A 56,227-nucleotide genomic window follows, 5' to 3' on the forward strand; every position below is an offset into this window, starting at 1 on the left:
TCAAAAGGTAATGCTAGCAAAACTCTCAACTGATAGCTGAACGGTCTGTCACCTGAACCCTTGATTTCGGCAGTTTAAAACTGGCTGCTAAATTACCAGTTACTAGGCGAAAGTCCTCATAGGAATTTACATGAAACGAAATATGCCCATCGCTCTAACGGTGCTGGCTCTTGCGGTAGGGATCGCCGTTGGATATGCAATTTGGCATACCGATCCAGTTGAAACCCAGGTCATACCACCGGCTTCTTTGAAAGATTTTTCACGGCGAGCGCTGGAAGATTTCTGCGGACATAGTGCTGTATTCTCCGGCTTGGTAAGGCCCGGTACTGTTAAAGATGGTGTGCGCGAACAGAAGGTGGTGCGCGGCTTCCAGATGATCGCAAAACCGCTGTCAGACAGGGCAGCAGTTTGTTCCGTCAAGGCTTCGATCATAACCAGAACAACCCAGCAAAACGGTAACTCCATGGAGATATCGGGGGATACTCATCTGACTTACCTCGTTGCGCTTAATGGCGATTCAGAAATCATTTCGGAGGAGTTTGCAAAGGAATTGCTCAACTCTCACGTGATCCAAGTTGTGGCTTCAAACCTTGGCAACGACGGCACCATCGTTCCGAAAGTTAAACTGAAATTTTAGTTGGGCGTCGGCTCGATGCCATACGCTTTAAGCATGCTCTGAAGGATCGCAGCTGTAGGTTTCTGAAATAGATGCGCCATCTGATTGGTGAAAGCCTCAATCGGCGGTGCCAGGTTTTCGGAATACCTGCGACTGCTGATGGCAATTGATGCGACTGCCCTAGGATCTGTCCATAATAGCTGCGACGGCCTGTGGAATCTTCAAGGGGAAGTCGCTCAGCTGCATTCCAAGCTCAGCCGTTGCTGGGCCGAGTCATTAGGAGAGGGGCTCTTTTCGCTCCCTTTGATCATCAGGAAGACACTTTATGAAAGCCCTTGTAATCACTGGAGGCCCTGCGTCTGGAAAGTCGTTCCTGCTTTGGCATATGCGGCCGCACCTTAAGATGCTCATGCTTGAGCCAAGCCTAATGCAAGAGCCTATCTGGGAGCCGCCGCAGGATGAGGTAGATGCCGTAGTGATCGACCACTTCACCCGCGTGCCCAATATCACAGAGATAGTCACCCGCGCTGTCAAATGGTGCGCCGGAAACGACTGTCCTCTTATTTTGGTTGGTCAATCAGGCACCGCTTTGGATCAGGTAATGCACCTGCTGCAAGGTGAGCGGATCGTCATGCACCTGGAGCGTAATTTTGACTCGGGCCATGTCCGAGTGGCGATTGGAGGGCACGTCGATGACCTATCAGTCGAATCGCTGACTGGGAAAGCATTGGGCTTGCTCGGAATGGAGATGAGTGACTTGCGGCCCAGCCAGAACTGTTAAGGGAAATGGCTATGAAGATTCTGTGCCTGCTAAGGCGACACGATTTCCATATCGCCCATGGCCACCCTGCCGGCAAGCTGGGTTACTGCATTCACGAATGAACCAGGTGCAGCAAAGCAGTCGTGAGCGATCCCGGTTTGGGCGGCCCGTACCCGATCCTCAATACTCAGGCCGCTATCGAACGGGATGCCTCGAAAGCAGCAGCGTGCAGCTCGCATCGTCAAGCTGAAGCGTAATTACGGGCTCAAGTGAGCCCTCACAGCCACATCGGAAATCGAAAAATGGACATTCAGAACGCACTTTGGAAACTGCACGCGCTGGGCGATAGCTCGGTGCTGGGCGATCATTACCGCGCCGCTGGCAAGCTGGCCGCAGAAGTGTTGAACAACGTTCGCAACTTGGCCGATATGGGCGCAGGCGAGGGCTTGGCAGAAGTCTCGACAGTGGTGCGCACCCTGGCAGAGCAAGCTTCGAAAGTTGACGAGCAGTCGATGCAAATTCACACCCTGGAGCAAGACAATGCGCGCCGTACGCAGTTGCTCACAGAGCTGCTGGAGTATGCAGAGCGACAGGATGTTGAGCTGAACCCGGCAGGTGTCGATTTCGACGAACCACCGCTTTACGGGCTGGTTCGCGAGTGGGCAAATCCAGTCGACCACGCAACCGCCACAGCGGCCTAGGAAAACAACGATGAAATTGATTTGCGCTGCCTTGCTCGGCCTGATTGCAAACTACGCTCTAGCTGGGGACGACGCCAAGACCGTGGCCTATAACAAAGAACTTGGGGCTGCGATGATTGCAGCTGCATGTGCTGCCAAGGCGCAGCCAAGTTCGACGGTCGGTGCAGATGGCTCTATCACCCAAGCCTATGACGCCAGCTCCGAAGACCTGCACCACTGCCAGTACGTCAGCGAGATGAGCGCTTCTGGCTGTGTACAGACTGCAGACTGCCAGGGTTATGAGGATTGGACGCGGGTCAATCCGGCTATCTCGCCAGACCTTACACGCGAAGCGTTCCTGTCCGCCCTAGAGGCACGGAAGGCTTCGTCTCACCGCCAAGACAACTGATCACGGAGAGCCGTATGAAAGCGAAGGATTTGGTCATTCGTAAATATCCCGAAGCAACTGCTGTAAAAGAAACTGGGACTTTTGCTGGTGGCAAGGTGCGATACAAAATTTTGATTACCCCAAAATCGCGCAATGTTGCTGGTTGGGGACAGCGCGAATCTTGGGCCTGGGCCGAAGCCGCTCGTGAACTCAAATTGATGTAGAAATTCGCGGCGGATCTGCCAGCGAGGTTGTCGTGCAAGCTCTTGAGCGGTCGCGCTTAGAAGCCTAGGTAAAAAACGCTCCACACCACCGGCCCGCTCATGCGGACTCTATTTTGTCTTGGTAATAGCAGTTATTTCCAGCATTTCGCATTTATTTCAAGAACCGACAGCAGCGCTTTAGAAGAGTACCCTCTACAGGGAGCTCCAACAGGATTGATCCATGACGAAAAGGGAGCCGAGGCTCCCTTTTCTTGTCAGAATGAAATTAGTTTTTCAGACGGTTAAATGCGTCAGTAATCGCTTCATCAGTGAACTTGTAACGTTGACCACCTACAATTTGGACAGTCCAAGGGTACTTCGGCCGGCGAGGGTGATATCCCACGAGGTTGAACTCGCCGTAAGACGATGATTTCAGGGTCGTATCAGGATCGACGCCTCGGTGCTTGCATTCCAGCTCAAGTATCGTACGCTCTTGACTCACGCCTCCCGGAATGCGGATTTTAAGCTGAACAGTCAGTTCGCTTCCTGAAAAAGAACCGTTCCCAATTTCAAGCTCATAACCGGTGCTCAATCCATTCATGGCCTTCTGGATGCACTCAACAGCCGACTTTGCTTTCGTGCGGTCAAAGTTAGCTGCTGCTGCTGGGTTGGCTGCTTGTGTCATGGTGATGCTCCTCTATGAATGTGGAGCCATTTCAACCCACTCTAGCGCGTGCCAGAACCCGCAGAAGAGAATTACAGAAATATGGTCTGCGACACTTTCACGCCCAGCGTGCTTACTTGCAGAACGCGTGCTGAAAGGGCCAGTTACTGCATGGGGCTGTGTGCAACAACTGGCAGTGCGTTCACTCCCGTGATCCCTGGGGGCTTAGTCTTTCGCTTCTACAAATTGCCATCATCGTCGCGAAGTTCATAAATCACAGACAGAGCAGCGTTAACTATCGGGTTTAGGCGAATCGCATCTGCAACCACTTGCTCTCGCTCTCCATCAGTCAGGTTCTGCCAGATCCCGATGTTAGGGCCGCTGAATGCAACATCGGGCTCCTCAACGTCGAAATAGGCCTCGATATAGGTCAAGATGAACTGGCCGCAATCATCACCGCGACCCTCTATGTGTAGCCGGCCGTTCGCTAAGCCTTCCCAGAACATGGATAGGTCCGCCTCCAAGTTACTGGAGTCGACTGCACTTTCTTTCATGAGGAGTTGGACGTCCTCGAGGGAGAAGTCGCTTTCTAAAAGTCTGCAAAACCCGGTGCCAAGCGGTTCGTCGATCTTGTAGGGTGCCGTCGAGGTAAATCCGACAACATCCATAATCGCGATGGGCTGGTCGATCATCTCAGCATGAGGGAACTCCAGCTCTCCGAGTGGCCGCATGTTATCCATCATCGAAAGCTCAAGGGCTTCAGCGTCGTTAAGCTGTCGAACCTCAGCAGGAATTGTCTCCAGTCCACCAACTATTGCGCCTTTCCAGCGGACCAAGCCGCATACGACTTCGAAGAGATCGCCAACGGGCCTGACAATCAGCGGTTCGCGAATGCCATGTACTTTGATGTCAGCGGCCATGGCCTCTACCTGGGCATTGGGTTCAGCAGGGCTGCCTAGGGCTTTGAAGTATTTCAATCGTGAAAGGGGGATCTGAATGATCATAGACACTGGAACCTTTGCCTTGGTTAAACAATTTCATAAGGATGAAATCAGTATAACCCCGTTCATTTGTGGGATCCCTTGCAGGTGCGTCAGGGTTCGGCTGAGCGAAAATCCTCGTGCACGATTTACCGCTACGATCATGATTCAGCACTGCTAGGCGGTGTCCGCGATAGATGCGTCGTGGTTTTCGTTTTGTAGGCTGTAGAAATCAGGGTCCGCCCATGCAGCACATAACTTTGCTGATAGGCCGGTAACTGCAACCATGAATCGGCAACAGTCAGGTTCGGAGAACGCCAGCGAATGTCCGACGCTGACAGAGTAGCGGGGGAAAGCTTCGCGATCACCTGACGCAATTTCAGGATCCACTACACCTCGCACATGGCCAATGAGCGTCATGTACCGCCAGTGGGCCGACTCAAGGGACAGCTGTTGAGCAGGGGTTGCGGTGTTAAGGATCGCATTGAATTCTGCGGGATTCATCATTGCCTCGTCTTCTCTGTAGCCCCCACCGGCTGTTCGCTTCCACCGGTAGGACATCATCTTTTTCACGACTTGAGGCTAATGCTATACCGCCGAAAAGCAACCCATTACCTGGCTTCGGAAAACTAATATGAGCGTCACACACCATCTGGCCAAGATCAAAGCGACCGTGTCTTTGCGGCTAACGCTTCAGGAATTTTGCTACTAGGTACAAGCCCCAACTCATCACAAATCTCTTTGCCGCCTTCTAGGATGAAGCCTTGCCGCTGTGATCTATTGACGACAGCAATCTCGGTGATGCCGGCCAAATACGCACTGCTTGCCTGTTTGAGCCAAACTCTTGCGCAGACACCGTTACTGATGGCCTGAGTAAAGATTTGCGTTGTAACCGTATTCTCATCAAGCACAACCGTGGTTCGGGCTCCTTGTTCAGTCACACTTTCTGGAGCCCAAGCGCTGAGCGCCACCCCGACTTCGCCTGAAGAGTCAGCTGAGGCGAAGCCAGGCACAAGCAAGCCCGCTATGATTCCCCACTTCAAAGACCTCATCCCTTTAGCCATTGCTTCGTACCCAGAGTAAGTGCCACCCGGAAAGGGCTGCATCACTACAATAGTGCCCCACCAGACATCAACGCGGAAGATGAGAACCCGATTCGGGGCTGGAATCGTCCACCTCCACTTCAGGGACGTCATAGCCCGCTAACAGGGTCGTAGCGGCGCTGTTCAGCATGTTGCCGGATTGGAAATACCCCATCACAGTCGAAATGCTGGTGTGTTCTGTCATAGCCATCACATCACCCAGCGGCACACCCTGTCTCCCAGCCTCAGTCACAAAGCCTGATCGTAAACTGTGTGCACCCCAATCACCCTCTAGGCCGGCAAGCTTTGCACGCCTCTGTAGGATTCGGTTTACCTCATGACCAGTCATGGGTGCTGTTCCCACCCTGCCGCCTCGTAGCATCCCCCGAAAAAGCGGGCCACTCTCAATCGGGGCAACACTAAGCCAAGCAGTCAAAGCATGGGCGGCGGCACCCGTCAGAGGCTTCTCACGCCGGACGCCAGCAGTATCTGTCTTGGTTACCCCAAGTGAATACATCCAAGTGTCAGCATCGAGCCTTCGAACATCCGAGACCTGAAGGGCCACAACCTCAGAGCGGCGCCTGCCGCCGCCACTCCACGCTAGTAGGAGAAGTGCCCGATCGCGTATGCCTCGCACTCCATCTACTGAGCATGTGTCCAGGATTGCCTTCAAAGGCTCAGCCACGAGCGCTGTCTTCTTGCGAACCGAAATGCCGCCCCGGGCCTGGGCCTTTTGCGCATCCCGCATCAGTGCTTTGACCTCTTTGTTATCAGTAGGGCTATCCCAGCCTTTTATCCCGTGCCATTTGCCAAGGACTGCCAGCCGAAGGCTGACCGTGTTGTAAGAGTGAGGCCCCAGGGTAGCTTTGATCTTGGCGTCGACCAATGCCTGATCAGCTGAAGGGGGGAGGTTGTGTGTCCAGGTGCCGTCATCCTGCGGCCTATTTAAATGGTCAACGATGAATTGGATGGTTACCGCCGGTGATATTGGCCCATCCCCTAGTGCCAGCCCATAACGGACCTGCAGCCAAGCCGACCAATAGGTAAGCGCGCTCTGGTAACTACGAACCGTGTTGGGCGCAGTACCAGCCTTCAAAAATTCCGTTACAGCGTCCTGCGCTGCCTGGCTGAGTGTATCAATCTGTAGCAATCCCCCGCGGGGGGTGCTCTTCAGGCGCTCTAGAGATGCGTCGGTGGTTGAACTCACCAATTCAGACTTCATGCCCATTCCCCTCAAACTTCTTATGCAAAGGCCCATTTTTTTGGGTTTTCGATCTTTACTTCCGGGAATCGTATTATATATTACGTCCAACGTATTATTTCTTAATTCATGATCCGTTAACCAATCCTTATCGGATATAGAATAGTGGAGTTTGACCCATGTCGACAGGTGTACCTGAGCAGGAAGTCTTTGATGCGGCTGACGCCGTGCTGGAGGGCGGTAAGCGCCCAACGGTTGAGCGGGTACGAGAAAAGCTGGGGCGCGGTAGCCCGGCGCGTGTCGGCGCCCTGCTTGATGAGTGGTGGGTGCGCCTGTCAGCCAGGCTGCGCGCTGAGACGCGCCTGCCAGGCTTGCCCACTGAAGTGGCGCACGCCTTTGTGGACATCTGGAAGCAGGCCACTCTGATGGCAGAGGCTGTGGTGGAGCAGGGCATGTCTGTCCAGCGAAAGGGGCTAGCAGAGGAGCGCGAGCGAATTGCCGGCCTCGAAGAGCAGGCTCGCAAGGACGTAGCCTTCGCAAGATCTCAAACCAACGAAGCACAGACCGCACGACTCGCCATTGAAACTAGACTGAAGGACTTGCAGGTATTGTTGGATCAGCGAAATGCTGACCTAGAGGATATGCGTGAGCAGCGAACTGACTATCGTGCAAAACTCGCGGCCGCGGAGCAGAAGCTGGTAGAAGCATCGGCTCAGGCCGAAAACACTCGGGCTGAGCAGGAGCGCTACACGCGCGATGTTGAGGATCGATCTCACAGAGAAGTTGACCGTGCAAGAGAGGAACTCAAATCGGTTGCTGCACAACTGCAGGAAGCCAATGGCAAGCTTCAATCAACACTGAAGACCCTGCAGGAAAACCAGAGCGCCCTGGCATCATCACGTGAACAGTCAGCAGCGGCCCAGGCACGAGCTGATACGCTGGAACAGCAATTGATTGAGACCAGGAAGGCTGCGGCGGCACCAAAACCTCGAGCGAAGCGCCCACCGAAAAGCACCTCAGGACAGAAGAAAACGGACTGACAATCAACGTCCAGGTAGACCCATGATCAATGACAGCTACGAAAAAACAGTGATCGATGCCGGCCTGTTTAGATTCCCCGGGCAGGACCTGATGAAGAACATCAATAAGGCCTACACGCTGTATTACGACGAAACGAACAATATCCGAAGCCTATCCTTGACTGGAACCGGGCTCAATCATGAGGTTCTGGATTGCTTTGTGCTCGGGGGTGTAGCGCTGGGGCCAGGGGCCAGCCTGCCTGATATTCATGACCTGAGGGCTCAATTGAGAATTCAGCCATCAGTCAAAGAGTTGAAGCTAAAGCACCTTGCCCAAGGGGGTTACATCACCTGCCTCAGCTCCAACAAGCTGGAGCAGTTCCTCACATGGCTTCTGGCGTCGCCAGCTTACATTCACTTCTCTAACTTCAGCATCTTGAACTGGTCGATAGTCGACCTGATTGACTCGCTGCTAGACCATGATCAGTTCGAGGCCTACAGATCCATTCGGGACGATCTGAAAAACGAACTCCACGCCATAGTGAGGCTAGAACCACTTGGGTATTTCCGGCTACTAAAGACCTTCGACTACCCGAACGTACCTGCCGCGCGAATACCCGAATTCCTAAAAGCTGTACGCCAATTTCTCTTCAGGGGCGGCTTCACGTTCAGAAACATGGCAAGAATGGCGCTCTCAGACCTTCTCCAAGAGGCTGCCAGGGTTACTACGTTGGTGTATCTTTGCGGCAACGAGAAGGATGAGTTGGTGAGTGGTTTTGATACAGCCTTCATCCATAGACTTGCCACATTCGTGAGGTCGGTTCACGTATTTGACGAAGAACCGCGGGTCAGGGAAAGCCTTGACCGCAACGAAATTGTGTGGGGTGGCCAGCCCGTAAGCTACCGGTTCGCAATTTCACACAATGAACCAGCCATACAGATCTCGGACATTCTCTGCGGACTCCTGGGCAAACATTTCAGCTTTATGGAAAAGTGCAGCATTGATCAACTGGAAGAAGCGAGTGCAAAGCTGTCAGAGCAACAGCGCCGCAACGCTGATCTGGTGGCTAAGCTGATCGACAAAGCAGATGAGGAATGCCCTGCCTTCATCTTTAATCAGGCACCTCATGAGAGCAATGCCAAAAGTCTGTGGTTCTTGCATGGGATTGAATACCCGGAGGAGTACCGCGACTGATGAAGCGCGGCACGAGTGCGGCTGATCAATGCCTGGCCCTTAAATGTCTGCAGCAACCAATCAGCCAATCGTGATAAACGCTTTCCAACAGGGTCAAACGCTTGCAAGCGTTCCTAGTCAGCCTCAAATTATCGTTTTCAAGAGGTGATAGGCAGAACCAAACTTTGCGATACCAAAACCTAGCTACACAATAATCATAAGCGTGGGCAGAAAGCCCTAAACGACAGCCCCGACCGAGGCGATTGGAGATACGCAGGCATGAAGGCAAAATGGTCTTCCGAAGATCTAACCACCCTGGAGCAGAGCGTGCCTCAGCAGGGCATACAGGGAGCTGCCGATCAAACCAAACACTCACTGCGGGAAACATATGAGCTGGCAGTAGCTCTAGGCATCTATGTTCCCCCGAACGGTGCTGGGCCTTGGCCACGATCAAGCAGAGGAGCTGCCTGGCCGAGTGGCGATGAACGAATCCTGCGGCAGGAATATGTTGGCCACCAGTCGATCGCTTCGATAGCTGACCTGCTTGGCAGGTCACCTCAGGATGTCGAGGCCATGACCATAACCCTGGCCCTTGCAGGAACATCTGATGCACCCAACAAAAGAGTTATCAGAGAGCGAAGAAGTAGCCCGCCATTGACCCCAATGCCCCTTACCCCGCAGGCGCTGCATGGCAAACCTCAAGACAAATCAGCAACCACAAAACATGTCTTAGCAACAAAGGGCGATGAGGATCCTGATGAGACAATGCTGCTCGAGCCATTTGTACCGCCGGCCGTAACGTCCGCTAAAGAGTTCCGAAAGGCAGCCGAATCATTTCTCGCCGCTGCGAGCAGTTTCCACATAGCTCCGCACGAATCCCTGCTTAAACCCGTTCCTGATTTGCCACCTAGATCACGCTGGACGAAGGAGAAGGACGACTACCTTAAGCAGCACTACCATAGCCAACCGGTCGAACAGATAGCCGACCACGTCGGAATGTCCTACTACCAAACCACTAACAGAGCTCGACGCTTGAAGGTAGCCAACACACTGGTTACCTGGACCCGCGAGGAAACGATTTTCCTGCTCGAGCATCTCCAAACAGAGCCGCTTCCTTGGGTAGCAGAGCAGTTGGGCCGGACAATGGCTGCTGTTAGTCTGCGTCCAAAGCAGCTGGGTATATTCCCGGGCTGGACAGGTCACGACGATCAGCTGCTGTTACAGAATCTTGGGAAGAAGACCAACGCCGAGATTGGCAAGCTGATCAACAGACCTGAATATGCAGTCGATAAACGAGTGCGATTCCTCAAAAACGAGACCTCTGAGTTTTCAAGGGCGGGACTGAGTCGGCTATTTGAATCCAAAGGCAAAGAATGGGTCGACGGGCTCATCTACTTGCCAGTGCGGCCGGCAGAGGTCAACAAGCGGAAATGGACCAGCGCTGAAATCGAAATTCTGAGGGAGTATTACCCTAAGAAAGGATCGATCTGGTGTGCTGCAAAGCTAGGTATGCTCGCAGAGAGAATCAGGCACAAAGCACAAAGTCTCGGGCTGCACTCCAACAAAGTCACCACGCCTTGGAGTGCCGAAGACGATGCCTGGCTTTTAGCCAATGTGCATACTCTAGCCAGAGAAAAATGCGCCAAGCACCTGAACCGAACTGTGGGTGCGGTATCAGTACGAGCATCAGTGCTCGGAGCCTTCAAGCTCGTCTAGGACTTGAGAGCAATGGGGCGTAGCGCTGTGGTTAGGCCACAAGCGCTACACCCCTTAACCGGCCTGTCGAACGGGGCACAGGGGCCGACCAGCAGTTCAAACTGGTAACATGGACGTATTCAACTACCAAATAGCAATCAATTCCCCATGAACGACGTACAGCCATTCATTTCACCAGCGAATTTCTACCTACCCGGCACTCTCTGCCTAGCAATATGCATCTGTATCACAATCCGCTACACCTACAGATACCTGGTATTTAGGGCCATCGATCGCGACGGGTATAGCTCACCTCAATTGCAAGCCTTCCACTTGCGCAAGCTAGCAGGTGAGCGCGGCAAGATCATTACCTCGACACGAAAACAGGCTTTGATTGCACTGGCTAGCTTGGCAGGATCTCTGAGCTTGGTGGTCCTCGTCGTACCAACGTGGAGCTTCTGACAGTGCCAACAACCAAAGGAGTCAACTCACTCATCAAAGCAGCCTGGCTGGCATTCCTCATATGGGGGATGTTAATGACCGCTGAACGACTGTACTGGGTGAACGCTGACTCATACTCCATGATACTTGCGAGCCCTTTGACGATAAGCGAGTCGATGGCTACAGGCCCGACGTCGTATGGCGCGCTCTGCCACGGGGAGGGCGCCACCTTAGCTGATAAGTCGAACGGCCATTTTATTCGGTGTGGCTTTACCTGGAGCCCAGGTTCGACATTCAGAATCGAGAACTACGAACAGTTCGCTGAATGGATGTGGAGAGACGTGAAGTAAGGCAGCTGAGAGGCTGCCTTCTGATAAGACAGGTTATCGACCGCGAATACTGCCTCGGTTACTTGCGGAGCGTTCCTGATTAATTGCGTTGTAGTAAATGTCCTGGGTGGTTGAAAGGCTTTCGTGACCCAGATCCATTTGCAGGTGCTTTGCGTCCCGGAATTTGGCATCGAACGTTGCGCCCGTGTGCCGTAACCAGTGCAAGGTAACCTCCATCAATTCCTGACACTCGTCCTCAGGCTGTCCGTCGGCCTGCATTCTGGACCGAGCGCGGTCGAAAACTGGCTGAACAATATTCCGGATCTGGCGTGCAGTCAGGTTGGGCCGGCCATGGCTTGTATAGAGCAGCGGTGCATCGTCGGCCTTGGTCGGCAGTGGCGACATATTCAAGCTCTCACGGTACCGCTTGAGGTAGGGGATAAAGGCATCCTTAACCGTGATCTCACGCTCCTTGTTGCCTTTCCCAACAACCTCGAACCACCATGAACCATTTCTTTTGAAAAAAGAGTTCATGGTCGGAAGCCAATCATCTCGGCCAGACAAGTCACCAACCCGTAAGTACATCGCAAAGAGGGCCACGACGATGAACAGAGTACGCTCGTGTTTGGGGTCCTCATTGGCCATTGTCTCGGCCTCACCGACAAGGTAGTCCCACTGCAGCGTGGTCAATGCCTTGATCTTAGGTTTTCCCCGCTTGCCCTTCACCCGTTTGATAGATTTGAACGGGCTAGCGATGTCCATGCCGTCCTGCAGCAAGAAGTCATAAAACGAACACGCAACCGAGTAGATCAGATCAGTGCTTCCTGATCCCTGTTTCTTCTGACTGGCGACGGGCTTCACATGCGCCTCAGCAGCCCTCTTGCGGTCAGCTTTCTCGATCTTCACGCCGAAAGGTCGCCACCGAGGGTTGAACATAAGCAGGCCATCCTTGGGAGCAAATCTGCGCATCGCAGAAGCACCAACCCATGACTGTGGTGGCGCGACGTTGAACGCGAGGAAAGCCTCAGCATCAGTGCGGGTCAGATCCAGTACGGACTTGCTCTGGACAATCCAACTCCAGAGAATCAAACGCTCCAGATAACCGCGGTAGTTTTTGAAGGTGGACGGCGATTGGCTGTAGGACTTTAAAAAAGCTCGAGCATGACGAAGATCGGTCTCAACACTGATCTCGGCTGGAAAAGCAGCCAGGTAAGGGGCCATGTCTGGATGCAGGTCTTTAAAGTCGGCGTAGTCACCCAGGATCGATTCAATGGTATCGAAAAGGGGGCGGGGAGGAATTGCCTCTACTCGCTTAGTCAAAAAGTAGTGCTCCAATGTTGACGCCGGCTACATGACCATAAAGCGTGTACAGCTCATGGTCGAAGAACAAGGCTAGTAAACCGCCGGCGATGATAAAGGGGCCAAAGGGGAAAGGCTCGCTTCGAGATTTTACCCCTAAACCCGCAATGAGTCCGACAATTGATGCAGCCACGGCAGATACGAGAATTATCAAAGGGAGTGCTTGCCAGCCGAGCCAGGCCCCGAAGAGGGCGAGCAGTTTAAAATCACCGTTGCCCATTCCCTGGCGGCCGGTGATCGCCTGAAAGATCAACGCCGGCAGTGCAAGGAGCAGGTAGCCTGTGACAGCTCCAATGAAGCCATCCTGGAGCGTCGAGAAAAGCCCAAGAAAGCTGGCAGCTAAGCCAACCCATATGCCCGGAATAACGATCGTATCAGGCAGAAGCATCTCATCGAGGTCGATAAGGAAAAGTGCAGTTCCGCCCCAAACCATCAGAAGCGCGAAGCAAGTCTCTGCACCATAGCCAAAGTGCCAGGCCGTGCCGAATGATAGGCCGGCAGTCACCAGCTCAACTATTGGGTATCTTGCCGAAATCGGCGATCGACAGCCTGAACACTTTCGCCTCAACAAGAGCCAGCTGATCAACGGAATGTTCTCCCAAGGCTTGATCGAATGGCCGCAGGATGGGCATCGGGAATTCGGCATTGCAAGGTTGAACGGCTCGGTCGGAGTGGCTTCCATTTGAAGGGCAGCACGGGCATCCTGCAGCCAGGATCGCTTCATCATCACAGGCAGCCTGTAGACAACAACGTTGAGGAAGCTGCCGACCATCAGGCCTACAATCCCCACTAGGATCGCAAAGACTGCTGGATAGAGCTTCAATAAGTGCAACGTGGTCATGGTGTGTCACCGGTGGTAGGTTGGGAGACGGAATCAAACCCGCAACCTTGATTTTACCGGGCTTGGAAAATTCGACACCTCAAAACCTATGCATGGAATTCACCTGTGCTTCACTTAACTTCCAGTCTTTTGAACGGAAAAACACCATTCAGGCCTACCATGGCGCTAGCCGCGATACTTGGCCAGTTATTACTAGAAATCAAACTGAAAGAGTGAAGCCCAGCATGAACAATGAATGCGGAAAACTTGAATCATTCCAACCTACTGAAGAAAACAATTACTCCCTATTTGCCGGAGCATTAGAGCAGGACACCCTAGTCTTCTTTCATGCAACTCCAAAGAAGAATTTGTTCTCAATACTGAAGCATGGTTTCAAATCATCGCTCGATTTGGGCACTGGCCAATTAGCATCGGTGTCTTACGCAAAGAAAAGCAGTTCATGCTTAGCCCATCTCGGCAGGGATATCGCGCAGGAGTTTCTGGTTTTCGCCGTTAGGTTCGAAACCATTGAAGCACCCGAGATTGTCGAGAACATGTCTGATATCCATGTTTTCGGCACCAACGTACAACCATCCCTACTAGGGTACTGTGAAATCCCGGAAGGGTTTAAATACTGATGATAGTGAGGTATTTAGACAGTTGATTATTTTGTGGGGAATGGCAAGGCGGAGGAGGGTAGCTGCGCCCATTTGTTCAGGCGCAGCATAGTGATGCGTTACTTATCGGAACGAGGAAGGCTGGGGCCAGCAAATCCAGGGATCAGACGTGAACAGACTTCGGCAAGAGCCTCAGCAGTAATTGGCTTGACGATGTAAGCCGAAGCGCCAGCATTAGCAGCAATCTGCTTGTCTGCAGGCATTGATCGACTTGTGCAGACGATGATTGGCACCACACTAGCATCATCGTTTCGGTCGCGGATCTCAGCGATCAGCGATATTCCATTCATCAAGTCGTCCAACGTCCAGTCCATGATGACGCAAGAAGGCCTGAATTCCTCCAGTTCCCGGAACACACCCTCCGCGTTGTGCACCGCACGAATTTCTTCAAAAAGTTCAGCTGCACACTTTCTAGCAAGATAAGTGTCGGTGGGGGAATCATCGACAATGAGTAATGTGCTCATTTTGTTTCACCTGATCACACGAAGGGGAAGGGCATGGACAAGGAGACCATTGGGATCAGTAAGCAGAATACTTCTGCTCAATGGTACGTTGTTCGCGCAAGTGTTGCTCATAGGTCAACTGCTTGTCTTCAAGGCGATGATCAAGCTCTCGCAGATCTTTTGCCTTCTCAAACTCTACTTTGCGCCGAGTGGCATAGAAGTTTTGCACTTCAGCTGCGGCAGCAGTATCAAAAGGCATCCACAGAGGACCGAGAGAGATTACCCAAAGCGGGATGGAGAAGACTGCGACTGCGGGATGATTAGTATAAAAGTAACCAGCGGCTGGCAGAACACCCAGTCCAGCGGCTAATGCGACTGACTTCTCTTCAACAGCAAGCCCCTTGCTTTCATACACCTCCATCTCTTGTTTCTGTCCATCTGCCAGGTGAGTGGTGCAGCCTGATGCTACGATTACCATAGAGATTGCTACAGCGATACCTGTGAAACGTTTCATGCTAAATCCTGGCGTGTGTTTTGAGCAGTCTGTTATAACCGTCGGACTGCGATTTACAAGCCGGCGAGCATAGCCCATGGCCAGATAAAGGCGATAGCCAAAAGAGGCGCTCCTTTTCCACGCGACAACACTTGATGAGACCAGCAGAGGCTCACACCCGATTGCCCGCTCCGATGCACAACGCCTGACGTGAAACTTACGCAAGGAGTTTCCAGAAGAGAGGCTCAGAGTGCCTTGAACTGCTCGAGCAGGGAGGCTTCAATAGCGCGCTGATGCAGAAGCGATGCGTCAAGGTCCGAGTTAATGCCAGCTAGCATCTTGCTTCGATTCACACTTAGCACGTCTGCCTTGTCGACCAGGTACACAGCCATGGTAGAGATGATGCCAGTAGCCGCACCAACGATGACTGCTGTAGCAGTGTCGGCAAAAGGAACAAGGAACGGAACCGCCATCATCGACTTGCTAACAGCATCTTCCAGCAGAACGCCACCTACTATGATGCCCCCACCAACTAGCACCTTCGATGCCTCATGCAAGCCCTCTCGGATCCCCATTCCCTCAGGGCGCACAATCAAAGCTTTGCAAGCTCCAACCAAGGCATTGCCACCTTCGCGGATCATACGAACAGTCCGCTTGGCAGTGGTCAGGAAAGCGTTGGTCAGCACAGTGACTAGGTTAGCTAGGAAACCACTGAGAAAGCTCCCAGCCGCGGCTGAGAGCACAGCCTTCCACTGCTTGGCTACTCTCAGTCCGACTTTCCTGAGACGACGCTTGAGCTCAGCAAATATTGAATTACCGTCGGCTCGGCCGTTTTTGTACCAATCGCTTACCTCATCAAATATCCCTGCGAACAACTCGACCAGGATAGCCCCCATTGCTGACTGAAAAGCGGCGCGGCCGCCGGCTGCGACGCTTGTCTTCAAGCAGTCATTCCGGAATTTTGGGCTGCGATAATAGGCGTCGTTGATCTTTTTCTCGTTGGCCGCCCGAGCCTTTCTATCTGCCTCAAGCAAAGGCTCCGGATTTGCCGCGATTTTCTCTTGCTCTTTGAGCTTGGCGAGTTCGTCTTTTTGCTTTTGGCTCATAGGCTCGCCGGCATCAACCTTCGCCTGTAGCTTTGCTTGTTTCTTCGCTCGGGTGTCTTTCGTCTGCTCAAGCCACAGCACATATTCAGTGGCTGTTTTGGTGCCCATTGCCGAGTTTGTTGAGTACGAGGTGATCTGCAGATTTGTTGAAGCATTCGCAAGCTCAACGCCGTCCAATCCTGCGAGAACTCTGCCGGCATCGTTGTGGATCTCTTCTGCGGCAATAACATGATCAATGCTGTGGCTATCACTCCGCTGGCTGCTCATTTGCTCACCGGTGTAGGCATCAGTCACCTTGCCTTCTACCCGATCCCTTGTGCTGTCCTGGCTCATCTTTTTGTAGGCGGGATCACGGTGGTGATAGTTCTCCTTCACCCTCTTCGTGTACTCACCCCTATCCGCATACTTCTGTTCAGCCTCATCAGTGGCATACACACCGGCCCGGGCGTTGTGGATCGTATCCACTACACCGCCGGTCTTGTCATAGGCACTGAGCATTTTCCCGACCCCAAAAGGCCCGGCGATTGCCTGAAGAGCTGATCGACGTGTGTCAGAGAAAAGACGCTCTATACGCTGTGAGTGAAAGGCGATCTCAAGCTCGGATAATCTCGCCCGAACCTCGTATTCAGGGGCCTCATTTCGCCCCAAGAGTCTAGATTCCGTGGGAAAAGCCTGGGCAAGAAACTGATCGTCCACTGGGGCATTAAGTACGCGCTGCGAATCAGCTGGGGAGGGCAGCACAACAAGTGAGGGAGCACTACGGATCTGTGCAAGCAACGCTTGGGTCTGACGGAATCGATCGGCACTTTCGCTCATCAACAAGGCCTCAACCGACGGATCGTAACAGATGCCATTCCGACCGGAATGAGGATCGGCATTGTTCGTTGGCCATCTGCTTAGATTGCGCGACCAGGTCTACGAGTTCATCGAACAGCTTCCAGTTTTCGGGCGAGCCGACCTTAGCGGCAAGTGCATAGGCGGTGTTGATAGATGGAGGTGCTGCTACGGCTTCGTCTACTTTGATCCGGACAAAGCTTGGTATGTACGCCTCGGAAACTCCGAGAAGGTATGCCTTGATCATGGCTACGTCATCATTGCTGACAGGTCCGAATGTAGCCGCGCATGCAACGCCGATCGTGACGCAGGCGAGGGTGATCTTGAACCCTTTTTGGGACTCAGCGTATTTGGCCAACATCTCTGCTGTAGCCGCATTATTCATCTGCCGCAGAATTTCCTGGCGTGCTTTCTCTTCTGCTTCACCTTTTGCCCGGCCAGCAGCGTGGGCTGTTTTATTGGCGCTGCGGTTCCACAAATACATCCCGGGCACCGTCACACATGCAGCGATAGCCGCACCGCCAACGATTAAGGCAACCCTGCCAGCAGCTTGTGCGACCATGATAAATCCGTGAAATGATGAGATGCGCAACTATCTCACCATTCAGTGCCACTTAATAGCCATTACAGGATCACAGATGCCCTCAGCCGCGCGGCTTTGACAGTCACCCTAAGTGCGATTTACGGCCAAGCACAAGCTTCCCAAGCATGAACAGTCCGACCAGCAAGGACCCTACGACAATCCCGACAATGCCATCGAACAAAGGCGCCCCTACTACAGCCAGCGCCGGCCCGGCGACTGCAACACTAGATACGGTTCCAACTACGGTCTCACTCATGACGTGAAGGAAAGGCAACCCATGTGTGTAAATTCCGCCGCCGACAAGCCACATCGCAATTGTCCCCACGACAGCCAATACACGCATCAGCACGGGTGCAAACCACAGAAGAAACCGACCTGACGCATTGCCAATGGTACGCGTGCTCGTTACCAATCGCAGTCCAACATCGTCCATACGAACGATGCCCGCAACAAACCCGTATACCGCGAATGTGATGATTAGAGAAACGACCACCAGCGTGAGGAACTGCTCAAGCAGTGGTTCACTTGCAACGGTAGCCAGCGCCAGCACTAGAATCTCGCCGCTCAGCACAAGGTCGGTTATCACCGCCCCCCGGATTTTCTTTCGCTCAAACTCAACCATGTCGACCTTCGGCTCGGCGATCGCCTTTACGCGTTCGGCCCGCTCTTGGTCAACTTCAGGATGAAGGAAGCGATGAAGGACTTTCTCAACCCCCTCGAAGCAAAGGTAAGCACCGCCAACCATGAGCAAAGGAGTAATTGCCCACGGTGCAAAGGCACTGATCAACATCGCGATTGGGATCAAGGCTGCCTTATTGAGTAGTGACCCTTTGGCGACAGCCAGTACAACCGGGATCTCGCGCTCGGCTCGCACCCCGGTAACCTGCTGAGCATTCAGCGCCAGGTCATCACCAAGCACGCCTGCCGTTTTCGTTGTTGCGATTTTACTTTGGGCCGCCACGTCGTCTAGCAACGTCGCGATATCATCAAGCAAGGCCAAGCCAGATCCAAATGCCACGGTAATTCCAAGTTTTAGAAGTGTTCCATGCAAGGTAACTGCATGATTCAAAATGGCCAGGACTCAGCGAAATGCCTGGATTGCCAAGCCTGCAGCGCCTAGAAAAATACAACCGGCTACAAGTGCCCAGGCCAAAATTCGAGTTTGTCTCCCAAGCTCGATGATGAAATGCGGCGAAGACGGGTAAGTAGCAGATCGAATCTCACTGGCTGTGGCTCTTGCGGGTTCTGAAAGCAGCTGAAGGTAAGCCGCTTTGGCCTCATCCATCTCCCCCGTGACTCTGAACAGATCTGCTTCCGCATCTTCAAGCCCCGATACAAGCTGAGCCTCACGCTCTGCAGCTTGCAGCAGATCGGAGTTCCTTCTTTCTGAAAGCGCCCCTAATTCAGTCCTGGACGCCTCCAGATTATCGGCAGCCGATGCAAGCTCATTTTTAATCGCTTCTACCTGAACGCTGAGAGCCTCACTAGCTTTCTCGGCGCTACTGCAGCGATTGATCGAATTGGCGGCGATGTCAATCAATTGGCCTGGATTCAGAAACTTCACCTTCTCCCAGTTCCAATGGGGTTTCAGCTCAGCGACCTTGCGCGCGCCAATTACCCTTACACCCGCAGCACTGGAAAGGTAAAAACCAGCGTTCCCGAAAACATTATCTATCCGCCGCTCATTCTCCGCTCTAAGGGCCGCGGGCAGGGCATCAAGCGTGATCTGCGGCAATTCTGTAGTTACAACCTTGTAAGAGCCGTGAGCAGTACCGCCAGATAGAATGCGAAGCAACTGGCCGACAATGTACGACCCGATGCCAAGCCCAGGATGACGAACGATCAAGCCATCTTGAGGGCCGAACTGAACTAATCCATTTTTGTGGTCCACAATGAACCAAGCAACGTCGTGAGTAGGGGAGAAGGCATTCGAAAGTTCCGAGTTCTCGCCGGCGAACCGAAATGAAACCCGGCCGAACAAGGCCCCCGCGAACTCTCCACCGTGATGAACAAAGTTGACCACCTGAGTAACGCCGAGGCGGGTGGAGCCGTCAGGAAGGGTGATCAGACATGCTCGATCAGACGTAGGAAGGGGAGATTTATCCAGTTTTCGAGCTAGAGTAAGTAATGCGCTATCCTGATGTATCAGCTGAGCCATAAACTGGTTTCCAAATCTGAACGGACGCGGCCGGTAGAATGTTTATTCTATCAGGCGCCCACTCCTAAATTTCCGCACATGTGCTTTGGCGGAAAAGCGTTTAATTTCAACAAGTTAACCTCATGTCAGGGCTAATGACCGGGCTTAATTATGAGTAGGCGTATTCAAACGGCGGAATACTCATCGCTTTACGTCGATAAAAGACGCACCAAAAATCAATTTTCAGCAACTCAGCTACTTTGCTATCTGCTGCCGTACCAAGAAGGGAGTCTTCTTCCTCCGACCAAATCCTTTTTTCCCCGTTAAGCTTCCCATCGGTTGATTGAGCAGGGGGCAGGTACGCCGAATCTAGCTGGTTTAAATCGCTCCAATGATCAGACTTCGGCAACTTACAAGGCCTGAAGCGTGCGATGGAGCGGGCATCGCGAGCTCGTTTTATGGTGGTCGCCGCCACCGAATAACGACGGACAAGCACAGAGTCCGGTACCAATCCTAACTGCTGAACAAGCTCTTCTGGCAGGTTGCGACCCTTGGTGTAGGAATCTAAGCCACGAATACCACGTTCTTGTTTAACCTCCTGCAAGGATCGACCGTATTGGCTTGCAAGCTCTACGTCGGGGACCTTACCAAGCAGCGCGAGGGCTTCGTCTGGAAAAGCCACATATTCAGGGCTATCCGGCTTTTTAAGCACTCTGTACCTGGGTATTGATCGATTTTGACGGGCCCGGAAAAGCACAGGCCCTGGAACACCATACTCCTCAGTCAGTTGGGCATCGGGAACCTTGCCCAATTGCTGCACCAGGCCGTCAGGGAGATCGTAACCGCGGGTGAGCGGTTCTATGCATTTCGCTAAGCGTGCTTGCTTGATGAAATAAGGACTCAATCCGGAAAGCTTGGCGAGTTCTCTGTCGGAAACCTGGCCAAGCTTGCCGGCGATTTCAGGCGCGAGTGCACGATGGCGATTCGGGGGCATGGGTACCGATCTGGTCTGTATTCACGACAAGATTAACGCGCTTATTCAGGATGTCACGCCATAAACCACACATGAAATCCGGATGAGTGACAGGTAGGAAGCGGGCAAACCATGCTATACGTAAGAAGGAGGTTTCCATACCTGCTTTTCACATTAATGGATCTCATGCTCCCGCTGAGGGAGCAAGAAAACTGATCTAATGATAGGAAGCGAATAATCGCAAGAATGAGGAACAAAGCCTTAGAAATCAGTTAGTTGTAAATTACCGCCTTTGGGAGTTGGCGGAAATTCGATGGTAGGCTTTTGGGTCGTCAACCTACTCCAGCCTCCGCCAATACCTCACTCTACTCGAATTGTAGATGATGCTGCTCAGAAGGCCTAATCTGCAAACGAGGTCAATCATTCACCGCTCAATTATCTCTGCAATGTGACTGAGGTGAATACGCCGCATACCTTCGTCCAATATCTCTGACTCGTCCCACACAGTTTGCATGTACGGCTTCAACTCCCTGGCCAAAGCCCGGCATTCCATTTTGTTCAAGCTGTGGCCGATCAGCGTCGACGTCGGTCTCGCCAAATCTAACCAGCCAGGCTGACCACCTTCTGAGTACGTAAACTCCAGCTGAGTCGCCGTCATAACGCACGGACCGTCGACGACTACATTGGCTTTCTCCTGATTCCAGAGCATGGCCAAGTATTCGACCTTGCCAGTTGTGTTCAGGTCCTCAGGCCAGCATTCAAATGACCAGCGCTCGGTGCCTTTACCAGGAATTGCCCCCAACGCCTTAGACTCGGCGGCAGCGTGTCGCGCAGTAGCTGCCTTGGCGTCATCCGAGGGGCCGCTCACATACAGCAAACCGTACGCATCCCTGTCGATCAGATCCGCCGGCGTGAATTTCGAGAAGCTAAAGGGTCCAGTGGAGCTGCAGTCCGGCCGCGTACCTCGATGCCGCTTATAAGCCACAATTGCTTTCGCGACGTCATCCCGCGTTATCACGCGAACACTAGCGGTGTTCCATAGCTGGTCGAACCAGGCTCGGGCACTTTCTACCTCTTCGATGGCTACTGTATGTACACCTGCCTCAATCCATCGGCCAGTTTCATCGCCATCAAGACCAAGGCCGTTAGCGGAGATATTGGCCGAGCCAATGATCGCCTGTGACCGGCCTACCAAAACCTTTGCATGTAGCACATCGCATTGGCGGATCTGGATGTTGGAATTCAACTCAGCTCGCTTAAGAAAGCGTGCAATGACCCAGGGGTTCGTCCCGCCGCTTAGCAGGTTGCAGATGATGCGGATAGGTTTCGTCTCATCAGGATGCACTTTCATCTCAGCACCCTTCCCCCAAAACGCCACAGCAACGTCCAGCGAAGACTCTTCAGCGACCATCCGCATCAAAGCGGCGCTGTATTGATCTGGTCCCAGGAACATGGGGCAATCCTTACTCCTAGTGATCAGTGAAGGCGTACGGGTGCATGCTCATTGAAAAACGCTGCGCCAGGATCGACCGCAACCATCGAAGCAAGCGCTATGACTACCCGTTCTGATATGTGTTTTCTGAGGCTCGTCTCGATTTGAGGGACTGTGAACGTACGCTTCGTTACGAAGCCGAGCTCCCATGCATCTGCGGCTACCAGTGAGCTGTTCATCATAGAAACGGCGAATGACATGTCTGACTTATCACCCGAGGTGGTCGCGTTGTCGACTGTCTCCTCAAGCGTACGGATTAGTGCGAAGACAACCACTCCAATCCACTTGACATCGTAGGGATTCTTTATCAATTCATCACGGACGCGCGCCAGCACCGTTTGCGCATGTGATGAGCTGCACATCTCGTCTGCCTTCATGCCGGCCGGATTGACCCTGGGGTCATCATTCGAAAGGGCCTTATGGGCATCAGCAGCGCATCGCTGGATGAAATCTGCGAAAACAGGAAGCCGGACAAATGAAGATGCGATCTTACCCGACCAATCGTCAGCGGGCGGCTCAGTCTGTGATGGAGCCCCAACTTCACCTAACGTGATCTTTGGCATCGGGCGGAAAAGCTGCGGGTGAAAAATCAGCCCAGCAGCTTGTGCCAGTGCAGCCCCAACCTGGGCTTCAGTGAATACGGGGGACTTAATGCTCATAGCCAACCTCGAACAGTCTTCAGCATGCTCACCGGAGCATTGCCAAAGTGTTAAACGAATAGTCGGCTCATCATAACGACTGGGCTCACGATCGCACAGAATTCAGAAACGCTGCGCCTAGCCCTGTTGAGTAGAACGAACTTCCACACGAGCATTCAAGTCGGTTTGACTGTAGGCCGGCCCCATTTGAAGCCTAATCAAAAAAAGCTTTCACTCTACCCCTCCTCCTTGAACATCGACTATATTGGCCGCGCCGCCAGGCATACTTGTGCGCGAGTAGAAACCGGCTTTGCACCACCAAATTCTCGTTCAACCCTCTCGCTCGTCGACAGGTCTTAAACGCGCACCCCACACTCCGTCGGCGAGCTTTGAGGATTGACTCATGCTGCTCAAAGAACTTGTATTCTCCCTGCGCCAGAACCTTGCTGAACAGACAGGCGAAAAACCTTCGGTTGGCCACACGTACGAACTGCTTTCAGCGCTGTTGGGGTATGACTCGTTTGCAAGCCTGAATAGCCAGGCATTCATCGTCTCGCTCAGCGGGTGCGATGGCAACGCAGTCGAGAACGTTCGGCTCCTTCTGGCTGGGCTTCTAGATCTTAGGCGGGCCACAGAACGGCATGTCGCACTCCAGGCTGCAGGCTCTCCACGCCTCACTGCGTTGGTGGTGGAGTCTTTTGCACAGCGCCATGAGCTGGCAGCGATTCCCCTCGCAGGGGTGCTTGGCCTATACGATGATCAGGTTTCAATCGACCATGCCACCGAGTTCGCCCTCGAGGAGCTGCACGGCTGCCTCCTTGATATGGAGCCACCTCAACTGCGGCTTTCCTTGGGGATGCTTGAGGATTTCAGCTGCAAGAACCCGTCCGCGCATTACGCCCTTTTCCGGATCTACGAGCGGCTGGTCAAGCATCATGACTCAGGGTCGGTCTACTGGCTGCTCCAGATGCGCTTAGGCCGACAACTATCAGGTTCTGAGAAACAACTTGCCGTCGAAGCTCTCTTCGAAGAGGGTTTGATAGAGCGTGCCGAATTTCATCTATCGAAGGCATCCGCATCTGGCCATCCTGAAGCTATCTTTTTTGAGCTCGACGAATTGCAAAAGCGGATTGCTGTAACCGCGGAGGACTTCGCAGTCCTAGATTCGCATGCAGGGGTGCCGGGACTCGCCGGGCGGGTTGCAACCCTCGCTGAGGCTGCAGGTTTGACTTTGTTGGCGATGTCATGGTCCCAGGTAGCCGCACGCAATGGTGACACTGAAGCGTTACACCGGTTGGTGAGCGCTGACAGAGATGCTCCGACCGTTGAAACCTGGACGTGGATTCATCTGAGCCGTCTACTCGGAAGAGATGTCACGGTCGGGACGCTGCGGGCATACCACGCCGGTGGCCAATACGCAGGAGAAGAGTTTGATGATGACCAGGGCGGCGACTTCTACGTGGATGGTGACGAAGGGCTGGATATTGCTCCGATGAGCGCAGAACTTGACCGGGATGCTCAGGCCGCGGCCGCCATTATTTATGAGCGCATTCAGAATGGACACTCCAAGACGTAGCGGGCTCACCCATCTCCGCCGCGGCATGGTAGACGGTAATCAGTGGATTCCCTACTGCCCGCCGCGCTGATGCTGTTGCGGGCGAGGCTTTCAAATATCTGCGCCGGCCTGAACACTGTTTGCATTACCAGTAGTGGTAGAATGCCAGTTCAGTCAACGGAGGTACGCGATTTGGAGCAATCGATAATTGTCCTGGACAGCTTTGAAGATCTCGCCAAGCGCCCGAACTTCACGCAATCGCTAGCGTTCCGCCCCAAAAGCGATCGCGGCTTCGACGCTGTTGTCATGCCCTACCACTTTCTCGATTCGATCCCCTGCGGCATCGAGTCCTGCCATACCCCGCATCGTCGAGGCTACCTCATCACCACTACGGATGGACTTGAGACTGGCATTGGAGGCCATTGCGGTCGCAAGCATTTCGGGATCAGCTTCACCCTAGAGCGCCAGCGGATCGACAAAGCCCTATCTCGGCAGCGCCGAATTGATTCCATCATGCGCGCACGTGAAGACATCCCTTCGCTGATCCTGGCAGCGAGCAGCCTCAAGCAAGCCCATACCGAGCTCTCAGAGCTGAAGCGCCGTTTCATGGGGGCCGTAGGCACTCCGTTCTATACCCAGCTCAAACAGCGAGCTGATAGAGGCCAGGATCGGATCATCCGTGATGAACCCATGACCGCAGATGAGGCTGCTGCCTACTGGGAGACGACCAACAAGAAGTCCAGAAAGGACTTGCCGACGAAAGAGGTGTTGGTCACCACCCTCTCGGGACTAACGTTCCTCGCCGCCAACTTCAAAGACATGCTGGTGACGAACCTAGTTCTGCCGCTTGAGCAATTCGCCACACAATCCATAGATGACATTGAACGCATGTCACCGCGCGTGCTGCAAAGCACTGCGAAATGGGTCGGACGTGTCCCGCAGGACCTGATCAAAGCCCAGGAAGTGGTTGACGCCGGCCGCGCCTTCTTCACAGTTGAAAATATGCTCAAGCTCGTTAACCTGAATGCCGATATGCAAGCGCTCGGCCCTCTAATTCAGGAACTGAAAAGCAAGCCGGCCTCGCCTGCCACTCGTATGTAGCCGCGTCGATGTTTATCACCAAAAGGGGGTTGCTGTGCCCAGCCGGTGATAGATGCATATGCCCAGCAATACTCCCAGCCCCGCCATAATGCGGGGCCATTTTTTCACATAGTTCAAGAAGAGAATCCAAATGAAATCTGCACTATTCATCGCATTGCTCATGGCGTCCATGTGCGCGTCGGCTAAGAGCGCCGAATCAGGTACATCAGAGGCTGCCGGGGCATTAGCAAAGGATTATATGGCAACTCGGTTCATTCTCGTGGGAACGCCTAAGATTGATGGCGACCACGCGTTGGTAACTGCCAAGATGCTTGGGCAGGAATGCCAACTCAATATGGTCCGCATCGGGAAGGAATCCGGCAATGAGCATGGATGGCAGATATTTGGTCAGGTGTGTGGCCCTATACCTGGTACCGACTCCGGCAAGTGGATCACTGATGAACAGGGCAAACCACAATATGTCCAGCCATAGGACTGGGTTCGCCTCTACAAGAAGTGACCCGGTAGAAACCCGGCACCGGCAAGAGCCGCGCTGGGATGCAAATCCTCAAGGATCTCTGTAATGAGTGCCACCCCCAACGTTAAGGCTGTTTGGTCGCTTACCCTCCTCGTTAGCTGCCCTGCGTGCAAGCAGGAGTTTGATGTGTTGGAAACTCACGACATTGCTGCTGAAGGTATTCAGACTTGCGAGCACGACACAGAGGCCAGCCGGGATATCGAACTGTCCTGCCCCGAGTGTGAGCACGAGTTTCAAGCAGACCTGGCCTACTGATCCAATCGAATAAAGCGGCGCTCTGCAACACTCAAATCCAGGCCAGTCGGAGCTGTGCACATAGAGACGCGACCACGCGCTCAACATACGGGGAGTCAAATGACCACAAATATCGTAACCATGAAATCCGCAACCGGTGAGGAAGCTAAGATCGATCTGGCGAATAACGGACGCATTGGCAAGGGCAAGGGCTTTCTTCCGGAATTGGCGTATCTGTCGGATCTGTTGCAGTCGGGGGCCGTTGTTGCCCTTGATGATCTTCAGGTCGAGCAGCTCGACCAGGTACTCACAACCCTTCCGGAAAAAGCTGGTGTCGCGGAACTGGTAGAGGCGTTGGCTGGGTATGAGCAGTTGGCCCAGCTTCGTGCAGCACTGCAGGAGACTCACGACCAGGGTCGCTATGCGACGGTTTTTGATCAGGCTGCCGCCCCCTTCGCCTAACCCAACGCATGTCGCTCCCACTTTTCTCTTCTGCCGGCAGTTGGAACCTATCCCGCTACTCCATTGGGGGATTCAAACGGGGCTGGGCCATGGACTGGCCACCCCAGGCCCTCAGTGATTCCGCACGTTTGAGGAAAGTTCGAAGCTCTCCCTTGGAAACACTGGGAGTTCCTTTGAGGATCCGATTGAGAAGCCCGAAAGCTTCGGTGTCACGCTGTTGCGCATGGTGAAGGCTGGACTCCAGCTCGATTTCCACTTTTTCGGCCGTTTCAGTGAGATCATTTATTTCTTGCCGCAGTCGCTTGACGACAACTCGTTGGTTTGCAAGTTGATTCAGCGCTGCATTCAGTTTGATCCCGCCCTTGCACCAGCTGACAAACGCCAGCTCAACCTCGGGATAGACGAATCTGGCATCAGAGCCTTCACCGACCCGATCAAGCACCAGATAGCCGTTCCACTCCGCGATGAATGCAGACAGCAGATCTTTGGTGAAGTCACGAGTACGAGTTGCCGCCTCAAGCTCCTGAATTGCTCTCGTGAGCACTTCCTTGTTGACTTGAGGTGTGTTGGTCCAGCTGCAGGCCTTTAATGCTTCAGCCGTGTTTGAAGTTAAGTGCTGGCCGGGATTGCAATGAATGCAATGCGCTGTCCACGGAGAGTGCTTGCCCCCACAGCACAGGCAGCCGTACTCCACCGGGACGTCTATGGTCTCGAGCAGAAGTTGTTGGATATCAAAAGCCAATTCCTCACAGCCTTTGGCGAGGAGTTCAGTAGCCGCGCGCTCAAGGACCTCTCTTGCTCTCGCATCATTGATGCGGTCATTGGACATTAACTCCTCCCTCACGAATCTACGCTCCTGAAGCTATGCCTACAGCCATTCGATACCTGAACCTGCTGGCCGCCCTCAATGCATATCAAACACTAAGCAGGGAGCAAGCTTCCGCGGTGCGAAAGGCCACAGTTTCAGCACATGACGTTACGGCCATCGACATGACAAGGACAGCTGCACACTCGCAGCTTTTCAATGACTGAGTCGTCCCAGTCGCCTACGGTCAAATTCTCGACAATTTTCTCGAGGCGTTCCTGATCAACCTCATCTTCGTTGGGTTTGAATTTCATGCGTTCTGCGCCGCAGCAACCAAGCATTGGTAATCGCCTCATCAAGGGTCGGGAGGTCTGGACCTCGGATTGGGATATCTACCCTACTGCGGCTCTAAACGGGGCACAACTCAAAACCTGACTGTGAAAGCCCGGGGCACCGTCGTAGCCTGAAGAGGGTTGATTTAGTATTTGGAAGGTTTAACGAGGGGGGCCTTCACAGGCGAGCGTTGCGGTATCGCAGTACGTTGCCTGGACAACTTGCACTACATTCAGGATCTCGCCTCCCCGACGTCACAGCCCGCTGCAAGGAAAGCCGCAAGATTGGCTTTACCCTTATGGTATATGCAGACGCGTGGTGGCTAATGGGCAAGCGTTACAGGACTGACGACTCCTTAGAGTTTGCACCTCGTGTCATGACCCTAGTCAAGTCTGCCGCACGGGATACCAGCGTGCTCTTGGCAAGCGAGCGTGGTAGCTGAAGTCCAGAATTGCTTCGAGCCGCTGAGCCACTGCTACGCAATGCATTGCTGATGGCCATCGCTGCAAATGGGACATTGAACCTGATGGCCAATGTCTCGGGGGCATCGAACCTGTATTCAGCTACGTGCTTGCGTGCCGCAACGAGTCTTCCCTGCAGGTAGCAGTACATAAGGTGCATAGCGCAGTCCAGCGCGCACTTGCCCCCGGGCCTGAAGCCTGGGGATTAGTAGCGCTGCGCTCACTGCCCCTTAATTGAAGCGCGCTTGGCATTCAGACCTTTACTCACCGTTAGCCAGTCGATACCTTCGCTTCGACCGTCTAAATTGGCCCTATGACGGACCATGTGCCGAACACGCTCCCAAAGTGCAGGATCGTAATTGGCAATTCCGGTTACGCCGTAGTGACCAGTCTGGTAAAGCTCAAGATCCGGCTTCGTTTCAAACGCTGGGGCGTGGCTAGCTTGATGACCACGGTCGGGCATAACGTGATTCCTCGTTTAGGCGGCTTATCCGGGGCTTCTACGGACTAACCCCACTTGTAACTGCGGGATTTGATATAGCGGGTCAGTCGAGCCGCGCCATTGCTTTAAAAATAGTTGCCCAGTCTACGCCAGAGCATACGGAGCCAACCAATCTTAAAGGTCCGCAAGGGTCGCTTTGCTCAACATACTCGGACTTATATGGGATGAGCTTAGGGCAGCCTTTTTGAACTAAAAGACCGGCAACGACGCACGCTGTGCTTCTGATCCATGCTTCCAAAGGAAATTCACCATGGCTTCAGACAAAGGCTTTTCCAAATCGAAGTCACCGTATCTTTGCTGAAAGTCAGCCCACCTGGTCTCTAAGAGGCCCATACGCCTGAACATTGGGGCAATCCAGATCCATTGGAGTGACCACTCTCCTTCAGCCTTTCTGGACGTTGTATGCATGAAAGCGCAAGCTCCGGCGATTTCGCCCCCGGGGCCAGCAAACAAATGGCCTCTCCAATCAGATGGTGCGCGTGTACTTGAGCCACCAGGCCACTGAATAAAATCGTAACCAAATTCCCTTCTGAAAGCTGCCGCCCTCTCGTACACCTCACCGTGCATCCACAGCGGGGCGTCCGGACCTACGAGTTCGCCGGTAATCCCGGTAACGACTCGCTTCTGAAGGCGCGCACTCGGCTTGGGATTTAATCGGCGAACCACTCGATCGTGTGTTGTCTTGTGCCGCCGCGCATCACCAGGATGATTTGTGACGTAGAGCATTCCGCAGAGGTCGCACGTCACCGCCTCCTGAGGTTTGGGCTCCCGGTATTTAGGCCCACTGATTTCCAGTGAATATGGCAGATCACCCCGCGAACAAACGGTGTATCGATTCCCGATCGAGTCTTTAAACGTCTTCTGGGTAACTGGCCCCTCAAGGAAGGTTCGATCAGCATTCAACTGGATCCGCCGTTTTCCCAGGGTATGCTTGTAGTGAAGGATGTCGAACTCAGTGCCTGTAAGAAGTTTACGATCCCCGATATGGGTAACGAGTGCTTCAACAAGTCTACTTGGATCAACCTGTACCCCAATCGCCTCCAGCATGATGAGAAGCCAGGTAGCATCGGCCGCATTCAACCCCTTCTCGCCCTCAACCTCATCACCAAGGCACTCAGGCCTGGGGTAGATGCCCTGGATGTACAGGTCAAACACAGTGGCCAGGTCTTCAACCAGTTCTTTAATGGCCGAAAACCCCCGTTTCTCATTGGCAACCAAGTGGGTTCCTATTGCGGTTAGCGTACAGACACCCTCCGCTAATAACGCATTCTCAAACCTCAACACCGTCGGAGAGGCAGTAAAGGCTCGCTGCGCCTCAGAAATAATTTCGCAAAGGCGAAGCAGGGTCTCGCCGGGTAACTTGAAGATCATGGTATCAGTGCTCAGTTTCAGACTCAGTATCTTGCCAACCGATAGCGGCCCGCACAACTAGGAATGCGTTACTACCGTATGTTTGGAAAGCTGAGGAATCGTGACACATGCACCCAGATACTGAGTAACCCAGCCTCCGGCCGAAAATCGGAATTCAGAACTTCATGATAGAATCGTGCCAAGTCAATTGTTTATTGATCTGTAGTCCGCCTGCAGTTGTTTGAGGGCTTGTTCAAAAGCAGCAGTATCTACCATGGGAAGCCCACCATTTCCACCAACTTGTATTTCCATTACTTGTTTTAGGCTTTCTTCATCAGGCGCACTCCAACAGAAACCTCTTTCACACCTCTCGTATTCAGTATGCTCATCACGCGTTACAATCCGCTGCGTTACTGGCGCCGACGCTTGCAAGGCAAGCTCTGCAACACTTCGCGAGTATGTTTGCCTATCTATGTAGATCCTGAGCCCATTATAGATACAGCCTCCCAATACTAACAAGATAGCCAAATACAAAACTACACGAGTGCCGACTGGAGATTTTGTACTAGTTTCCACCGAAATTTCCCTTTTTCAACTTGAAGTGAAAAGCTGAGAATTAATACCCTGGCCTGATTTTGAGGGTTTCTCGACGGTATTCACCCTTGTCCGAGCATATCCACAGCTTACCGCACCACTATGGCTGCGGGCTACCTTTTCTCGGTAGTTTCCTTGCAAGCAGTAATTAACTCCCAGCGCACTTGAAAAAAATAGTGGATTAATGCTTGGCTGGACAGTTTCAAGCCAGAGCCAACTTGACTATAAGGTACTGAACTACACAACAGAAATTTGTAAAGATTATGTAGCCACGGAATGGAGCCAGCATATACATCACGTTTTCTTCTTTTTGGGTTCATGGCACTCCAGTGCAAAGAGCGCTATAAAACACAAGGCGATCACCCACCATATACTGAAATTGGCTACAAAGTACACGGCAATAGGAATGACGATTAGGCACAACACCGTTAAAAAAAGTAACACTTCAATGAGCATCATTTATACCTATATATGAATTCAAGATTTAGATAGAGCTCACCAACCCACTCCAACCGTTAATATAACGGCGACGACCTCAGGTTTCAAGTCCAAAGCAAATTACGGATTCAATCTTGACTTCTCAAATGATGATGACAACGTTCTGCATGCAGCCCCAAATTACCAACCCATCGGATGCCTTGTCCGTGCGCTCATGAACAATCAATTTGAAGCAGCGGCGCCTAGCTGACCATCGACTTTTAACACGACGGCCAGGAGTATAGGCTTGCAATTACGTCATCATATCAATGCGCTCCATCGTGATGTGGTGCATTTTTCTAGCGCATGGAAACAAATTACATCTGGTATTACACTAAGACCTAAAGACCGCACTTCGCCTTCAATCCAACTCCCAACAGACATTTTGAAAAAATAGTCTGACCGTTACAGTCACCTTTGAAATCTCTATTTTTGCCTTCGAACCGCTCATGTTCTGTATTAACGCTTCAAAAGGAGATTTCACAGATAGCCGGAGCGCAGTTCAAGGTGGCTTTAACTGAAACCTGTTGGGAAAGAATCAACGGATTGGTAGACTTAGTATCTGAGACTGAAACCTAAATTCTGATCTCCGCCTCGCAATAGCACCTCCTTTTCTCACCAAAGGCGCTTCAGGCAGAACAGATTCAGAGAGCTCTAGGCTGGACCACTACGGCATTTGGATCTCGAGTCTTGCCAGTAACGCAATCGTAATCATATGGAGCACCAAATGAGCCTCATCAACGAATACCGTACCATTGAAGCAAATATCCTCGAATTGGAGGCCCGTCGAGAAGCACTCAAGGGTGACCCGAAGCTTCAAAAAGAGATCGAGTTTGAAGCCAAGTTGAAAGACCTACTGGCTTCCTACGCGAAAAATCTCCGCGACGTGATCAATATCCTTGATCCGCAGGCTTCCGCGAGCAAGGTTGCCAAAGCGGTGCCCGGTAAACAGGTCCAGCGAGCGCCACGCCAGATAAAAGTCTACAAGAATCCACACACCGACGAAGTTGTTGAAACAAAGGGTGGCAACCACAAAATTCTGAAAGAGTGGAAAGCTGAGTGGGGTGGTGATGTAGTCGAAGGCTGGGTATCTGTTCGTTAAAAATCTCGCGGCCACCCATACAGGCCAGGGAGATATCCCTGGTTTTTATGACAGTCAGGGCACGTAGTGATTTTCTTCGCTATTGGGCGCTCCTAACAGAGCCAAAATCAATTAGGCTGGCTCGCCACCTTCGAGATACAAGGTCTAGAGCAAACACATTTGTTAACCATGTTTTTTCCAAAAGTCACTGTTAAAAGTAAATCCCTAGGTCGATTTAGGGCAGAATTCGATCATCTATAACGGAGCACACGCATGAAGTGGATTAAAGGAGTGATTCTCGGCGCGTTTTTGCTGGTGGTCACCGGCGCTGCCCTGGGTCTGTTTTATGTTTTACCGCAATACGATGTGGTGGCCATCACCGGCGTCGAGGTAAAACGTGTGGATGATGACGGCGTCATTAATGCTGAAAACCCCGCGGACGGCCCTACCCGGGATGTGTATTTCATTAACACTGAACACCCAACATCGAAAAACGTAATGGTCTATCGCAATGAAGATACCGGGTGGAGTTTTCCGTGGTACTTCAAGTTTGACGCGGCCGATGTTCAGGCAAAGGCCCAGGGTTACTCACGAGATGCCCAGCAGCTGGCTCTCATTCGTTATTACGGCTGGCGCATTCAAATATTGTCCGTGTTCCCAAACATCACAGACATCGAAGCCACGAACAGTCGCGAAGAGCCGTTTCCTTGGTTCAACACGATTTTCCTCACCGTAGGCACGCTGCTTATTTTGTTTGTGGTGTTTTTCCTGCGCCGGCGATTCAAGCGCAAGACCAGGGGCGAAGTACTGGGTTGAGCGGTTGAACCACTCGCCTTTTCAGCTTGGAAGATCGTTAGCCGCAGAATGAAAAATGCCAGTCAGTTACCTGACTGGCATTTTTTGTAGGTGAGATTCTTTTATCCGGCCTGGCAAAAGCAAGCCAGTCAGCGCTTTACCATTTCACACTGACGTCGCAAGTCGTCGTTTTTGATGCTCCCGCAACTGCCATTGCCAGTCTTGGCGTAGCACAAGTATCGCTGATCGTCGTCACGGATACTCGCGCAACTCCCGTTGCCTGTTTCGACGTAGCAGGCGTTACGCAAGTCGTCATTGTTGATGGTTGCACAGCTTCCGTTGCCCTCTTTCACGTAGCAGTATTTGCGTTTGTCATCATCACGGATACTCGCACAACTGCCATTGCCGGCCTCCACATAGCAGGTAGCGCGCAGATCGTCGTCCTTAATGCTCGCACAGCTCCCATTCCCCTCTTTGACGTAGCAGTAGGCGCGTTGATCGTCGTTGTTGATGCTGCCGCAACCGGCGTGAGCGAAGCCGCTGAGCACCAGCAGCATTACCAAAATAAACCTCATCCCACCCTCCATGAATTGCCAAACGCTACCTCGAACTGTCCGTAGCAGCCGCGTCGATTACCGTGGTTCGGAGCAAATGAAGGTCAGCCGCGGGCATCCTTTCGGAGGTCGTCCAGTTCGTCGACAATGTCCTCATCGCGATCCTCGAACGCCTTGGCCATATCACGCTGCAGATCCACCTGGACGTCCATGGATTTTTTTGCCAACTTCATGCCGTCCTTAGAGCCCATAATAATTTTCATCGCCTGATCAGGATGCTTGTTGGCCTCGATCATCAGTTCGAGCTCGTCGGCATCAAAGTGATCTGCGTATACCTGGACCAAGGTATCTTTCAGTAGGTCCCGGGAAATGTTGTCCTCAATCACGGCCTTGATTTTTTCTGGCGCGACTTCGCGATATTTGGATGCATAACCCGACGTGGCGACTTGCACTACCATCTTGTATTGGACGTCCATGCCCATCAACTTGACCAGTTCTTCAGCTTTGTCCTGGCTTGAATCGCAAGCGGCCAGCAGCACCGAGCAGAACGCCGTGATTGCCCATTTGGAAACCTTCGTCATGAAATGCCTGCCTTTGTCTTGAAATTTTTTTGGTGACCGTGGAGTACGGCGGATCGCACTCCAGGTTCTAGGAAATGTGGTGATCAGTTCGTCTCAAGCGTGAAGCTTTTGCTCACGAACAGGCCGGAAAATAACGACTTGTCTTCCTTGAAAATGTAGGACTCTTCAAACTTGGCATCGGTGGCTAGCTTTTGAGCGATCGCGCACTCCGAATCGCTGTGATCCTTGCCCTTGACTCCAAAGTCACTCTGATAAACTGATAGGCCTGTTTCATTGCAAAAGCCGGTGAACTCCTCACGCCTGGTAGCGGCCTTGAATTCGTCGAACGACTCCTTTAACTGGTCGAAGCCCTTGTAGGTCAGCGAGTAGCTGGCCACCTTGGTCTTACGAGCAAAGTCACCTGCGGCTTCCGCAATTACGGCCTGGCCCATGGACGTACTGTAAGCCCCCATGATGAAGCCACTTAGCGCGCTCTTGAGTTGCGCCTGGACATCGTCAAGCTCTGGGATGGACGCAAATTTAGCCTCGCGCACAATCCTGCCAACTTCACTGCCGTCATTACGATGCACCACTACAAACTCGACCGAGCCTTCGCCGTCGCTAGAGCGCGTGAGCTTGAAGTCCAAGTCAACTTTGGTGCCGAACTCCCCTGTAGCGCCGGTGATAAATGCACCAGTGAACGGCAGACGTTGGACGATATTGCTACCCCACGAGTAGGGCGACTTGACCACGCCTCCGTACTGATCCATCTCCGCGCGCGGCTGGATCTCATCCGCTACTTCCGAGGGCAGGACCACATCTGTGCCTTTGTGCGACAGGTAAGGAGTACTCATGTCCATGCCCAACAATTGGACATGAATCTCGCCCTTCTTGTTATCACCTTCGCGGCTAACCTTGAGGGTGTCGGCCTTCAAGTAAACGCCACCGGCACGACCTCCACCAGTACTGGAAGAAAGCAGATACCGTGACCATTCGACCAGGGCAGACTCTTTTGCCCCGGAGTCCATTCCACCGAGCAGCCCCAGAATCCCTTTCAGGAATTTATCTGCGCCGTTGGTCTCTGCCGCAACCAGGCGGATTTCCGGTGTTTCAACGGTGACATTTCCCGACCAGAAGGAATAGGAAATATCTCCCTCGCTTAGGACGTTCTCGAGGAAGTACTGTTCCTTCATCTCATCGTACTGACGCAGCGCTTGCTTCTTGCCGGAGCTCGATAACCCCACACCGGCTGCAAGAATCGCAATACCGGCGACCGCAGCGGCGATGAGGATGTGCTTCTGGTTCATCGTTTTCATAGTCGGTTGCCTTACTGAATTTGAACAGATGCTTGCTGCCAATCAATCACGTGCTGCTGAGAGACTGCAGGCGTCCAGTTGAAGTCGATCCCGGCGCTAGGAAATTCCTTGGCCAGTACGGCACCAAATGACACTCTGTCAGCACAGTGGTCTTGCTTGCAGGCCTCAGCCGGGCCAGCGGTATACACGCGATACGTAGGAACGGCGCGACCGTCTTCGAGCGGCAGGAAGGGTGTCATGTTTGCCGCCGGCAGCACGTACCACTGGCTCTCCAGTTCAGCATCAGCCTGTACACGCCCCTTACGTGGGAAGTCGACCTCGTAGAAGTCGCCGCTCTTTCCAGTGACGTGAATCATCATCGGCACAGCGGACTTTGAAGAGCTCGGGTCCTGCATTGCGATCGGCGATGGGAAGGTGACTTTAATACCAGCCATCTGCGCCAGCGCCTCAGCCTCCCGACCTTCGAATTCCTTCATCCCGGATTTGAGTTGTTCGTAACGCGCCAAGACGCGTGTGTGCAGCTCTGCCATTTGCTGCTGCAGACGACGTACTTCTCTCAGGCGGATCTCCTCGCGACGCAGGGCGAAGTTATTCCCTTGGCGAGCATCGAAGTAAAACTCACCACGGTTCTCGCCCATACGCGTTTTGAGAATGCTGTCTTTGGTTTCCGACGCGTATCCCTCGGGGTAAAGCGCTTCGAAATTCTTGGCGAAGAAGAGGTTCGACAGGCCGACGGTCGTTGGCGACGTTGCCTTCACCAATTGGTAGACCTCAACCACAGCGCGCTTCAACTCAACCGCATCAAGAGCAAATGCCTCATCTGCAGTGATCACTACATAATACGGATCACTGGAGAACGGCGACAGGACACGGTAGTTGGGGCGCTCAAAGGCCAAATACACCTTCATGCTACGCGCATGCAGTTCACCCAACTGAAAGAGTGCTTGGTCTGCCCGGCTATTCAGGAATGAAAGCGCCTTGCCTTTCACCGCTGGGACCAGTGCCTGGTTGAACATCAGACCGCTCGGGTGCACGGTTATTTTTGACCAGGTATCACCGCGATAGGTGTTCGGTACCGCCCAACGCAATTTGTCATAGGACCCCTCGGCATAGCCCGATGCAGAGCAAGGCATGGCGGGTGTCGACGCAAAGGACAGACTTGGATCGGACTCATCAGTTACCGACTTACTGATAACCCATTTGCATCCACTTCCGTCGGTAATCCCCATCAGGTTCCGGTTGTCCAGCACCAATGAGCGGCCGAAGTCACCGGTAGGAACGGCGGCAACAGCGGCCGGCGCTTCAGCTGGAGCGGCAGGCTTAGGGGGGGCGGCTGGAGCTGACTCCACAGGTACTGTGGCCACGGCAGCTACAGGGGCAACCGTCACAGGTACTTGAGCCACCGGCACCGGTTGCACTGGCACGGGTGAAGCCTCTGGTGCTGGTTGTGGTATCACAGGTGCCGTTACAGGCGCTGGGGCCGGTGCAGCAACCACAGGCGCTGCACCGGCAGGCTCAGTAGGCGCAGCGACGGCTGGTAGTACAGATGCAGCCGCCACAGCTGCTGGTGGAGTAGGAGGAGAAGCCACGGGGGCTACCGAAACAGCGGGCGCGGCAGCGGCCGTAGCGGCAGTCGGTGAAGTCAGCGTGGCCAGGCCCAGATTACTCGCATTGCCCGCGCCGGTGGCGTAAACCGCCCCCTTTGCGTCGACTGCTTTCCAGGTGACCTGGGCCGTCGGGCATTCCTGGCCAAGAATATACGGGAGCTTCGATAGAAGCGTGTTCAGCGGCTTCTGGTCATCCCAAGTTGGGCGCTGCATGGTGATGGCCACTTCTGGTTTGCACCAGGATGTCGCCTCACCATCAACGTTCACCTGGATCTGTTCTGTCTTCGAGTAGGCGAGCTGGTGTGCCCAGGCTTGCGGCGCGATGCCGCAAGCACCCACTACAAGGAGAGCGAGTGCGCGGTTTTTCATGAAGATCCCTTAGATGAGTTCCCAGGTGCCGTTGGCTTGTTTGCAGAAGGTGTTCTTCTCCTGCACAGTGTTTCCGTCGGCCGCTTTGAGGCTCACGGTCACCGGCCGGCAAGACGTTTCAGCAGCGACCTGCTGAGTTGGCAACGTCGGGATCGAATCGAGATCGAAGGCCCTTGTTTCTTTGTCAACAGCGACGTTCATCTCGTCCAGGTTGGCCGCGGACTTCACACGCTTCGCAACGGCTACTGATTTTGGTTCAACCAAATCTTTGTGGACGTAGCCGACAGTTACACCCTTGCGGCCGACAAGAATCCAGTCGCCTGTCGAACCAACGGCAGTGAACTCGGTGCCAGGTTTCAAACCACCCACTTTGTCTGCGCCTTTTTCAGGCGCGGCGCGCACATTCGAACTACTTTTGGTGACGTACTGTTCGTTGATGAGCTTCATCGAAGGGACGGCGACGATCTTCGGAGCACGTTTCACTTCAACCGTTTTGGTTTGGGTGAACTCTTTGCCCTGAACGATCTCCGCCGACGCGCCAGAATGGGCCGATGTCCAAGACACGGGCAGACTGGACCCGCTCGGCGACGCGTTCAATGCATCTTGCGTGCGTTGTGCCAGAGCCTGCTGATCCTGCTCATCGAGTTTTGCACCGATTTTGTTACCGATGTAACCGCCCAGTGCACCGCCGACAAGGGTTGCCACGATCCGTCCGTTGCCTTTCCCGATGAACTGCCCGATGACAGCGCCAGCAACGACACCCACTGCGGTACCAGCCTGTTGCTTGTTGATACCCAACTCAGCGCAGCCAGAGGTTGATGCTGCGATGGTCAATGCCAGTACTGAAACGAGAAACTTTTTACGCACGGTGACTCTCCCTTTGTGTAGGTCACTCTGCTTTCAGCAGAGGCCTTGTAATGTTGTAAAGCATTGCTTCTGAGGACATGGCCCAATGGAAAACGGTGGCAAGCACAACTGGCTGTTTGCCCAAGCTCCTGAACGCATCTCTATAACCGGGGCTATCGACAATTGCGTTGCCAACAACGAGAGGCAGCATAACGATCGAAATCACGGCGACCGGTCGAACGAAGCGAATTCGCCCGGGGAGGCTTCGAAGCGCCTCAACACCCGAGATGATCAAGACCACTAGACTGATGCCGCCGAAGAACAACCCACTAAGAAGGGAGAAGGGGATAAACCACATATTCTTGAGGACGTTCAAACCTTCAGCCCCGTGGATGTCGGTGTGAGCGACGTCATAGGCCATGTTGTCGGCAATGCCAGGCAGATAAGCCTGGTACTGCTCTCGCGTAGCCAGAAGGTTCATGCCCTTCACATAGAGAGGACCGAGTTTGGTCTTCGCCATGTGGCGAACCTCGGTGGTGTTGGCCAGAGCATCTCGTGTCCGCACACCGGGATTGATTGACCGGGCGTACTCGTCAATGGTCGGCTGGTATCCCAGATCTTCCCCTGCATTCGGCCATTTGATCGGTCGCCACTCACTCCCCGAGATGCCTCCCGCACGAAAACCTTCAAGCTGTGCATACGCCCTGCTGATGTCACTGATTGAGGGCACGACAGTTTCTTGCAAGCGCTCGTATAACGCGTCTCCATTACGGACGGTGTAGCCACGAAAAACAGCAGCTGAAAAGCCTTGGAAGTTCCTGTCGATGCGCTCGACGTAAGAGCCTTGAACACTCATCAGAACGCCGAGGTTTGCTATAAAAGCCTTCCCCTCTCCCTGATCCTTGTAAGCCTTATAGGGGATCTGCGGAATAGTCAGGGAGTCATAGAGCAATCCCTTTTTGGTGACGTATGCGTAGAGGCTACTGACCCGTAGCGAGCCGGGGAACTGCTCTGCGATCCAATCCGGTGCCGCACCCTGAAACCACCACGTCAACGGCGTAACGACAAGTGTCGATGCTCCGAGCCAAACCCACAGCACCCTCCCCTTGCCTTGGTATCGTCGATAACAGATTCGCCATACCAGCAAGCACATACTCGTCGCCGCCAGGATCTGGCTATAGGTCTCAAGGACTTCGAGTTTTCGGAGGGGGATATCAGCGCCAGCCATGTTGAGCAGCTCGGCGTTGAACAGCAGACTGCAGATCAAATAAAGGGCGTTCAAAACCACAAGTGCGATTAGCATCCAACGGGTCCTTGTCAGAAATTAAACGCCAGACCCTGGATGATGAGGGGAGCGCAAATAGATGTAGCATATTGCCATCTAGCAGGAGACCGCACCACTCAAAATGCCGTGTCGAATTCCGGTGCAGAACGCCGGGCAGATGTTTTTGTTTCCTACGAACAGAACTTAACGGGACTGAGAGGACTTTCAATGTCGCGCACAACATTCCCTCTCGTACGTTCCAAACTTGGGTTTCAGACGGTGTGTAAATGGAGAATGGATGTCTCGGCGGTCGCCGGCGGCCAAGCCGTTAAACTGCATCAATGCAATCAGCACCAATGAGGGATGTTTCCCCATTGGCCGGCCTTCGCGCTCAAACAACAAAAGCGCAGCGCATGAACAATGCGTTACGAAAACCCATGGAATAGGCGGCATGAATTGAATCAGTCACTCAAACCCGGCGAGAACACAACGATCTTTTCCTCCCAAGGGCGGGTGGAAGTTACCCATGCGGCAGGTAACAACCTAGACGTAACCCTTACTGCGTTTTTGGTCACCGACACTGGCAAGGTAGTGGATGACAGCGGCATGGTTTTCTTCAATGCACCCGAGCACTCTTCAGGGGCGGCGACATTCGCGCCCCCGATCGCTCGTGGCGACACGGTCAGTCACAGCATCAGCTTCGACTCGTCTCGACTCCCGGCAAACATCACGAAGATCGCAATCACTTTGACGCAAGACGGCAGCGCCGGCGGCTTCGAAGCAGTCAAAGACCTTCGCGCTATCGTCATTGCCGGGGACCAAACCCTGGAACTGGCACCTGAGCCCTTCTCACAAGAGACGGGCATCATCGTGCTTGAGTTGTACGTCCGGAACGGCCAACTCAAGGCACGCTCTGTATGGCAAGGTTTCGCCTCAGGTCTTGCCGGACTCTGCGGGTTTTATGGCATCGAAGTTGAAGACAATGCATCCTCCGCGCCGGCGGCGACACCTTCACCGCCTCCAAAGCCCGTCAACATCGCCAAGACCGTGGTTAAACTGGACAAGCCTGGCAGCAGCCACAAGGTGTCCCTCGAAAAAGGGCCGTCCGCTCCAAAGGTAATTCGGGTCAGCGCAACGTGGGTTGATAACGGCGACGGATCTGACAACGACGACCTCGATCTTCGAATCGGCATCCTTCGTCCTGATGGGCGAATGTCCATCATCCAGGCACCTGACAAGCGTGGGGCCTTTGACGTCGATCCCTTCGTTTTCCATACCGGTGACGTAGTCAGCGCCAGCGCCTCCGCTCCTGGTATTGAAACCGTCGAAATTAACCCAGCAATCTCGCAGCTCATGGGCGGTAAGGTAGCGCTGGTCTGCAGCGTTTATTCAGCGGTAGATAACGGTGCGGTTTCGGTGGCATCACTGAAACCTAAGATGCGGATGGAATACGGCGACCAGGTCGTCGAGTGCGCATTCGAATTCAAGGCTGGCGGTTTCTTCAGTTCAATGATTTACACTTTTGTTATCGGCCAAATCGAAATCCATGATGACCACATCCTTTTGAGCCCATCCGGAGTTACCTCCAAAACTGGCAGTGAAGCCACCCCCTGGCTGACTCGGAAAGGTGACAAAATCGAACTGACCATGGACGGCCCACACGTATTTAAAGGGCGCCCAATCGCAAGGAGCGGCAAAAAGCAGTACGTCTAAGCTTTCGTGTTTACAGGCGCTTTGAGCAGATCCATGCTTGACCAGTACTCCCGCGACGGCACACGGCCGCCGCGGGATTTCTTTTTTGGTTGTATGCCAGCATCATCTGCCTCATCAACTCATGTTGAATCGCCCCGCGCCCACGAACAAAACAGTTCTTACCATAGGAACTTCCCGCTGCGACCTCACTGGCCTTATAAGACTTGCAGGAAGGTCGAGCGCCGTTAGGTTTAAGCCGACGGATAAACCAGCCACCCGTGCAGAACCGGCTGTTTCACCATGGCCACTTCATCATCAGGCGCTCTAATCGTCACAAGGAACCATGCATGCAGATCACCCAAGGCCAGCGCATGCCGCTGGCAAATATTGTTCCCGGTCTCTCCCTCACTCTCTCGGTCAACATCGAAAGCCCCGGCGTCATTGACTTCGTCTGTTTCGGTGTCGACGACCAAGGCAAGCTTTCTGACGATCGCTATATGGTCTTCTTCAATCAGCCTGTCACGCCTTGCAGCAGTGTGAAGCTTGCCCCGGGCGGCCAGTTTGAAATTAATCTAGCCACCCTGCCCGCCTCTATCGAACGTTTGGTCTTCACAGCCTCTATCGATGGTGCCGGGGCCATGAGTGACATCCGGAATGGCAACTTCAAAGTAATCAGCCCCACTGGTGAGACAGGAGCGACCTGCGCGTTCTCAGGGCTCACATTCACAACCGAGAAAGCGGTAATGATCGTTGAGCTTTACCGAAAGAATGGGGAGTGGCGGTTGGCCTCTAACCTTCAGGGGTTTGCCGAGGGCTTGGACGCTCTCGTGAGGCATTTTGGCGGCGAAGTTACTGAAGAGGCGGCACCGGCCCCATCTCCCTCCACAATCTCTCTGGAGAAGCGTGTAGCTGCTGTCGCGCCGGAGCTGGTCAGTCTGGCCAAGAAGGCACAGGTTAGCCTCGAGAAAGCCTGCCTGGTTGGAATGAAAGCTCGCGTTTTGCTCGTGCTCGACGTCACCGACTCGATGAGAAATCAATACAAAACCGGCCGGGTGCAGGAAGTCCTAAATCGACTTGTGCCAATCGCCGTCGCCCTAGATACAGACGCTGAACTTGAGTGCTGGACATTCGCCGAACGACCATTGCGACTCTCACCTGTGAAACTGAACAACTACCAGAACTTTGTCGAATCCGACAACAGCGGCTGGACAAAGTGGGACGTCGGTCGGCGCTACAATGATGAGCCGAAGGCGATCCAAAAAGTGATCGAGTCCTTCCAAGCTTCCAAAGACAAAACCCCTATGTTTGTGGTTTTCATCAGCGACGGTGGCGTGTCTGAAAACCGCAAGATCACGCAACTTATGGTGGATGCAGCGAAGCTGGGAATCTTCTGGCAATACGTTGGTTTAGCAGGCCGGAATTACGGCATTCTGGAAAAACTGGACACCATGCCCGGGAGAGTCGTGGACAACTGCGGATTCTTTGCCCTGGATGACCTGCACGACATGACGGAAGAGCAGTTGTACGAACGGCTGATGCAGGAATTTCCGATGTGGATCTTGGAGGCAAAGCGCGAAGGAATCATTCGCTAATCTTCTCCTGCCCTGCCCCACACCGCGGCGGCTCTAGCCGCCGCGGTTGTCTTCAGTTCAAGACCGACATATCCATCGGCGTCACCTCAACAAAACGCGCAGAGCGGTCTAGCTTTACCACTGCGCCACACGCGATCAGGGTCGCTGCAGGATCGATCGCATCCAGACGATTAAAATCAATCGCATCCCACTGATCTCGGCCTACCAAGACCGAGAGCACGTACTGATCATCCACCGCACCGGTAGCGGGGTTGTTACGCTGAATGTAGCCCGACACCAAGATCTTCTGGATCGCCGGCAGTAAAGCAAATACCTCTCCTACAACTCGAAACAGAGAGCCATAGCACAATGCGACAAAATCCCTACGCACCTGGGCATCCGAACGATTCTTAAAGGTCAGCTTGCCATTTCCTCTGGCTTCAGCGCTGCGTTGCGGGATGTCGCCCTCATCAGGTAAATCAACATCGAGCGCGACGCCGGTAACGTCTTGTGAGAACTCATAGGCCACTTGGGTTTCTTTTGGCCAGGCAATGCCGCTCAACACATAGTCCAGAGCGCGTTCCATCTGAGCACTGAAGCCCTTTGCCGCCAGCCGGAATGCTTTCTCGATTTCGGTGCGTTCAAGTTCATGGGCGTCCCGCGTGGCCTGCCAGTTCGCGAGGTCTTGTCGATACTGCTCTTCCGCTGACTCGGCCTCACGCTCAATCTTCGCGCTGCGCAGCAGCATTCGATCCATCAAGCCTGGCGTTTGCTGAGTAGGCCTCGTGGGTTCTTCAATGGCGAAAGGAGCTGGGATTACCGGCATGGCCCCCGGCCGTGGCGTCAACAGGTGCACGCCTAGGCAGGACTCAAGATCCTGGTTGACCTTATCCGCTGCTTTCGTCAGCAAGTCCTGAATGGAATCGGCCATCTCGGATTTGACGCGTTTGATGACAGCAGCCGGCAACTCGATGTCATCCATGTCCGTAATCAACAACGTGCCATCTTCGTTTACCTTGACCTTTACCTGGCCCGAGTATTCGCTTCCGGCGGGCGATGACTGAGAATTACTTGATCTACTGGGCCGGTCGATCCTTTCAGATATGAAAGCCCGGTACCGGGCAAACCCGCATTGAGATAGGTGCCATTGCGGCCCATCGTCATACTCAGACCACGGGGCCCAATAGAAGTACTCACCCCCTTCCCACTGATGTTAAGGCGTACGCCAGGCACAATCGTGATTCGCTTGCTGAAACGAAATCCCATGACTACTCCTTGATCCTTCTTCCTGGATTCTTTGTTGTTTGAAATGCCGGCTTCGGTCGGGCCCCTTAGACTGGCCCGACGTCCATTTACATCGGGGGCACGCATGTGGCAATAGCGCGACCTCCGATATGTCACTTATGCTCGTCCGGCTATGTAATCGTCGATCGAACTGAATTGCCGATTCCGGCACATCCAGCCTGAGAGGAATACGAATACGGTCGTGGCAAGAACTGCCCAGCCGCGCCGCCGCCGGGCCTCACTTTTGGTTCGCGCACCACCGCACAGCAGGAGGGCCATCATCAGAAGGTAGAAGGTCAGCAGAATGACCTTTGCGAAGAGGGATAAAAGGAAAAACCAGATGCTGTTGCTTCTGTACGTTTGGATAAGCACCTGCAATGACATAAGACCACCAAGGACACAGGCAGCAATGATGGAGTAGTTGCGTGGTACCTCGAGCCAGGCGCTCGCGACGAAATACGCACCAATCCCCAAGATCGGAGTCAAGGTTGTCCAAAGCGCGTCGGTGTAGTCCTGATAGATCGTAATGGTCCCCTGACGGTGCAGGTAAATGCAGACCAGCAGCAACATTGCCATCACGAACAGGCCAATCTTCAAGTTCAGGATCGCTTGATGATCATCCGTGGCATTTCGCGGGGCCGCCGGCTTCACCACGGCGGGGACCATTGGAGAAGTAGCGGTCTTTGAAATCACATTCGTTTCAGATTGATCAACCCGGGTAGCGGCAACGGAGGTTGGCGCTTTAGATGGCTGATCAACCCTGGTGCGTAATAGAACACTGAGCCGATCAGTCATCGAAGCGGTTAAGCAACTGGCGGTCTTGCAGTTGTCGCGCAGACGCAACCAGTCTCGTTGATCTTGACGGACCTGGGCCTTGTGCGGCGCTGCGTCTAAAGCGCGGACATATTCGGAGTTCATCTGCTCATCCAGACGACTGAGTGCAGAATCTGTGCAAATCGATTTCTCAGCAAAGCTTGCAGCTTTGGTGCAATCAAAGCTGGTGGCATTGGAGTGGGCTGATACCAGGGAGAGCAACATGACGAAAAGGCCAGAGCCGATGTTGAATCGCGACATATTCGATTTTTCCTTCATTTTGTTTGCTCCAGCGTTTCGCCAGAGCCCTGCCTAGCCGCACTCGTATGCACACGGCTAGGTGCCTGATGCCTGGCTCTTACTTACGACGTTGGGGCTTGAAGAAATGTCGTGCCGTCCCACTTGTAGTTTTCGGTGCTCTGAACACTCGGGCAGCAATCCGCATCATCCGGACCGACGGAGAGAACCGTCAGTCTGACGGTTTGGGGATCAACTACCTGAATGTCCTGGACACCATTGCCGACTACAGCTTTTCCACGGAAGTCCCATCCTGCCGAGTCGCCAATGAACGCGGCAAGGGTTTGGAAGTAGCCATTGCCGCCACCTTGACCTTCGATCGTGTAAAGCACTACGGCATCCTTGATGCCGTCGTTATTTAGGTCAGCAAACTTAACCTGACGGCCCTCTTTGTATTCATCCCCGCCATCCCGGGCGATTTCACTCGCGATCATCCGATCTGCAGATGCAGCAAGGTCGGATGGCACTAATGCCTGAACAGTCGACTCGGCGGCCTGTGCTGCTGGTTCCGCCGGCTGGGCAGTCGGGGTGACCTGAGCCTGAATCGGTGCCTGAGGTACCTTGCCTAACAAGATTGCCTCAGTCTCAGTGATTGGTTCATTAGGCTTAGCAGATGCTTTGCTCGCGTGGACACCGGAGCTGATCTTTTGAAGCACTGCAGCACTTAATTCTTGCATGTCTGCAATGTCAAAAAGTTGGTTGCGTGTGTTGCCGAACGGTTGACCTTCACCCAGGAACCATCGTGCAAAAAAACCTGGACGCTTGTTTTCCTGTTGATCGACCAAGTGGTCAATTAGCTCATTGGCAGTTTTTGAGAAACGATCAAATCCATCTTTGCCGACGACTTGCACAATCGAGTCCTTCTCCCGCTCGATGTTGCTTCGCGCGAGCTCGAGCATGACAATGTTCGTGTCGACCAGTTTGCTTTCGCACTCGTTCGTATAATTTCCAAGGCATGCCTGCCTGTATTCTTGAACTGCATTGTTTGCCTGGAAATCGTTGTAGGCTCCGCAGCCTGACATAGACACCAAAACACCTGCAGCTACAACCCCACGAAACATGCCCATCCAAATATCCTTTTAAACCCGAGAACCGGTAGACTGCCGTGGCGATCGCCAGCAGTCGCTCCTAGTGATGAAGTAGTCGAAACCGCCTACAGGACCAACTCCGTGGTCTTTCTGTAGGCAAGAAAAAGCCCCCGTTTCGCGGGGGCTTTCTCAACCCTTGCGGGTTAGCCGATGTTCACGCCCATCGATTTAGCCAGAGGCGCCAGGCCACCAGCAAACCCTTGGCCGATCGCCTTGAACTTGAATTCGTCGCCATTGCGGTACAGCTCGCCGAAGATCATGGCGGTTTCGGTCGAAGCGTCTTCACTCAGGTCGTAGCGCGCCAGTTCTTTGCCGTCAGCCTTGTTCACTACACGGATGTAAGCATTGGCAACCTGGCCGAAGCTCTGCTTGCGCGCTTCAGCGTCGTGAATGGTCACTGCGAAAACCAGCTTCTTCACGGCGGCAGCCAGACCGTTCAACTTGACGGTGGCTTGCTCGTCATCACCTTCGCCTTCGCCGGACTGGTTGTCGCCCATGTGTTCAACAGAACCATCAACCGATTTCTTGTTGTTGTAGAAAATGAAGCTGGCGTCGTCGAGGACTTGGCCGCTTTCACCCAGGATGAAGATCGACGCGTCGAGGTCGAATTTCGAACCATCGGTAACTCGTGCGTCCCAACCCAGACCTACAGTGACTTCGGTGAGGCCTGGAGCCTCTTTAGACAAACTAACGTTCCCGCCTTTCTGCAGAGATACGGCCATTTTCGATTCCTTTTAGTAAGGTAGACAAGGCCTTTAGATCAAGGCCAGGTAAAAAAAGATAATTAGATTAACGGCTTAGGCGTTAAAAATTCATGCCGTAGTTATTGGCCAGAGCTTTCAGGCCGCCGGCATAACCCTGGCCAACAGCCCGGAATTTCCACTCGCCGCCGTTGCGGTACAACTCAGCGAACACCATCGCAGTTTCAGTCGATGCGTCTTCTGCCAGGTCGTAACGAACGACTTCCGCATTGGTCGTATCGTTAACGATGCGAATGAAGGAGCCGCCGACCTGACCGAAGCTTTGCTTGCGTACTTCTGCATCGTGGATGGTAACGATGAAGACCACTTTGTCCACGTCGGCCGGGATGCGGCTCAGGTCTACCTTGATTACTTCGTCGTCGCCGTCGCCCGCACCAGTGCGGTTGTCGCCTGTGTGCTCAACCGAACCGTCAACGCTTTTCAGCTGGTTGTAGAAAATGAAGTCGGCTTCCCCGCGTACTTTGCCATTTGCGCCCAGCAGTAGCGCACTGGCGTCCAGGTCGAACTCAGCACCATCAGTAGCACGCGGGTCCCAGCCCAGGCCTACCAAAATTTTGGTCAGGCTCGGGTCGGTTTTGGTCAACGAAAGATTGCCACCTTTCTGTAGGGTCAACGCCATGGGTATTACTCCTTGTGGTATGGGCTATTACTCAGCGGTTTCAGTTTGAGCTTCTTCCTTGCCTGGAAAGACAAGGCTTGCAACTACACCAATCACCAGTACAACCATAACGATTAGCAGGCTGGTGTTTGCATCGATTGTGTAGCCATGGTGAAACATGTGGTCGGTAGCGTTCAGGCCGAGTTTAATGGCGATGAAGAACAGCAGGGCGACTACAGATTTTTCCAGGTGAACCAGGTAGCGTTTCAGCGCTTCGAGCACGAAGTACATGGTACGCAGTCCCAGGATCGCAAACAGCATGGCAGAGTAGACGATCAGGGGCTCACGGCTAACGGCGATCACCGCCGGCACAGAGTCAAACGCGAACAACACGTCAGAAACTTCGGCCACTACAAGACAGAGGAACAGCGGCGTCGCAAAAACTGTTCCTTTTGCTGCCAGGGTCATGCCTTTATTCTCAGGCTTCTGGAGTTCGACCTCTAGCTGCTTACGGCTGACGAAGAAATTATGGCCGTGGAGTTTCGGCCACACAGGGAACAACTTCTGTGCGAAGCGGTAAGCCATGTGCTTGGAGTAGTCCTCTTCCTCTTCATCATCGCCGCCGGCGCGCAGCATCATAACTGCGGTCCACGCAACGATCACGGCGAACACGATTTCGACCCATGGACCGAAAGCCAGCAGACCGGTACCAATGGCAACGAAGATGCCGCGGAACACGATCGCGCCAATGATGCCCCAGTACAGCACGCGGTGTCGCATGCCATCCGGCACTTTGAACCATGCGAAAATCGCCATGAACACAAACAGGTTGTCGACGCTGAGAACTTTTTCGAGGGCGTAGCCAGTTACAAACAGGCTGGCGACCTCCGGGCCGTGCTGTACGTATAAGAAGCCGGCGAACGCCAACGAGATAGCGATCCAGAAGATCGACCAAATCGAAGCCTTAGCCAGGGAAATTGGCTTGTCACCGCGGTGAGTGACCATGTCGAGGAGAAGCGCGCCGAGCGCGATCCCCACGAATACCGCCATGGTCAGCGGAGGGAAACCGATGTGAGTGTCCAAATTACCGCTCCTTAAAGTTCAAAATCAGCTGGGTTAAGGCCCAGCTCAAGGCAGACCAAGCGGCACGCTGCTTTTTCTTTGTCATCGAAGTCGCCGTCAGACGCACCAATGGCGCAGCCGACGCGAACCAAGAGGCGGGAAGCGCCAGCATCGTTCTTGATCTTGCCGATAACCTTCAGTGCTTCGGCCTGGCCAATCTGAAAGTCGAACTCAAACTTTTCGCAGTGTGCGTTGAACGCCTTGATTACGTCGCCCATGTCGAACACTTTCAACTCAGGCGAGTTTTGAATGAAACCGGTCATCTTCTGTTTTTCTTCAGAAGAGATACCACCTGACGCAGCCGAGATGAGCGCGCAATTCGCAGTCATCGCATCAAGAAACTTCTGGTTCTTGAACTTTGAAACTTCAGTAGTCAGTGCTTCACGCGCTGCAACAGCGTTTTGTTTAAGCCATGCAAACATGTTGTGTTCCCTCAAGGGCGGGGTCGGCAGACCCCGCCAGATTCTCTATTTGGAGCCTGCGCGCCAGTTCATGCCCCAGCCGTAAGCTTTGTCCATTACTGCGTGACCTCGATGGAAGTCCACACGCCGAGAGACCTTAACGGCGCCGTTCACATTTTCAAGCATCGCAATGGCACACATTGCGTCACGACCACCCTCTTCATTGAGACGGACCTCAATTTCGGGTTGGCCAGGGATGAAAATCGTCACAACACCATCGGTTTCTTTCCAGTTCGGAGCACCTTCATAGATGAAGGCGAATACCAAGATCCGGCGGATGTCACTCCACTTCGCCCCGTTGATGTGCAGCCACTCACCACCAGCGACAGAGCCCGTACGGTCATCACCCATCAATTGGATGAAAGGTTCCTGGGTCAGGCTGCCGAACGATCTTCCGAGGGCTTGAACAACCCCCTTCTCGCCGTCTTGCAGCTCGTACAGGCAACCAACGTCCAAGTCGACGGATTGGCTTCGCTTAAAGAAGCCGCCCGAGCTGCCTTTGTTCCAGTTCAAATTCACCTTGATTTCGCCGAAACCGGCTGCCGTCTTTTCAAGACTGATAGACGATCGTGTTTTATCGAGGGTGACCTTGTTCAGACTAATCGTAGATTTAGGGGGCGCGGCCGGAGCAGGCGGCGGCGTTTGTACCACTGGCGCTGGGGCAGGGGCCGGCGCTGGTGCGGCGACATCTACACCGAAGTGCTTGGCCAACGGCTCAAGTCCGCCATTGAATCCCTGGGCCACACAGCGGAATTTCCAGTCACCATTTCGGCGATAAAATTCGCCGAGGATGAGTGCTGTTTCCTTCATGCCGCCAGTAGGGATTTGAGCTTCGATTCCTCCTGTCACCACAACCGAAAGTTGTGACACACGCTCAAAGCTTGCCTTGTTTTCGTAGATAGTGGCAGTAAGGGCCACTTTCTCAACTGAAGACTCAAGACGACTCGTATCGAGGGAAAACACTGCGCGCCCGGCCGAGGACTCGGTCAGTTGAACGGCGCCACCCAGAATTTGAGGCTGGCCATAGAAACACATGTCGCCATCGCCTCGGACTTTGGCCGAGGCGCCCAGTGCGAAGGCCGAGACGTCAATGTCGGCCCCCGGGATTGGCGTGTAATTGATATCAACGCGAAGCTGGCCGCTGGCAACCGGCGCGTTACCACCAGGTACGAGATTCGCCATTAGCGCAGCGCCTGAACGGCCAGAGTGATTAGGTCGTCGGCAGTTCGGCCATTCGTCGTCGTACCGATTGCCTTGAATTCCCAGTCGCCATTCTCGCGGGTCAGGCTCGCCATGACGATTCCGGTGTGCCCACCTTTTTCCGATAGGTTGAAGCGAGCTAGCTCATTGTTGTTGCTGCCATTCACAATACGGCAATAGGCCTTTTCGACTTTCTCAAAAGTCTGTCCCGTAAATGAGTTTACCGTAAAAATCAGATACTTGACGGAGGCAGGCAAGCGCTGCAGGTCGACATTAATGGTCTCGTCATCACCATCGCCTTCGCCGGTACGATTGTCACCGGAATGTTTGATCGAACCGTCCTGAGACTTCAGTTGGCGAAACCATACCAGGTCGATTTTTTGGTAATCGCTGTTCAGCAAAATGCAGGAAGCGTCGAGGTCGATCTCGGCACCGCCACCAAACATCTTGCCGAGGAAACCGCCCGCCTTGACTGGGTCCCAACCCAAACCAAGGCTGATGCTGGTCAGCGAACTGCCGGCCGTTTTAGCCAGGGAGATGGATTGCTGTTTTTGCAGGGTTAGTGCCATGGTTACGCTCCTTGTTGGTCATCAGTGTTCGCGTGTCGATCAGGGTTGATCGTCACTTGCAGGTTGGCTTGCGCGACATTGCGCACACCCGAATTCCCGCTTCTATTTGCCCGCAGGCCTAGACGACGCCATGCGGGATGAAAGTGTCGCCAGTGTGCTTCTTGGGCCGCAGCCAACAATTCGAAATCGCCGCGGGTATCACCCCATGCTTTAACCCGGAACAGGTCCAGTGGCCCGTACACAGCCTCAAGCCTGAGTACTTTGTTCTCGCATCTGCAGTTGTTGCCAGTCATGCGCCCGGTCAACAGACCGTCTACTACCTCAAGCTCGGTGCCGATCAACTTGATGCCAAGTCGATCCGCAAACGGCTTGAGAACCAACGCTGGGGACGCGGAGCAGAGAGTAACTACTGCTCCCGCCTCTACTTCGGCGGCGACAGATTTTAAACCTGAAGGGCGCATGAGCTGTCCCCAAAACAACCCGCAGAATTTCACGGCCTGCTCCTGCACCCATTTCGTTTCTACGCCTGTGAGAAACGTGCTGATCAGCTGTGCTTTCAACTCATCACGATTCAAACGCCGAGCCAGGTATCGAACGCTTGGCAGGGCAAGCCGCAAAATACGTCGATTGAATTCCCGGGTTCCAAAGGCAAACTTCAGGAATGGAACAAAGCTATCGTGCCGGGTCAGCGTGCCGTCGAAGTCAAAAACCGACAGCACATGACGCCTTTGCCCGCCAGCATCGTCATATTCCATTGTCATCCCACGGCCTCGGCCAAACGGATAGGGGCCTCAATGGGTCCTACATCTGCTTGCCGAACCCCGTGCCACTTCGCTCGTTCAAGGATGTTGACCGCCCACTTGTAATGGGTCGCAGGTTCGCACATGGCATCGTTGTGCTTGAACACTGCCGGAGCAGCGTCACTGACAATCATCTTCGCGCAGTTGAGGTCTTCGAGGCTTACGCGCAACGTGTCCTGGATCGTGCTGATCTGCGATGGATGAATCGCCGTCTTCCCTACCAAGCCATGGGCGATGTCGAGTTCAAGCTCCTCCATCAGCAAATGCGGTGTCGCGAGTTGCTCGAACACTGGTGCCGTCAGTGCGAAACCTTGGGACCCCATGACGCCTGCCAACATTGGGATCACGTAGCCCATTGGGGTGCTATAGAGCGTTGTTGCAGGATTCCGACGAAGTCCAAGACTTCCCATCAGGTCGTTCCCACCGATACGTAGGGCGATAATCCGCTGATTTAGGTTCGCCTTCAGCGCCTGGCCCAACTCGACCATTGCACCAGGGTTGAACACGTCTGTGGTTTCCAGCGTCGGCATAAGGTACAGCGCCGGGTTTGTAACGGCGTGTTCCCATTCCCCGAGGTTGCGCAGGGTCAATTTCGGCACAACGAACCCATCAACGTGGGCCATCAACGACCAATCATTCAGCACAGCAGCCATCACCGAGTCTCGGGGACGAACAAACAGCAGTGGACCATCGGACGGACGCCCACCACGCTCGTTGATTGCGGTAAGCAGTCCATGCAGATTTCTCAAAGCCGTGTCGACGTCAATCTCCGCGACCGCATCCTCAAGGCACACGACCAAAGAACGCAGTTCTGGCAGTTTTGTGCGGAAAACCACATCCAGCAGATCCGGACGTGTGGCCGGCATGTAGAGCGTTGCCCCCAGGGCATAAGGAGAAAGGACTTTCATCAGCTCACACTCCGAATGATGGTTACCGCCCGGTAAGGGCCTAATGCAGCACCCACTTCTTCCACAGCGACCCCAGCGCCCTCAGTCAGGTGCATGAGCAACTGAACATCACTGTCGCTACGGCTGCGCACCAAGACGTGATCAGGTACGCGACGCAGTACCGCGCGTGTTGCTTCGGCAATACCAGGCTTTACTCGATTGAGATTGGTAATGCCGAACTGGGAGGCCAGCGACTTGACTAGGTGCGAAGCTGCACCCTGCAGTTCAAAACGCTGGGTATCGGTCCATGGAGAGGCTTGAGGAGCCGTCCCCAACGCCTTTCGCTTCTCTTCGATCTGCTCGATGAACTCGCGGGTGACATCGTGCTCACGCAGATGGTCATAAACCACACAACCATGCAGGCCTCCATCTGCGGGCCATATGGAGCGCGAAACCAGACCAGACACCGTCGCACCAAGGATGCCGGAGGGGATAACCCAGTCTTCAGCCGACGCGGACAACCACGCCCGGCCGCAGGGATCTGCCAGTACTACAAGCCGGGGTTCCTCAGGGAAGCGCGAGTCGCCATTGAGGCTGCGCTGAATCTCGCCAGAGATTGCGCCCTTCCCTGTCCAGCCATCGACGAAGACGATGTTCTCGGAACCATGTTCCTGAATGATGGCCTCGAGGGCGACTTTGTCGATCCCGCGATCTCGGACAATGCTGATTCCGTAGTGGTGCGCATCTCGACCCATGTCGAGCAGGGCCCGACGCAATAAAACGCCGAGCGGCAAGCCAGCACGAACGAACGACACAAGAACAATAGACGGGCCCGTGCATGCCTCGCTCAGCGCCAGCGCCAGGGACTGAACGTCCATGGCCATGCGGGTACCGTTTTGTTCGAGTGCGCGCTCGTAGAGGGCTTTGTGCACGTCAGTCGGCGCACTCTCAAGGCTGATCATTTCGGAGTAGTGCTTCTGCTTCGACTGAATCAGACGCTCCTTCTCCAAGACATCAGTGGTCTCCATCTGAACGGCCTGCAGCAGGAACTGAACATCATCTGCTGCATAGCTGCCGCTCCCCACGGTAACCAGACCCGCAATGGCCTTAGTCATGGACTTTCCCTCCAACGAGCTTGGCCAATTGGCTACGCGCTGGGGTCGCCCACATATGGCACTCCTGCATGAAACCGAGGTCAGTGATGCTGTCCCCAAAGCCCAACACCGGACGCTCACCATTGGCCTCACGATCACGGCGCAACAATTCTTGAACAGCCACTACCTTCGACAGGCCCAGCGGCAAGAACGCGAGGTTGTTGGAATTTCCGTGGATGTGCATGCCTTCCAATAAACCGCGGGCCTGTACTTCAGCGAGAACCGTTTGCAGGACTTCATCATTGGATTCGTTGTGCTTGGTCACTACGTAGTGGCGCAGGCCTTCTTCCTCGACAACCCATCCGCGCAAGGAAATGCCAAGCTCCTTGCCAATGGCGAGGGTTGCTTCACTGAGGCCTGGCAAGCGAGCCTGATAGTCAGCAAGAACATCGCTCATGCGTGCTTGCCATTCCTCGTCAAGCTTTCCATCAGCACCAAGGATCACGCCGCCATGGGAGCAGACGGCACCGTGCATAAAAGGCAGTTTCACACGACTGAATGCTTCAACGCTGCGCGCTGTAACTGGGACCACGTCGGTCGTGGACAGGAGCCATTGTGCGAGGGAGTGTTGGACCGTACTCATGTAGCCATTGGGCTGACCCTCGATATCGAGAGTCGCAGTAATCCGCTGAGAACCTTCTGGCATTTTGCGAGCAGTCTGGAACAGGGTGTCGTCGAGATCAACCAGGGCGAGGGGGCGCTTATTGACCATCGACAATCACCTCCGCGCTCAGGGATTCAATCAGGGCGGCGGACACAGCCTGCTCAGGTGTTTCCGAGCAAATAAGGACACGATCAAATTGCCCTGGGCTGACATTGTAGAGGAAGTTGGGGATACCGAGACCGTAGTTGTCCGCGAACGACAACGCGTGACCGATGGCATGGCCCAGTGCGATTGGTGAGCGACTGGTCGAACTGAAATGCACATCAGCACCAGCACGCTCCAAGCGCTCGGCGAGCAAAAACGGACGCCAGACGAATTCGCTGGTACCAACCACGAGTACGCGCTCGCCCGCTTTGACCTTCAGATCGAGAGCCAAAGTGTCTTCTACACAACGAATACCATGGCGCCCCCAATCGCTTTCCGCCGACAACGGCCACTCTCCGGGCTCGATGCTACCCACGGCCGGCATTTCCGGCAGCGGCGCATCAGCGTCCTCGTGGAAGGTATACGCCCCCTGCAACAGCGAAACCTGTTGAGCAGAGTCACCGATGGTTTTGCGCACCGCATCGCCGGACCAATCCGTCAGTACGCAAGTCACCACGCGCTCGACCCGAGTCAGGCCGGCATCGACCAGCGCACGGTGAAGATTGATGAAGGTTTTGCCCGTTGAGGCTTCGTCGTCGACCAGCACTAGCGAACGGGCATTCAACATCATTTCCCGAACGTCGGCATCGATCGGCAAATGAATGAGGTGCGCACTGGCGTGACTATGTTCTTCTTCAAATCGGGCGAACAGGTCATTGCCAGTAGGGTGGCGTGTGCTGACCATATAAACCGTGTCCGGGCGCGTCGCGCTGTATGAGCGATGCACACCAGCACCCAGGCCAACTGCTGTTTCAGCCATGCCGATAACGAGTACGGGCCCAGGCAGGTCGTCAGGAATTTGTGCTGCGAGGCTATTGAAGCTTGAATTCATGATCGAAGGCCGCACAGGTATGTGGCGACCAAGTACTTTGGACACGAAAAGAAACGCACGCTTTGGATTACGGCGCTCGGCAAAACCGAACAAGGAGTCCGGGTCGATATGTGTGGCATCGACAGTGACATCGAGACGCCCGCGCATCAGTTGTGCGCTTAGAGCTTGTTTATCTGCGTTGCATTCCATGAAAAAATTCCTAGGGTTGCGTGAGGTCGATAACCTAACGTCTCTTCCGCAGTTTTCAAGTCAAAATAGGGGCTAAAAATTCTTGGCTTCGACGCGCCACATAGATGCTTGGGCCGAACGTGCTAATTCAGCAGTTGTGAACGTCCTGCTGCTGGATGTTTGAACTGCATCAACGCGGCACGCATCCAGAAAGGAGAGGAGCAAAGACGCTTTAACGGCAAAGTTCATATTTTGAGCATCAGGCATTGTAGAAGTTACCAACCCGATAACAGCGCCTGTCGAATCAAATAAGGGGGATCCGCTAGAGCCCGGTTGAATAGCCGCAGTAAATTGTAGAAGGCTAGAATCGTTATGCAGGCCAAACAACGCCGACACGCCGCCCTGGGTCACGTGGACACCACCGCCGGCGAAACCCGACATAGGGAAACCCAGCGCGACTACAGATTCACCCAAGTCGCAGCCGGAGCCTTCCTTAAAAGTGACAGATCTGAGGACAGGCGACTCCATCACCCTGAGGAGAGCGATGTCATT

Annotated in this window: 60 protein-coding genes (2 of these 60 cut by a window edge); 19 read left to right on the top strand and 41 right to left on the bottom strand. The window is 53.8% G+C overall.

From position 1 onward, the window contains the following. The 6 genes from MF6394_RS00340 to MF6394_RS00370 form a co-directional block, all read left to right on the top strand. Positions 1 to 33, top strand: the final stretch of a protein-coding gene (locus MF6394_RS00340) for a hypothetical protein (protein ID WP_078465755.1). 405 nt of this gene lie to the left of the window's left edge; only the last 33 of its 438 coding nucleotides appear in the window; its start codon lies beyond the left edge, outside the window; it ends in the stop codon at positions 31 to 33. Positions 34 to 130: 97 nt separating this feature from the next. Next, entirely contained in the window at positions 131 to 637 is a 507-nt protein-coding gene (locus MF6394_RS00345) for a hypothetical protein (RefSeq protein ID WP_153045943.1), read from the top strand. Between the two features lie 304 nt (positions 638 to 941). After that, positions 942 to 1,397 (top strand): hypothetical protein, encoded by a 456-nt coding sequence (locus MF6394_RS00350; RefSeq protein ID WP_078465757.1) that lies wholly within the window; start codon positions 942 to 944, stop codon positions 1,395 to 1,397. A gap of 281 nt (positions 1,398 to 1,678) precedes the next feature. Beyond that, positions 1,679 to 2,077, top strand: a complete 399-nt coding sequence (locus MF6394_RS00360) for a hypothetical protein (protein WP_078465758.1) — start codon at positions 1,679 to 1,681, stop codon at positions 2,075 to 2,077. A 10-nt stretch (positions 2,078 to 2,087) separates the two neighbouring features. Further along, on the top strand, positions 2,088 to 2,465 hold the full coding sequence (locus MF6394_RS00365) for a hypothetical protein (RefSeq protein ID WP_078465759.1): 378 nt from the start codon (positions 2,088 to 2,090) through the stop codon (positions 2,463 to 2,465). A gap of 14 nt (positions 2,466 to 2,479) precedes the next feature. After that, positions 2,480 to 2,668, top strand: coding sequence for a hypothetical protein (locus MF6394_RS00370; RefSeq protein ID WP_078465760.1), 189 nt, complete (start codon positions 2,480 to 2,482; stop codon positions 2,666 to 2,668). 265 nt (positions 2,669 to 2,933) lie between these two features. Here MF6394_RS00370 and MF6394_RS00375 read toward each other — a convergent pair whose 3' ends face one another. The 4 genes from MF6394_RS00375 to MF6394_RS00395 all read right to left on the bottom strand — a co-directional run bounded on the left by MF6394_RS00375 (position 2,934) and on the right by MF6394_RS00395 (position 6,595). After that, positions 2,934 to 3,332, bottom strand: coding sequence for a hypothetical protein (locus tag MF6394_RS00375; protein WP_078465761.1), 399 nt, complete (start codon positions 3,330 to 3,332; stop codon positions 2,934 to 2,936). 218 nt (positions 3,333 to 3,550) lie between these two features. Next, the gene (locus MF6394_RS00380) at positions 3,551 to 4,315 is read right to left on the bottom strand and encodes a ParB/RepB/Spo0J family partition protein (protein ID WP_078465762.1); all 765 of its coding nucleotides are present in this window, start codon (positions 4,313 to 4,315) and stop codon (positions 3,551 to 3,553) included. Between the two features lie 638 nt (positions 4,316 to 4,953). Then, positions 4,954 to 5,334, bottom strand: coding sequence for a hypothetical protein (locus MF6394_RS00390; protein ID WP_153045945.1), 381 nt, complete (start codon positions 5,332 to 5,334; stop codon positions 4,954 to 4,956). Positions 5,335 to 5,422: 88 nt separating this feature from the next. After that, positions 5,423 to 6,595, bottom strand: coding sequence for a site-specific integrase (locus tag MF6394_RS00395; protein WP_078466135.1), 1,173 nt, complete (start codon positions 6,593 to 6,595; stop codon positions 5,423 to 5,425). A 158-nt stretch (positions 6,596 to 6,753) separates the two neighbouring features. On the opposite strand from MF6394_RS00395, the gene MF6394_RS00400 reads away from it, so the two are divergent. From MF6394_RS00400 to MF6394_RS00410, 3 genes are all read left to right on the top strand, one after another. Continuing rightward, entirely contained in the window at positions 6,754 to 7,614 is an 861-nt protein-coding gene (locus tag MF6394_RS00400; RefSeq protein ID WP_078465765.1) for a DNA-binding protein, read from the top strand. Positions 7,615 to 7,636: 22 nt separating this feature from the next. Then, positions 7,637 to 8,788 (top strand): DUF3800 domain-containing protein, encoded by a 1,152-nt coding sequence (locus MF6394_RS00405; RefSeq protein WP_078465766.1) that lies wholly within the window; start codon positions 7,637 to 7,639, stop codon positions 8,786 to 8,788. A 258-nt stretch (positions 8,789 to 9,046) separates the two neighbouring features. After that, positions 9,047 to 10,483 carry a hypothetical protein gene (locus MF6394_RS00410; RefSeq protein WP_078465767.1) on the top strand — a complete coding sequence of 479 codons (1,437 nt, stop codon included), beginning with the start codon at positions 9,047 to 9,049 and terminating at the stop codon, positions 10,481 to 10,483. An 803-nt stretch (positions 10,484 to 11,286) separates the two neighbouring features. Here the strand turns inward: MF6394_RS00410 and MF6394_RS00425 are convergent. Beyond that, positions 11,287 to 12,552 carry a tyrosine-type recombinase/integrase gene (locus tag MF6394_RS00425; RefSeq protein ID WP_233100538.1) on the bottom strand — a complete coding sequence of 422 codons (1,266 nt, stop codon included), beginning with the start codon at positions 12,550 to 12,552 and terminating at the stop codon, positions 11,287 to 11,289. Further along, the gene (locus tag MF6394_RS00430; protein ID WP_078465770.1) at positions 12,545 to 13,432 is read right to left on the bottom strand and encodes a prepilin peptidase; all 888 of its coding nucleotides are present in this window, start codon (positions 13,430 to 13,432) and stop codon (positions 12,545 to 12,547) included. The genes MF6394_RS00425 and MF6394_RS00430 overlap by 8 nt, the downstream gene beginning before the upstream one ends. Positions 13,433 to 13,524: 92 nt before the next feature. On the opposite strand from MF6394_RS00430, the gene MF6394_RS00435 reads away from it, so the two are divergent. Beyond that, on the top strand, positions 13,525 to 14,049 hold the full coding sequence (locus MF6394_RS00435) for a hypothetical protein (RefSeq protein WP_153045946.1): 525 nt from the start codon (positions 13,525 to 13,527) through the stop codon (positions 14,047 to 14,049). Between the two features lie 98 nt (positions 14,050 to 14,147). On the opposite strand, the gene MF6394_RS00440 is transcribed toward MF6394_RS00435, so the two are convergent. From MF6394_RS00440 to MF6394_RS00480, 9 genes are all read right to left on the bottom strand, one after another. Further along, on the bottom strand, positions 14,148 to 14,552 hold the full coding sequence (locus tag MF6394_RS00440) for a response regulator (protein WP_078465772.1): 405 nt from the start codon (positions 14,550 to 14,552) through the stop codon (positions 14,148 to 14,150). A 55-nt stretch (positions 14,553 to 14,607) separates the two neighbouring features. Further along, positions 14,608 to 15,045 (bottom strand): hypothetical protein, encoded by a 438-nt coding sequence (locus MF6394_RS00445; RefSeq protein WP_078465773.1) that lies wholly within the window; start codon positions 15,043 to 15,045, stop codon positions 14,608 to 14,610. 224 nt (positions 15,046 to 15,269) lie between these two features. Next, positions 15,270 to 16,946, bottom strand: coding sequence for a hypothetical protein (locus MF6394_RS00450; RefSeq protein WP_078465774.1), 1,677 nt, complete (start codon positions 16,944 to 16,946; stop codon positions 15,270 to 15,272). A 10-nt stretch (positions 16,947 to 16,956) separates the two neighbouring features. Continuing rightward, positions 16,957 to 17,526 (bottom strand): hypothetical protein, encoded by a 570-nt coding sequence (locus MF6394_RS00455; RefSeq protein ID WP_078465775.1) that lies wholly within the window; start codon positions 17,524 to 17,526, stop codon positions 16,957 to 16,959. A gap of 103 nt (positions 17,527 to 17,629) precedes the next feature. Further along, the gene (locus MF6394_RS00460; RefSeq protein WP_078465776.1) at positions 17,630 to 18,565 is read right to left on the bottom strand and encodes a DUF808 domain-containing protein; all 936 of its coding nucleotides are present in this window, start codon (positions 18,563 to 18,565) and stop codon (positions 17,630 to 17,632) included. A 63-nt stretch (positions 18,566 to 18,628) separates the two neighbouring features. Further along, positions 18,629 to 19,705, bottom strand: a complete 1,077-nt coding sequence (locus MF6394_RS00465; protein WP_078465777.1) for a hypothetical protein — start codon at positions 19,703 to 19,705, stop codon at positions 18,629 to 18,631. 148 nt (positions 19,706 to 19,853) lie between these two features. Beyond that, positions 19,854 to 20,678, bottom strand: a complete 825-nt coding sequence (locus tag MF6394_RS00470) for a hypothetical protein (protein ID WP_078465778.1) — start codon at positions 20,676 to 20,678, stop codon at positions 19,854 to 19,856. 403 nt (positions 20,679 to 21,081) lie between these two features. Further along, complete coding sequence (locus tag MF6394_RS00475) at positions 21,082 to 22,110, bottom strand: phospholipase D family protein (protein WP_078465779.1); 1,029 nt, start codon at positions 22,108 to 22,110, stop codon at positions 21,082 to 21,084. Positions 22,111 to 22,133: 23 nt separating this feature from the next. Further along, positions 22,134 to 22,808 carry a hypothetical protein gene (locus tag MF6394_RS00480; RefSeq protein ID WP_078465780.1) on the bottom strand — a complete coding sequence of 225 codons (675 nt, stop codon included), beginning with the start codon at positions 22,806 to 22,808 and terminating at the stop codon, positions 22,134 to 22,136. 382 nt (positions 22,809 to 23,190) lie between these two features. Between MF6394_RS00480 and MF6394_RS00485 the strand changes: the two genes are divergently transcribed. From MF6394_RS00485 to MF6394_RS00505, 5 genes are all read left to right on the top strand, one after another. Beyond that, a complete protein-coding gene (locus MF6394_RS00485) occupies positions 23,191 to 24,363 on the top strand; it encodes a hypothetical protein (RefSeq protein ID WP_078465781.1) in 1,173 nt (390 codons plus the stop codon). 42 nt (positions 24,364 to 24,405) lie between these two features. After that, complete coding sequence (locus tag MF6394_RS00490) at positions 24,406 to 25,443, top strand: hypothetical protein (protein WP_153045947.1); 1,038 nt, start codon at positions 24,406 to 24,408, stop codon at positions 25,441 to 25,443. Positions 25,444 to 25,573: 130 nt separating this feature from the next. Next, complete coding sequence (locus MF6394_RS00495) at positions 25,574 to 25,915, top strand: hypothetical protein (RefSeq protein ID WP_078465783.1); 342 nt, start codon at positions 25,574 to 25,576, stop codon at positions 25,913 to 25,915. Positions 25,916 to 26,005: 90 nt separating this feature from the next. Further along, positions 26,006 to 26,215: a hypothetical protein gene (locus MF6394_RS00500; RefSeq protein WP_078465784.1), complete on the top strand. Its 210-nt coding sequence runs from the start codon at positions 26,006 to 26,008 to the stop codon at positions 26,213 to 26,215. A gap of 99 nt (positions 26,216 to 26,314) precedes the next feature. Beyond that, positions 26,315 to 26,656 (top strand): hypothetical protein, encoded by a 342-nt coding sequence (locus tag MF6394_RS00505; protein WP_078465785.1) that lies wholly within the window; start codon positions 26,315 to 26,317, stop codon positions 26,654 to 26,656. 55 nt (positions 26,657 to 26,711) lie between these two features. Here the strand turns inward: MF6394_RS00505 and MF6394_RS00510 are convergent, their stop codons facing one another. From MF6394_RS00510 to MF6394_RS33620, 4 genes are all read right to left on the bottom strand, one after another. Continuing rightward, positions 26,712 to 27,485, bottom strand: a complete 774-nt coding sequence (locus tag MF6394_RS00510; RefSeq protein WP_153045948.1) for a hypothetical protein — start codon at positions 27,483 to 27,485, stop codon at positions 26,712 to 26,714. A gap of 990 nt (positions 27,486 to 28,475) precedes the next feature. Further along, the gene (locus MF6394_RS00520) at positions 28,476 to 28,718 is read right to left on the bottom strand and encodes a hypothetical protein (protein ID WP_078465788.1); all 243 of its coding nucleotides are present in this window, start codon (positions 28,716 to 28,718) and stop codon (positions 28,476 to 28,478) included. A gap of 228 nt (positions 28,719 to 28,946) precedes the next feature. Further along, on the bottom strand, positions 28,947 to 30,128 hold the full coding sequence (locus MF6394_RS00525) for a C2H2-type zinc finger protein (RefSeq protein ID WP_078465789.1): 1,182 nt from the start codon (positions 30,126 to 30,128) through the stop codon (positions 28,947 to 28,949). Positions 30,129 to 30,311: 183 nt separating this feature from the next. Beyond that, positions 30,312 to 30,683, bottom strand: coding sequence for a hypothetical protein (locus tag MF6394_RS33620; RefSeq protein WP_153045949.1), 372 nt, complete (start codon positions 30,681 to 30,683; stop codon positions 30,312 to 30,314). A gap of 1,222 nt (positions 30,684 to 31,905) precedes the next feature. On the opposite strand from MF6394_RS33620, the gene MF6394_RS00530 reads away from it, so the two are divergent. Next, a complete protein-coding gene (locus tag MF6394_RS00530; RefSeq protein WP_078465790.1) occupies positions 31,906 to 32,280 on the top strand; it encodes a histone-like nucleoid-structuring protein, MvaT/MvaU family in 375 nt (124 codons plus the stop codon). A 252-nt stretch (positions 32,281 to 32,532) separates the two neighbouring features. Beyond that, positions 32,533 to 33,075: a DUF1523 family protein gene (locus tag MF6394_RS00535; protein ID WP_078465791.1), complete on the top strand. Its 543-nt coding sequence runs from the start codon at positions 32,533 to 32,535 to the stop codon at positions 33,073 to 33,075. A gap of 128 nt (positions 33,076 to 33,203) precedes the next feature. Here the strand turns inward: MF6394_RS00535 and MF6394_RS00540 are convergent, their stop codons facing one another. From MF6394_RS00540 to MF6394_RS34260, 6 genes are all read right to left on the bottom strand, one after another. Continuing rightward, on the bottom strand, positions 33,204 to 33,629 hold the full coding sequence (locus MF6394_RS00540) for a hypothetical protein (protein ID WP_078465792.1): 426 nt from the start codon (positions 33,627 to 33,629) through the stop codon (positions 33,204 to 33,206). An 83-nt stretch (positions 33,630 to 33,712) separates the two neighbouring features. Continuing rightward, positions 33,713 to 34,189: a hypothetical protein gene (locus MF6394_RS00545; RefSeq protein ID WP_078465793.1), complete on the bottom strand. Its 477-nt coding sequence runs from the start codon at positions 34,187 to 34,189 to the stop codon at positions 33,713 to 33,715. Between the two features lie 83 nt (positions 34,190 to 34,272). Further along, complete coding sequence (locus tag MF6394_RS00550) at positions 34,273 to 35,484, bottom strand: hypothetical protein (protein ID WP_078465794.1); 1,212 nt, start codon at positions 35,482 to 35,484, stop codon at positions 34,273 to 34,275. A gap of 11 nt (positions 35,485 to 35,495) precedes the next feature. Then, the gene (locus MF6394_RS00555; RefSeq protein ID WP_078465795.1) at positions 35,496 to 37,460 is read right to left on the bottom strand and encodes a hypothetical protein; all 1,965 of its coding nucleotides are present in this window, start codon (positions 37,458 to 37,460) and stop codon (positions 35,496 to 35,498) included. Between the two features lie 9 nt (positions 37,461 to 37,469). After that, on the bottom strand, positions 37,470 to 38,327 hold the full coding sequence (locus MF6394_RS00560; protein ID WP_078465796.1) for an SH3 domain-containing protein: 858 nt from the start codon (positions 38,325 to 38,327) through the stop codon (positions 37,470 to 37,472). A 22-nt stretch (positions 38,328 to 38,349) separates the two neighbouring features. After that, the gene (locus tag MF6394_RS34260) at positions 38,350 to 39,609 is read right to left on the bottom strand and encodes a hypothetical protein (protein ID WP_169904190.1); all 1,260 of its coding nucleotides are present in this window, start codon (positions 39,607 to 39,609) and stop codon (positions 38,350 to 38,352) included. A gap of 381 nt (positions 39,610 to 39,990) precedes the next feature. Between MF6394_RS34260 and MF6394_RS00570 the strand changes: the two genes are divergently transcribed. Both MF6394_RS00570 and MF6394_RS00575 read left to right on the top strand, forming a co-directional pair. Continuing rightward, a complete protein-coding gene (locus MF6394_RS00570) occupies positions 39,991 to 41,283 on the top strand; it encodes a TerD family protein (RefSeq protein ID WP_233100536.1) in 1,293 nt (430 codons plus the stop codon). A 326-nt stretch (positions 41,284 to 41,609) separates the two neighbouring features. Beyond that, complete coding sequence (locus MF6394_RS00575) at positions 41,610 to 42,854, top strand: VWA domain-containing protein (RefSeq protein ID WP_078465798.1); 1,245 nt, start codon at positions 41,610 to 41,612, stop codon at positions 42,852 to 42,854. A 52-nt stretch (positions 42,855 to 42,906) separates the two neighbouring features. On the opposite strand, the gene MF6394_RS00580 is transcribed toward MF6394_RS00575, so the two are convergent. The 16 genes from MF6394_RS00580 to MF6394_RS00650 all read right to left on the bottom strand — a co-directional run. Next, entirely contained in the window at positions 42,907 to 43,815 is a 909-nt protein-coding gene (locus tag MF6394_RS00580; protein ID WP_238597264.1) for a hypothetical protein, read from the bottom strand. 41 nt (positions 43,816 to 43,856) lie between these two features. Continuing rightward, positions 43,857 to 44,204, bottom strand: coding sequence for a DUF4236 domain-containing protein (locus MF6394_RS34420; RefSeq protein ID WP_338013591.1), 348 nt, complete (start codon positions 44,202 to 44,204; stop codon positions 43,857 to 43,859). Positions 44,205 to 44,234: 30 nt separating this feature from the next. After that, positions 44,235 to 45,209: a lysozyme inhibitor LprI family protein gene (locus tag MF6394_RS00585; RefSeq protein ID WP_078465799.1), complete on the bottom strand. Its 975-nt coding sequence runs from the start codon at positions 45,207 to 45,209 to the stop codon at positions 44,235 to 44,237. Between the two features lie 83 nt (positions 45,210 to 45,292). After that, a complete protein-coding gene (locus tag MF6394_RS00590) occupies positions 45,293 to 46,294 on the bottom strand; it encodes a hypothetical protein (protein ID WP_078465800.1) in 1,002 nt (333 codons plus the stop codon). A 164-nt stretch (positions 46,295 to 46,458) separates the two neighbouring features. Next, positions 46,459 to 47,037 carry a TerD family protein gene (locus MF6394_RS00595; RefSeq protein WP_046071046.1) on the bottom strand — a complete coding sequence of 193 codons (579 nt, stop codon included), beginning with the start codon at positions 47,035 to 47,037 and terminating at the stop codon, positions 46,459 to 46,461. Positions 47,038 to 47,119: 82 nt separating this feature from the next. Further along, positions 47,120 to 47,695, bottom strand: a complete 576-nt coding sequence (locus tag MF6394_RS00600) for a TerD family protein (protein ID WP_046071045.1) — start codon at positions 47,693 to 47,695, stop codon at positions 47,120 to 47,122. 27 nt (positions 47,696 to 47,722) lie between these two features. Continuing rightward, positions 47,723 to 48,724, bottom strand: a complete 1,002-nt coding sequence (locus tag MF6394_RS00605) for a TerC/Alx family metal homeostasis membrane protein (protein ID WP_078466138.1) — start codon at positions 48,722 to 48,724, stop codon at positions 47,723 to 47,725. Between the two features lie 44 nt (positions 48,725 to 48,768). Next, entirely contained in the window at positions 48,769 to 49,218 is a 450-nt protein-coding gene (locus MF6394_RS00610) for a tellurite resistance TerB family protein (protein WP_078465801.1), read from the bottom strand. A 45-nt stretch (positions 49,219 to 49,263) separates the two neighbouring features. Beyond that, positions 49,264 to 50,439 (bottom strand): TerD family protein, encoded by a 1,176-nt coding sequence (locus MF6394_RS00615; protein WP_078465802.1) that lies wholly within the window; start codon positions 50,437 to 50,439, stop codon positions 49,264 to 49,266. Beyond that, on the bottom strand, positions 50,439 to 51,026 hold the full coding sequence (locus MF6394_RS00620) for a TerD family protein (RefSeq protein WP_078465803.1): 588 nt from the start codon (positions 51,024 to 51,026) through the stop codon (positions 50,439 to 50,441). Before MF6394_RS00620 ends, MF6394_RS00615 begins: the two co-directional genes overlap by 1 nt. A 2-nt stretch (positions 51,027 to 51,028) precedes the next feature. After that, positions 51,029 to 51,787 (bottom strand): HAD family hydrolase, encoded by a 759-nt coding sequence (locus MF6394_RS00625; protein ID WP_078465804.1) that lies wholly within the window; start codon positions 51,785 to 51,787, stop codon positions 51,029 to 51,031. Next, positions 51,784 to 52,734 (bottom strand): HpcH/HpaI aldolase/citrate lyase family protein, encoded by a 951-nt coding sequence (locus MF6394_RS00630; RefSeq protein ID WP_078465805.1) that lies wholly within the window; start codon positions 52,732 to 52,734, stop codon positions 51,784 to 51,786. The genes MF6394_RS00625 and MF6394_RS00630 overlap by 4 nt, the downstream gene beginning before the upstream one ends. Beyond that, positions 52,734 to 53,828 carry a cysteine protease StiP family protein gene (locus tag MF6394_RS00635; protein ID WP_078465806.1) on the bottom strand — a complete coding sequence of 365 codons (1,095 nt, stop codon included), beginning with the start codon at positions 53,826 to 53,828 and terminating at the stop codon, positions 52,734 to 52,736. Before MF6394_RS00635 ends, MF6394_RS00630 begins: the two co-directional genes overlap by 1 nt. Further along, entirely contained in the window at positions 53,821 to 54,579 is a 759-nt protein-coding gene (locus MF6394_RS00640; RefSeq protein WP_078465807.1) for a trehalose phosphatase, read from the bottom strand. The genes MF6394_RS00635 and MF6394_RS00640 overlap by 8 nt, the downstream gene beginning before the upstream one ends. Beyond that, the gene (locus MF6394_RS00645; protein WP_078465808.1) at positions 54,569 to 55,696 is read right to left on the bottom strand and encodes a phosphoribosyltransferase domain-containing protein; all 1,128 of its coding nucleotides are present in this window, start codon (positions 55,694 to 55,696) and stop codon (positions 54,569 to 54,571) included. The genes MF6394_RS00640 and MF6394_RS00645 overlap by 11 nt, the downstream gene beginning before the upstream one ends. A gap of 72 nt (positions 55,697 to 55,768) precedes the next feature. Next, positions 55,769 to 56,227, bottom strand: the 3' end of a protein-coding gene (locus MF6394_RS00650) for a trypsin-like peptidase domain-containing protein (protein ID WP_078465809.1). Its footprint extends 681 nt past the window's final position; 459 of the gene's 1,140 nt are visible here — the last part of the coding sequence; its start codon lies beyond the right edge, outside the window; its stop codon occupies positions 55,769 to 55,771.

Source organism: Pseudomonas sp. MF6394 (genome assembly GCF_002018845.1).
In the GTDB taxonomy this organism is placed as follows: Bacteria; Pseudomonadota; Gammaproteobacteria; order Pseudomonadales; family Pseudomonadaceae; genus Aquipseudomonas; species Aquipseudomonas lactis.

Excerpts from the sequence above, each read along its gene's own strand:
- MF6394_RS00505 (WP_078465785.1), top strand. The coding sequence starts at position 26,315 with ATGACCACAAATATCGTAACCATGAAATCCGCAACCGGTGAGGAAGCT.
- MF6394_RS00615 (WP_078465802.1), bottom strand. The coding sequence starts at position 50,439 with ATGGCGAATCTCGTACCTGGTGGTAACGCGCCGGTTGCCAGCGGCCAG.
- MF6394_RS00570 (WP_233100536.1), top strand. The coding sequence starts at position 39,991 with ATGCGTTACGAAAACCCATGGAATAGGCGGCATGAATTGAATCAGTCA.
- MF6394_RS00495 (WP_078465783.1), top strand. The coding sequence starts at position 25,574 with ATGAAATCTGCACTATTCATCGCATTGCTCATGGCGTCCATGTGCGCG.
- MF6394_RS00530 (WP_078465790.1), top strand. The coding sequence starts at position 31,906 with ATGAGCCTCATCAACGAATACCGTACCATTGAAGCAAATATCCTCGAA.
- MF6394_RS00535 (WP_078465791.1), top strand. The coding sequence starts at position 32,533 with ATGAAGTGGATTAAAGGAGTGATTCTCGGCGCGTTTTTGCTGGTGGTC.
- MF6394_RS00610 (WP_078465801.1), bottom strand. The coding sequence starts at position 49,218 with ATGTTTGCATGGCTTAAACAAAACGCTGTTGCAGCGCGTGAAGCACTG.
- MF6394_RS00500 (WP_078465784.1), top strand. The coding sequence starts at position 26,006 with ATGAGTGCCACCCCCAACGTTAAGGCTGTTTGGTCGCTTACCCTCCTC.
- MF6394_RS00435 (WP_153045946.1), top strand. The coding sequence starts at position 13,525 with ATGGAATTCACCTGTGCTTCACTTAACTTCCAGTCTTTTGAACGGAAA.
- MF6394_RS00635 (WP_078465806.1), bottom strand. The coding sequence starts at position 53,828 with ATGACTAAGGCCATTGCGGGTCTGGTTACCGTGGGGAGCGGCAGCTAT.
- MF6394_RS00440 (WP_078465772.1), bottom strand. The coding sequence starts at position 14,552 with ATGAGCACATTACTCATTGTCGATGATTCCCCCACCGACACTTATCTT.
- MF6394_RS00555 (WP_078465795.1), bottom strand. The coding sequence starts at position 37,460 with ATGAAAAACCGCGCACTCGCTCTCCTTGTAGTGGGTGCTTGCGGCATC.
- MF6394_RS00400 (WP_078465765.1), top strand. The coding sequence starts at position 6,754 with ATGTCGACAGGTGTACCTGAGCAGGAAGTCTTTGATGCGGCTGACGCC.
- MF6394_RS00445 (WP_078465773.1), bottom strand. The coding sequence starts at position 15,045 with ATGAAACGTTTCACAGGTATCGCTGTAGCAATCTCTATGGTAATCGTA.
- MF6394_RS00585 (WP_078465799.1), bottom strand. The coding sequence starts at position 45,209 with ATGAAGGAAAAATCGAATATGTCGCGATTCAACATCGGCTCTGGCCTT.
- MF6394_RS00430 (WP_078465770.1), bottom strand. The coding sequence starts at position 13,432 with ATGACCACGTTGCACTTATTGAAGCTCTATCCAGCAGTCTTTGCGATC.
- MF6394_RS00510 (WP_153045948.1), bottom strand. The coding sequence starts at position 27,485 with ATGTCCAATGACCGCATCAATGATGCGAGAGCAAGAGAGGTCCTTGAG.
- MF6394_RS00640 (WP_078465807.1), bottom strand. The coding sequence starts at position 54,579 with ATGGTCAATAAGCGCCCCCTCGCCCTGGTTGATCTCGACGACACCCTG.
- MF6394_RS00620 (WP_078465803.1), bottom strand. The coding sequence starts at position 51,026 with ATGGCACTAACCCTGCAAAAACAGCAATCCATCTCCCTGGCTAAAACG.
- MF6394_RS00595 (WP_046071046.1), bottom strand. The coding sequence starts at position 47,037 with ATGGCCGTATCTCTGCAGAAAGGCGGGAACGTTAGTTTGTCTAAAGAG.
- MF6394_RS00540 (WP_078465792.1), bottom strand. The coding sequence starts at position 33,629 with ATGAGGTTTATTTTGGTAATGCTGCTGGTGCTCAGCGGCTTCGCTCAC.
- MF6394_RS00550 (WP_078465794.1), bottom strand. The coding sequence starts at position 35,484 with ATGAAAACGATGAACCAGAAGCACATCCTCATCGCCGCTGCGGTCGCC.
- MF6394_RS00600 (WP_046071045.1), bottom strand. The coding sequence starts at position 47,695 with ATGGCGTTGACCCTACAGAAAGGTGGCAATCTTTCGTTGACCAAAACC.
- MF6394_RS00525 (WP_078465789.1), bottom strand. The coding sequence starts at position 30,128 with ATGATCTTCAAGTTACCCGGCGAGACCCTGCTTCGCCTTTGCGAAATT.
- MF6394_RS00545 (WP_078465793.1), bottom strand. The coding sequence starts at position 34,189 with ATGACGAAGGTTTCCAAATGGGCAATCACGGCGTTCTGCTCGGTGCTG.
- MF6394_RS00580 (WP_238597264.1), bottom strand. The coding sequence starts at position 43,815 with ATGGATGACATCGAGTTGCCGGCTGCTGTCATCAAACGCGTCAAATCC.
- MF6394_RS00410 (WP_078465767.1), top strand. The coding sequence starts at position 9,047 with ATGAAGGCAAAATGGTCTTCCGAAGATCTAACCACCCTGGAGCAGAGC.
- MF6394_RS00645 (WP_078465808.1), bottom strand. The coding sequence starts at position 55,696 with ATGGAATGCAACGCAGATAAACAAGCTCTAAGCGCACAACTGATGCGC.
- MF6394_RS00590 (WP_078465800.1), bottom strand. The coding sequence starts at position 46,294 with ATGGGCATGTTTCGTGGGGTTGTAGCTGCAGGTGTTTTGGTGTCTATG.
- MF6394_RS00470 (WP_078465778.1), bottom strand. The coding sequence starts at position 20,678 with ATGCCCCCGAATCGCCATCGTGCACTCGCGCCTGAAATCGCCGGCAAG.
- MF6394_RS00605 (WP_078466138.1), bottom strand. The coding sequence starts at position 48,724 with ATGGCGGTATTCGTGGGGATCGCGCTCGGCGCGCTTCTCCTCGACATG.
- MF6394_RS00380 (WP_078465762.1), bottom strand. The coding sequence starts at position 4,315 with ATGATCATTCAGATCCCCCTTTCACGATTGAAATACTTCAAAGCCCTA.
- MF6394_RS00485 (WP_078465781.1), top strand. The coding sequence starts at position 23,191 with ATGCTGCTCAAAGAACTTGTATTCTCCCTGCGCCAGAACCTTGCTGAA.
- MF6394_RS00345 (WP_153045943.1), top strand. The coding sequence starts at position 131 with ATGAAACGAAATATGCCCATCGCTCTAACGGTGCTGGCTCTTGCGGTA.
- MF6394_RS00475 (WP_078465779.1), bottom strand. The coding sequence starts at position 22,110 with ATGTTCCTGGGACCAGATCAATACAGCGCCGCTTTGATGCGGATGGTC.
- MF6394_RS00480 (WP_078465780.1), bottom strand. The coding sequence starts at position 22,808 with ATGAGCATTAAGTCCCCCGTATTCACTGAAGCCCAGGTTGGGGCTGCA.
- MF6394_RS00405 (WP_078465766.1), top strand. The coding sequence starts at position 7,637 with ATGATCAATGACAGCTACGAAAAAACAGTGATCGATGCCGGCCTGTTT.
- MF6394_RS00450 (WP_078465774.1), bottom strand. The coding sequence starts at position 16,946 with ATGAGCGAAAGTGCCGATCGATTCCGTCAGACCCAAGCGTTGCTTGCA.
- MF6394_RS00625 (WP_078465804.1), bottom strand. The coding sequence starts at position 51,787 with ATGACAATGGAATATGACGATGCTGGCGGGCAAAGGCGTCATGTGCTG.
- MF6394_RS00395 (WP_078466135.1), bottom strand. The coding sequence starts at position 6,595 with ATGAAGTCTGAATTGGTGAGTTCAACCACCGACGCATCTCTAGAGCGC.
- MF6394_RS00465 (WP_078465777.1), bottom strand. The coding sequence starts at position 19,705 with ATGGCTCAGCTGATACATCAGGATAGCGCATTACTTACTCTAGCTCGA.
- MF6394_RS00360 (WP_078465758.1), top strand. The coding sequence starts at position 1,679 with ATGGACATTCAGAACGCACTTTGGAAACTGCACGCGCTGGGCGATAGC.
- MF6394_RS00520 (WP_078465788.1), bottom strand. The coding sequence starts at position 28,718 with ATGCCCGACCGTGGTCATCAAGCTAGCCACGCCCCAGCGTTTGAAACG.
- MF6394_RS00350 (WP_078465757.1), top strand. The coding sequence starts at position 942 with ATGAAAGCCCTTGTAATCACTGGAGGCCCTGCGTCTGGAAAGTCGTTC.
- MF6394_RS00375 (WP_078465761.1), bottom strand. The coding sequence starts at position 3,332 with ATGACACAAGCAGCCAACCCAGCAGCAGCAGCTAACTTTGACCGCACG.
- MF6394_RS00630 (WP_078465805.1), bottom strand. The coding sequence starts at position 52,734 with ATGAAAGTCCTTTCTCCTTATGCCCTGGGGGCAACGCTCTACATGCCG.
- MF6394_RS34420 (WP_338013591.1), bottom strand. The coding sequence starts at position 44,204 with ATGCGTGCCCCCGATGTAAATGGACGTCGGGCCAGTCTAAGGGGCCCG.
- MF6394_RS00365 (WP_078465759.1), top strand. The coding sequence starts at position 2,088 with ATGAAATTGATTTGCGCTGCCTTGCTCGGCCTGATTGCAAACTACGCT.
- MF6394_RS00575 (WP_078465798.1), top strand. The coding sequence starts at position 41,610 with ATGCAGATCACCCAAGGCCAGCGCATGCCGCTGGCAAATATTGTTCCC.
- MF6394_RS00455 (WP_078465775.1), bottom strand. The coding sequence starts at position 17,526 with ATGGTCGCACAAGCTGCTGGCAGGGTTGCCTTAATCGTTGGCGGTGCG.
- MF6394_RS00370 (WP_078465760.1), top strand. The coding sequence starts at position 2,480 with ATGAAAGCGAAGGATTTGGTCATTCGTAAATATCCCGAAGCAACTGCT.
- MF6394_RS34260 (WP_169904190.1), bottom strand. The coding sequence starts at position 39,609 with ATGCTAATCGCACTTGTGGTTTTGAACGCCCTTTATTTGATCTGCAGT.